The following is a 57671-nucleotide window of genomic DNA, read 5'->3' on the forward strand; positions in this document are numbered from 1 at the left end:
TGCGCTGGGATTCGGGAACGTCCAGCATGCCGTGGTCGCCGGTGACAAGGACGGTGGTACCTCCCGGCAAGGAAGTGGACAAGCGCTTGACCGTGGCGTCCAGCTCCTCAAGCTGATGCTCCCATCGTTCTGACTGGCATCCGTGGCGGTGCCCCGCTTTGTCCAGTTCATTGACATAGAAGTACATCAGCGAAGGCCCGCTGGAAGACATTTCCTCCCCTGCGGCGGCCGTGCGGGCATGCAGGGTGGTACCGCCCCTGAACCGACTGCCCCGCAACGCTGCCTGGGTCATTGGCGAGTTCCCGAACTGGGGAAGGCTCACTGTCACCACATCCATGTCGGCGGCCAGGCGCTCAAAAACGGTGGTGTGCGGCTGCCAGGTCCTGGGGTCGACCTTGGAATCCCAGTTGCCCAGGAGGTTGACCACTTTGTCTTGCGACGGGTCCAGGACGTCGTAGCCGACCATGCCGTGGCTTCCCGCGGGCAAGCCGGTTCCCAAGCTGGCCAGGGAGGCCGCTGTGGTGCTGGGAAATGCCGAGTCGATCCAGGTGGGCACATTTCCCTGCCCGGCTGAAATGACCGACCTCAGGAACGGAGTGTGCGAAGCTTTTTGCTTCAGCAGCGAGCGGCCAAGTCCATCGGCCAGGACCACGCAGACCCGCTTGGTCGGGGGCAGGTTCAGCGTGTTGGCAAAACCCCGGGCTCCAAGGCTCGCGGCGGCACTCGTGAAGACCTCGGCGATGGACTTGCTTCCAAACAGTGGCGGTGTTGGCAGTTCCGGGGCGTCCGCGGCGCCAGCCGGCATCAACGCTGGTGTCCGCGGCTCAGGCGGTTGCTGAAGACGCCCGAGCGGGGACGGGGAGCAGGTATGGCTGTATGCGGAGCCGGCGACTGCGCACCGGTATTGACGGCGCGGAGGGCGCGGGCGAAGACCTTGGCGTCCTGGACCGCCTGGAGGCCATCCGCCTCGGCGCTGATGCGCAGCACGATGTCCTCCTGGGCAATGGTGCCGGTGTAGCCATGGTCTGCCTCGCACTGGGGGTCGCCGCAGCTTGCCGGGCCCATATCCAGCCGCTGGCCTCCGGACCAGGCGATGGACACGGTCAGTTCGCGCACGGGATCCGATGGCTTGTAGTCCTGCGGCTGGGCGTACATGTAGCTCAGCACCACCGAACGGATCTGGGCTACCGGCACCGATTCCGTGGAGATCTGGGCAACGATCTGCTCCCCGGCCTCGTCCAATTGCTGGTCGTCCACGTGCGTGATGACGAGCATGTCTTCGGTGAGGACGAGCACCGTGATGTGACGCCGGACCTCTGCGCGGTCGAAGTGCGTTTCAAGGTGCACCAAGTGCGAGAGGCAGTCGCGACCGTCAAGGGCGTCATTGACGACGTCGGCCACCAGACGCGGGTAGAAACCTGCCTGCTGGAGCGCCTGGTCCAGGCTCTGTCCCTGCGAACTGTGGTTGTGCGCGGTGTGGTGTCCTGTATTGAACGGGCGGGACTGAGGCGTCGGAGACTGGGTGCTCATTCCCCCATTTTCACAGATCGCCGGATGACTTCCTAACTGCGCACCGTGCAGGCAACACACCTGGGAACGGCCGCCGTCGTCAACTCCGCATTGCCCGGCGGGCGCTGTCCGTTCGCTGAGCTGCGTTGCCTATCCATACGTCGCAGCCAAGGATTGTGGCGCCGGAAGGCCCGGCCAGCACGGGATTGAACTCCACCATCGCTATGCCCGGATGGTCGTCCTTGAGCTTGGCCAGCCGTGCGCCGATATCTTCCAAGGCGGCAACGTCCACAGCCGGAAGTCCTTGGTACCCGAACAGCTTTCGAGCGGCGCGCGGTGAACGGATGATGTCATGCAGGTCCGTTGCGAACAGTGGCGGAACGCGGTGCGCCCAGTCGTCGAGAAGGTTCACGGCGTCCCCGGCCAGTCCGAATGAGACAACCGGACCCAGCAGTGGGTCTTCCATGGCCCGGAATGTGCATGCTTGGCCCACGGGTGCCATCGCCTGGACCTCCAGCGAAGGGGATCCATACGGCTGAAGGGCCCGGCGCATCTGTTCGATGTTCTGCCGGAGGGACGGTTCATCCTGGATGTCCAGACGCACTCCACCCAGGTCCAGACGGTGGCGCAGCATGGGATCAGTCGTTTTGAGCACCACCGGCCAGCCCACTGAGTCAGCGGCTAGAACGGCCTCATCGGCGGTGCCGAACCCGATGGAAGGCACCACAACAATTCCGTATCCGCCCAGCAGGGCGGCGGCGGCTCCGGCGTCGAGCTTCCGCAACTTCTCACCGGTGACGCCCGCCAGCATGGCGGTGAGGGCCTCCCGGGTCCCTTCCTCATCACAGCCGTCGGGTTCGACCACGAGGCCCTGGTCCCGGTCACGCCACTGTGCGTACCTGACAAGTGCGGCGAGCGCCGCGACGGCCGCGCCTGCGTTCGAGTAGCACGGAAGCAAGGCTTTGCCGTTCCGGCCCACCATTCCTTCTACATGCACGGACGGATCCAGGATGCCCGTAAAGGCCGCCACCACCGGTTTGCCTGCTTCTGCTGCGCATTCGGCCAGTACGCCGGCCAGTGCTTCGACGGAGAGGCCACGCGCTGGCAGGAGAGCGGCCACCAAGGCGTGGACCGACGGATCGGCGAGGATCTCCCGGAGGCTCGATTGCAGGGCGGGAAGGGCCAGGGACATGCCGGCGTCCAGGTCTACATCCGTGACCGTCCGAGCGATGTCCAGCCCGGCGGGCGCAGCGGCGTCGGCAACAACAGTGGCCAACGCAACCGAGTTTGAGAAGACGGCAAGTCCCGGACCTGCGGGCAAGGCTTGCGTAGAGGCTATCTGCGCAATATCCATGAGCTGCTCCACGGTGTCCACGCGGATCACACCGGCCTGGCGCATCATCGCATCCACTGCCGCCGCGGGAGCCTGGGTGGTCCGGACTTCGTGCCCGGGCGGCAACCGAAGGCCGGTCACATCCGACTTGGCGACGATGACGGGCTTGCTGCGGGAAAGCCGGCGGGCAAGGCGGGAGAACTTCCGGGGGTTTCCAATGGATTCCAGGTAAAGTCCCACCGCGGCGGTATCGGGATCATCTTCCCAGTACTGCATGGCGTCGTTGCCTGAGACGTCCGCGCGGTTGCCGGCCGAAAGGAAGGAGGACAGGCCCAGGCGACGGCGGCTGGCCGCTGCGTAGACGGCAACCCCGACTGCGGCCGACTGGCTGAACAGGCCCAGCCCTCCCACTGGCGGCATCACGGGAGCCATGGACGCGTTGAGCGCAACCTCGGGATTGGTGTTCAGTATCCCCAGCGATTCCGGGCCGATGACCCGCATCCCGTTGGCGCGCGCCCTTCTTACCAGTTCGTGTTGCCGCGCCAGGCCGCGTTCCCCGTCGTCGGCGAAACCTGCCGTGACCACCACGAGGCCTTTGACGCCGGCGGCTGCGCAGTCGTCCACCACGTTGGGGACTTCTTCGTAAGGGACGGCGATGATAGCCAGTTGCACCGGTCCGGGGATATTGGCGAGCTTGTCGAAGGACATCATGCCCGCAAGCTCGAAAGCCTCGGGGTTGACGGCATACACGGGCCCTTTGAACCCGCCTTCGATAATGTGTTCCAGCAATTGGTAGCCGACCGTCCCCCATTTGCGGCTGGCACCGATGACGGCGATCGACGACGGCGCCAGGAGGTCGCGTACGCTGCGCGCCTCTGCGCGGTGCTCGCGTGATTCCATGACGGCCCGCGATTTCTCCGTGGGATCGATGTTGAACTCGACGCTCACTACGCCGTCGTCGAACTGCCGGTGGAGGTCGTAGCCGGCGTCGGCGAACACCATGAGCATTTTGCGGTTTTCCGGGAGGACTTCTGCGGTGAAGCGCCGAATACCGTTCTCCCTGGCAGCCACCGCCAGGTGTTCCAGGAGAATGGAACCGATCCCGCGGCCCTGATGTGCATCGGAGATGTTGAAAGCAACCTCTGCCTCGGCGGGATCGTCCAGGCGGTCGTAACGTCCCACGCCCATGATTTCCCCGCCGATGGTGATCACGAACGCGACGCGGTTGACGTGGTCCACTTCCGTGAAGCGCTTGACTTCCTTCCCGGAGAGCTTCGGCTTGAAGGAAAAGAACCGCATGTAGATGGAGGCCTGTGACTGCCCGGCGTGGAAAGCCTGCAGGGCGTCGGCATCCTGGGGACGGATAGGTCGCAGATGGGCGGTTCCGCCGTCGCGCAGTACGACATCGGCCTCCCAATATTCCGGATAAATGCCGACGCCGGGCTGATCCACCATAGGCTTAGCCTAGCCAAAACATCCGCAGTACAGCTTTAAGGATCCACCGAGCCCATGGCCCGCAGCCAAACTTCCGCACGCAAAGGCGAACCCCTCGGCGATTTCACCGAGACGATCGTCGATATCGATGTCACTTCCGAGATGGAGGGCTCCTTCCTGGAGTACGCCTATTCGGTGATCTATTCGCGTGCCCTCCCCGACGCACGTGACGGCCTCAAGCCTGTCCAACGCCGCATCCTGTACATGATGGCCGATATGGGCCTCCGCCCGGACCGGGGACATGTAAAGAGTGCCCGCGTGGTGGGCGAAGTCATGGGCAAGCTCCACCCGCACGGCGATGCCGCGATCTACGACGCCATGGTCCGCATGGCCCAGGACTTCTCCTTGCGCCTGCCCCTCATTGACGGGCACGGGAACTTCGGATCGCTCGACGACGGTCCGGCAGCTCCCCGTTACACCGAAGCGCGGTTGGCCGCTGCAGCCCTGACCATGACGGACCACCTCGACGAAGATGTGGTGGACTTCGTTCCCAACTACGACAACCAGCTCACCCAGCCTGAAGTCCTGCCTGCGGCGTTCCCCAACCTGCTGGTCAACGGCACCACGGGCATCGCGGTGGGCATGGCAACCAACATGGCCCCGCACAACCTCGTGGAAGTCATCGCGGCGGCCAGGCACCTGATCGCCAACCCGGATGCCACGTTGGATGACATCATGAGGTTCATTCCGGGGCCGGACCTTCCTACGGGAGGCCGCATTGTTGGCCTCGATGGAATCCGGGATGCTTACGCCACTGGCCGCGGCTCCTTCAAAACGCGCGCCAAGGTGGAAGTCGAGCAGCTTTCGGCCCGCCGGACGGGGTTGGTGGTCACTGAACTTCCCTACATGGTGGGCCCCGAAAAGGTCATTGAGCGCATCAAGGACGGGGTCAACTCCAAGAAGCTCACGGGCATCAGCGATGTGGTGGACCTGACGGACCGCAACCATGGCCTGCGCCTGGTGATCGAGTTGAAGAACGGCTTCAACCCCAATGCCGTCCTTCAGCAGCTTTACCGTTACTCGCCCATGGAAGATTCCTTCGGCATCAACAACGTCACCCTCGTGGATGGACAGCCCCAGACGCTCGGCCTCCTGCAGCTCCTGCAGGTCTACGTGGACCACCGCCTGGACGTCGTGCGGCGCCGGACCGTCTTCCGCCTCGGAAAGAAGAAGGACCGCCTCCACCTTGTTGAAGGTCTTTTGATCGCGATCGTGGACATCGATGAGGTCATCCAGATCATCCGCTCTTCGGATGAGGCATCAGCGGCACGTGAACGGTTGATGTCGATCTACGACCTCACCGAAATCCAAGCCAACTACATCCTCGAACTGCGCTTGCGCCAGCTGACCAAGTACTCGCGCATCGAGCTCGAGAAAGAGCAGGACGAACTCCGGCGGGAGATCGAGGCACTGGAAGCCATCCTGGGCTCGGACCAGCTGCTCCGGGAGTTGGTCTCCGGCGAACTGGCCGAAATTGCCGAAAAATACGGGACGCCGCGCAGGACCGTGCTGCTGGAATCCGAGGCCGTTTCGCCGACGGTCGCTGCGGCACTGGCTGCCGCCGCGCCTAGCTCCAAGGGCAAGGCGGCAGCGCTTCCGCTCGAAATCCCGGACGATCCCTGCTGGGCCCTCCTCAGCGTTTCCGGACAGATCGCCCGGACTTCCAACCAGGAGCCCTTGGCGGAATCCGGTCCGCGGACCAAGCACGATGTGTTCCGTTCAGCGGTGAAAACCACAGCGCGTGGCGAGATCGGCGCGGTCACCTCCCAAGGCCGGATGCTGCGGTTGCAGGTCATGGATATGCCGGTGCTCCCGCCCGTGAGCGGCCTGCCGAATCTCGCAGGCGGTGTTCCCGCGAAGGACTTCGTTACCTTGGTCAAGGGCGAGTCGCTCGTGGCCTTCGTACCCCTGGACGCTGTCCTCGCCGTCGGCACGGTCCAGGGCGTGGTGAAGCGCGTTCAGCCGGACTATCCGCTGAACCGTGAGGACTGGGAAATCATCTCGCTGAAGGACAAGGACTCGGTCCTCGCCGTCGAACCGGCGCAGGACGACGTCGACCTCGTCTTCGTCACGAAGCAGGCGCAGTTGCTCCGGTTCAGTGCGTCCAGCGTCCGTCCGCAGGGCAGGACAGCGGGCGGTATGGCCGGCATCAAGCTCGCTGCCGGGGACGAAGTCCTCCACTTCGGTGCCGTCCGCACCGACGATCCGGCCGCCGTCGTCGTGACCGTCGCGGGAACCAACGGTGCACTGCCGGGCACGGCCCCGGGTACGGCCAAAGTGACCGCTTTCGAAGAGTACCCGGCCAAGGGCCGCGCAACCGGAGGAGTGCGTGCGCACCGGTTCCTCAAGGGCGAAGACACGCTCCTCCTGGCGTGGGCAGGCCATGGGCCGGCAAAGGCATCCTCGGCTGCCGGTGTGGCCAGGGCCCTTCCCCACGAGCATGGCAGGCGCGACGGTTCAGGCGTCCCGCTCTCCCAGCCGGTGGAAGCGATCGGGCCGAGCATGTCCTGGCCCGGAGCTTCGGAGCCGGAGGGAGAGTAACCACGCAAAAGAGGGGCCGGCGGTTCGCGAACCGCCGGCCCCTCTTTTGCGTGCCAAGCTAGCCGTTTCCGCCCATCTGGTTGAGGCTCAGGATGTTTCCCTCGGTATCGAGGAACCAGGCCGCGGCGCTGCCGTCCGGCATCGTGGCGATGCCATTCTCCGTCTTGAGGCCGGGCATGTCGTAGTCTTCGAAAACGACTCCCTTCCCGCGCAGCTCCTCCACGGTGGCCGAAACATCGTCGACCATCCAGCCCATTTGCGTATTCCTGGCACTGCCTGCGTTCGGCGTCTCGTAGATGAGGAACCCGGTGCCATCGGCGCACCTGTACTGGAGGTTGTCATCCGCGTCCGGATTGTCGGGCTCAAGTCCGAGTTTCTCGCTGTAGAACCCGCGGGCCCGCTTCAGATCCTGTGCCGGCAGAACGGCAGCCACTTGCTGATCTTTGAGCATGATTCTCTCTTTCCGGCTCTCCTCCCGGAACGAAGCTTACTCCTGCAGCTTCCCTATGTAATCGGCAAGTCGCCGCGGATTTTCAAGGGTGCCCCGAGAGGACCGGCAAGCCGCATAGACTGGCCCCATGGTCATCATCCCTGACGAAAAAGACTGGACCTGGGTCCTCTCCAAGCCGTGCCCCGAATGCGGTTTCGACGCCTCCACCGTGACACCGGCGACGGTCCCCGGAAGCGTCCTCAGCATGCTCCCCCGCTGGCGCGCCGTGCTCCGTCGGGAAGACGCAGCGGTGCGCCCGAACGACCACACGTGGTCACCCCTGGAATATGCCTGCCACGTCCGTGACGTCTTTGGCCTGTTCGGCCAGCGCTTGAACCTGATGCTCACCGAGGACGACGCGAAGTTCGACAACTGGGACCAGGACCAAGCTGCCATCGACGGGGACTATGCCTCAGCGGATCCCGCGCAGGTCTCGAACGAACTGATCTCCGAAGGCGAACAAACGGCGGAATCCTTCGCCCGGGTGGTCCAGGACGAATGGCCTAGGACCGGTACCCGCAGCAACGGATCGGTGTTTACCGTCCTGACGTTCTCGCAGTACTTCCTCCACGACGTCGTCCACCACCTGCACGACGTCGACGGTTAGAGGATCTTCTCCCACGTCATGCTCCGGCTTACCGGGGCATAGCCCATGCCCACATACAGTGCCAGGGCTCCAGTGGGGTTTGCGGAATCGACATCCAGGGACGCCACGTCCATTCCGGCGTCGGCGAACCGCCGCATTGCCTCGGCCAGGAGTGCCTGCCCTATGCCCCTGCCCCGGTAAGCCCTCCTGACTCCCAAAAGCTCCGTGTACCCCTCTTTGAAGCCACGGTCCGCAGCAGCATCGGGGTCGTGGCTGGCCAGCACGTATCCGGCAACTTCTCCCGAAGATGAATCCACCACTACGGCGCTCCAGTCGTGGCGCGCGGTCGGCTCCTCCAAGGTGAACCGCCAGGACTCCTCGTCCCTCGGTTCGCTGCCCCAGTGGTCCTCGAAGGCTTCGTTATGGGCCAGTCGGACGGCTTCGTGCAGCGAGGCGTCCATGGGCCTGAACTCCAGACCGTCGGTCAGCGGCCGAGGCGGGACCGGCAGTGACAACGGCCTGTGCATTTCGTTGAACCATCGGATGGCGCGATAGCCGCGTGCCTGGAGCAGCGAGGACTGATGGTGATGCTGCTCCTCGGTGCGGATGCGCAACCGAGGCTGGTGGTCCCCATGCCCCGCCGCCGCATCACGGGCAAAGCGTTCCCGTGTGCACGTCTCCTGCCAAGCGATGACGGCCGAACCGATCCCCCGGCGCTGCCATTCCGGGTCCACGCATCCCATGCCCCGGGCTTTGTCTCCGTCCGGGTTCTTTTCGATCCGGCCGTAGGCGCGGGCCGTCCCGGTCTCGTCGAAACCGATCAGGGTGCTGGTGCGGGCATCGTTGGTGGTGGACTCCAGGATGTGGGCAAGGTCGCCGTGCTTTTCGTACCAGGCGGGATGTTCGACGGCGGCCGTCCGGGCGATCAGGCCCGCCCAGTTGTCGATGTCCTCCGTGGACGCGGGACGCCAGCGCAGTCCGCAGATGGTTTCGGCGGCCACGAAGTTGCTTGGGATCTCTGCGGACATGCGTACAGGCTACTGAGCCGTATCGCGTGCCACCAGTTCTGCCGCGCTCTTGTCCCTACCCATTGCCTCCATCGGGGAGTTTGCCTTCCCGACCCCCAACTCAAGCCGGTCATCGGAGGGATCGATGTCCTCAGGGTTGTGCGTTACCAGTACCACGGTGACGCCTTTCAGACCCCGCCGCAAAGTACCCATCATCTCCCGCGCAGACGCGGCGTCAAGGTGGGCTGTCGGCTCATCGAGCAGGAGGACTCCCGCGCCGGTCAGCAGCGTACGCGCCATGGCAAGCCGTTGCCGTTCGCCGCCGCTGAGGAATGCACCGCCCGGCCCAACCCGGGTATCGAGCTTGTGGGGCAGCTTTTCAACCAGCTCATCAAGGCCGACGTCGGCGAGCGCCTTGTACATCTCGTCCTCGCCGGGCTTTTCCCCTGCGGGTCTGGCCAACAGGAGGTTTCCCCGGATGGTGGAGTCGAAGAGGTGGGCTTCCTGGGGGCACCAGGCGGCCGTTCCCGTGAGGCGTACGGTTCCCCCGGCCACCGGAAGGAAGCCAAGGAGCACTGACAACAGCGTGGATTTGCCCGCGCCGGAGGGGCCGGTCACCGCCAGCCAACGTCCCGGTGAAGCAGCAACTGACAAGCCGGAGAGAACCGCGGGTCCCCCGGGCCACGCCGCCGTAACGTCGACCAGCTCGAGGCCCTCCCTGCCTGGCCGCCCGGGCCAGTTCTGGAGGCCGTCGTCGATCTTGGCTGCACCCTTCACGGCGCCGGGCACGGTGTGCAGGGCACTTGAACCGGCCACCCTGCCCAGGACGGCGGCGAGCGCAGGCGCCTGCCGAACCGCGGGCACCACTGCGGCGTAGGGTTCCACCATGGCGAGCTGCATCAGGACCAGGACGGCTGCCAACGCCGGTGCGGCCTCACCGCTTTGCATGGGCCCGGCCGCGAGCAGCCCGGTCCAGAGTGCGGCGAGGGAGCAGGCCAGGACAACGAGGGCCTGGCCGAGCCCTTCCGCCCACGCCGAACGTTGCGCGGCGGCAGTTGCCGCACGGTCCTTCTTCGCGAGCCCTTCGAGGACCGGCCCCGCTACGCCGTTGGCGCTGAGTTCGGCCCGTGCGTCCAGGGCCGATGCGACTCCGCGGAGCACCTGCGTGTGCAGCGCCTGTTCTGCCCGGGCTGCGTTCCGGTCGGCGAGCAGCGCAAGGAGGGGTGCGCAGAACAGCCCCAGCACAGCGGCCGCCACGGTTGCAGGCAACGCCGCCGGGAGGACCAGGGCGGTCGCGGTCACTGCGCCCGCTGCCACACCCAGGGCGGCCAGGGGCGGGAGGACCACCCGGGGTAGAAGGTCCCGCAAGGTATCGACGTCGTCGACGATCGCGCCGAGGACGTTGCCGCCCTGCAAGAGCCTACGGAGTGCAAGCGCGCGGCGGCTCAGTGTGGTCCAGAGTGAGCCACGCAGGCGGGTCATTGCGGCGAAGACGGCGTCGTGGGTCAGCAGCCTCTCGGAGTAACGCAGGACAGCGCGGCCAATGCCAAAGAACCTGACGCCGACGATTGCGCCAAGCAGGTAGAGGATCGGTGGTTGTTCGCTCGCCCGGATGATGAGCCAACCGGAAAGGCCGGAGAGTGCCACTGCGAAGAGCGCAGCAAGCACTCCCACCGCGGCGGCCGCGGCGAATTTCCACTTCACCGGTTCCAGGACAGCTCCGAGCTGCCGCAGGAATTGAGTTCGGACAGATGGGCCGGCCAACTCCGTGGGCAAAGCTGCTGCGGTCTCGCTTGGCGCAGCAGGTGACTCAGCAGGCGTCGGGGCATGGGCCCTGGTTGTGCCGGGGGCGCCCAACGAAACGGTGTGGTCAGCCAGCGCCCGGGTGGCGGCATCGTGGGCCACCAGGATGACCGTCGTGCTGCCACTCAGGGATTCGATTGCCCTGCGGACTACTGCAGCGGAGTAGGGATCGAGGTGTGCGGTCGGTTCATCCAGGAGCAGGAGCGTTGCCCCGGAGTCCAGGCGCGCCAGGCCGCGCGCCAGGGCAACGCGGCGGAGCTCGCCTGGACTTAGTTCAGACGGGTGCTTGGCAGCCAGGTGATCAGCGGAGACTTGGCGGAGAATTCCCGCGGCCCTGCCGGCTCCGTTTGTGCCCGCGGAGGCACCGAGGTAGAGCAGGACTTCAGCAAGGACGGAGTCGCTTGCCATGGCTGGGTGCTGGGGTACCCACGCCACGGTGCCGGGCGCCGCACCCTGCACGCTTCCTTGCACCGTGGTCCCGGGGGCGTTGCCCACCAGGCCCGCCAGTACACCGAGGACGGTGCTTTTGCCTGTTCCACTTGCCCCGTCCAAGGCGGTGACGCGGCCCGCCGGAGCTGTGAAGGTCAGCGGGCCCACTGCTGCCCCGGATCTTCCTTCGTAGTCCACCCGCAGTTCCGTTACCACAATCTCGGCGGCACCCTTGGCGCCCTGCTCCACAGAGGGATTGAGCCTTTGCGTGCCCGGTGCCGCAAGGATGGTGGTGCTGGCGCCAAGTGCTTCGCGGCCGTCATCGCTGGCATGATGGGCCGTCCCCAGTTCCCGGAGGGGCAGGTAGCACTCGGGGGCGAGGATGAGGGCCAAGAGCCCCGCCTCCAGGGCCATGTCCCCGCCCACCAGCCGCACCCCGATGAAGACAGCCACTACGGCCACGGAGATGGTGGCTATGAGCTCGAGTGCAAGGGCCGAGAGGAAGGCGACGCGGAGGGTCCCCATGGTCCGGTGGCGGTATTGCTCCGAGATTTCATCCAGGGCGGCCCGCTGCTCACTGGCTCTTCCGAGGCCCACCAGCACGGGCAGCCCCTTGGCGAGCTCAAGGATGTGCCCGGAGAGTCTGCGCAGGGTGGCCTGGGCTTCCCTGACGTTGTCCTCGGTGTGGCGGCCGATCAGAACCATGAAGAGCGGCACCAACGGGACCGTCAGGACGATGACCACTGCACTGACCCAGTCGGCGAACAGGATTCTGGCACCGATGAGCAACGGAATGGTGGCGCAGTTCACCAGTGCGGGAAGATATTGCGTGTAGTAGTTGTCAAGGGCATCGAGTCCTCGGGTGGCCAGGATGGCCAAACCGCCGTCGTTCATGCGCGCGGACGAAGTTCCGCCCTCCCCCAGCGCCTTGCCAAGCAGTTGCGCCCGCAGTTCCTCCTTGACCCCCAATGCCGCCCTGCGGGAGGCGACACCCTGGCCCCACACGGTGAGGGACCTCAGCACCGCGCCTGCCGCACCCCACAGCAGGCCGTGGTTCCAGTCGGCATCCCCGCCGGCCAGCCCGGCAAGCATGCCTGCCACGGCCTGGGCCATCAGGACCAACGACAACGCTTTGAGTGCGGACAGGATTCCGATGCCGTACAACGCCTTGGCTGTTGCCTGGCCGGAGGGAAACGCGGATTTCATGGCGGGGTCAGGCCCCCGGACCGGCAGGAGTTCCGGTGGGACTGGCGGACGTCTTCCCGTCCGGTTTGTCGGCAAGGATCCTGGACGCTATGGCCGGCAGGAACCCGTGCGCCGCGGGGATATGGGCAGCACTCACCCTGCGCCGGAAGACCCAGTAGGTCCAGGCCTGGTAGGCGATGACCAGTGGCAGGCCGACTGCCGCCACGATGCTCATGAGGCCGAGAGTGTAGTCCGAAGACGATGCGTTGCTGATGGTGAGGTTGAACGCAGGATCGATGGTGGAGGGGATGACCACCGGGAAGGCGGCACCAAAGATCGACGCCGTTGCGCTCACCACAAACGCTCCGGTGGCCGCGAACAAACGGCCTTCGGCGCCGCTCCTGCCAAACTGCCAGGCCAACCCTACTGCCACAACGCCGGCCACCACGAGCGCCCACGTCCAAGGTTTTCCACCGGTCATCTGGACGGAAACCATCCAGGCGAGCAGTGGCAGCGCCGCGAAAGGTACCAATTTGGTGAACCATCGACGGGCACGGTGCCGCACGTCGCCGTCGGTCTTCAGGGCCAGGAACGCCAGGGCGTGGACCAAGGCAAAAGCCACCACGCCGAAGCCGCCCAGCAAGGCATATCCGCTGAACCAGGCAAAGGGACCGCCGGTCCGGTCGCCGTTGGCATCAATGGGCAGTCCAGTGGTGGTCAGGGCAAGCGCAGCGCCCACCCCGAAAGCTGCCACGAATGACCCCAGGGCAATGGCCCAGTCCCAGGTATTGCGCCACCTTTCGGTATCCACCTTGCCGCGGTACTCGAATGCCACGGCACGGAAAATCAAGGCGACCAGCACAAGCAGCAGGGGCAGGTAGAGCGTGGAGAACAGGGAAGCGTACCAGAGCGGGAAGGCCGCGAACGTGGCTCCGGCCGCGGTGAGCAGCCAGACCTCGTTGCCGTCCCACACCGGGCCGATCGTGTTGAGGAGGACCCGCCGGTCAGTGTTGTCTCGGGCAAAAAGCTTCATGAGCATGCCCACACCCAGGTCGAAGCCTTCAAGGAAGAGGTAGCCGGTCCACAACACTGCGATGGCGACGAACCAGATTGCTGGCAACAGTTCCATTATTGGATTCCTCTGCTTCTAGTAGGCGAAAGCCAGGACGTCGTCGGACTTACCGTTGCCGGGAGTTCCATCGTCGTTCCCGTCTCCGCCCTTGCCGTCTTCTGCCGAATGGGCGAGTTCGGGCATGGCCGAAGCCACTCCACCGCGGACGTACTTGACCAAAAGCTTGACCTCCACCACAAGCAGCACCGCGTAGATCGTAGTCAGGACCACCAGGGAGCCCAGGATTTCTCCAGCACTAACCCCTGGCGAGACGGCCGCGGCAGTGAACATGAAGACCTGGTCGATCCCGTTCATGTCCGGGTTGGGCGCCACAACGAACGGTTGGCGGCCCATCTCGGTGAAGATCCAGCCCGCGGCGTTGGCACCGAAGGGTGCAAGGATGCCAAAGACAGCAATCCGCATGAGCCACCTGGACGCCGGAACCACTCCCTTGCGTGTTACCCAGAGGGCCAACAGCGCTGCCAATGCGGCGACGCCGCCGAAGCCGATCATCATGCGGAAGCCCCAGTAGGTTACTTCCATGACGGGCACATACTGGATTTCCTGGCCGGCGCGGTCGCCGTAGAGGGGGTTATCCGGCAGGTGCGTTCCGTATTTGTCCTTGTACTCGCCGAGGAGGCTGTTGACGCCCTTGACCTCGGTGGTGAAGTCGCCCTTGGCCAGGAAAGACAGAATCCCGGGAACCTCGATCACAGCAACAATGTCATCGCAGTTTTTGGCGCCGAGGTTTCCCACGCTCAGTACCGAGAAGCCCGTTCCGTCGTGGCAGGCTGCCTCTGCGGCAGCCATCTTCATTGGCTGCTGCTCAAACATGAGCTTGCCCTGCAGGTCGCCGGTGATTGCAGTGCCGGCGAAGGAAATCATGGCTACGACTGCGCCGATGCGGAGGGAGCGCATCCACACTGTGTAGTCCGTCTTGTCCCGTCCGGGAATCGCCGCCTCGCCGGGCACCATCCGGCCGTCCGCCCCCACCACATCGATGCCGTCGTGGCGGCGGCGCCACAAGTGGTACCAGGCGATGCCCAACAGGAAGGCTCCGGCCACGCCAAGCGCCCCGAAGAGTGTGTGTGGTACAGCTACCAGCGCAGTGTTGTTGGTGAAGACGGCCCAGGCGTCCGTCATGACCGGCCGTCCGTCCACCATCTCGACGCCCACTGGGTGCTGCATCCAGGAGTTAGCGACGATGATGAAGTAGGCAGAGAAGACAGAACCAATCACGGCGATCCAGAGGCAGGCCAAGTGAACGCCGCGCTTGAGTTGCTTCCAACCGAAAATCCACAGGCCCAGGAAAGTCGACTCAACAAAGAAGGCGAGCAGGGCCTCCAGAGCCAGCGGGGCACCGAAAACGTCCCCGACGAAGCGGCTGTATTCGCTCCAGGCCATGCCGAATTGGAACTCCTGCACAATGCCCGTGGCTACGCCCATGATGAAGTTGATGAGGAAGAGCTTCCCCCAAAACTTGGTCATCCGCAGATACTCGATTTTTCCAGTGCGGTACCAGAGTGTCTGGATGACGGCCACCACGAGGCCCAGGCCGATCGTGAGCGGCACCATCATGAAGTGGTAGACGGTGGTGATACCGAATTGCCAGCGTGCAATTTCCAAGGCGTCCATGGCTGTCCTTTGTCCGGCGGCCCTTAGTGGGTGGCTAGTTCTACATCTCGTAGAAAACTAATCTTCTACACAGTGTAGAACAAATGCGCGACACCAAGTCCAATTGTTCAAGTGGCGATGGACACGGGCAAGGCCTTCGCCGCGCCCGCGACGCGCCAATAGTTCTACTTCGCGTAGAATGAAGGTTGGAAACGCGGTAGATTTATCGTGGAATGTTGGATCGTCGCTCCTCGTTGAAGGTGGACGGGGCGTGAAAGGTAGGGACGTACAGATGGCGAGTCTTGGGGAACTGGAACGGGCGGTCATGGATTTGCTCTGGGCGGGCCAAGAGGCGGCAACTGCCAACACGCTGCGCGATCTCCTGGCGCAGGATTCCGCAGCGGGAGACGGCTCGGCCGGTCATCAGGGCAAGGACCTTGCCGTAACCACGGTCCTGACCGTGCTGTCGCGCCTCGAAAAGAAGGGCCTCGTGGAGCGCGAACGCGGGACCCGCCCCCACCGCTACCAGGCAGTATCGAGCCGGGCGGACCACACCGCTGAACTCATGCATGAAGTCCTGGGATCCGCACCTGACCGCGAAGCTGTCCTAGCCCGCTTCATCGGCTCTGTATCGGAAAGCGAAGCAGCCACCCTGCGCAAATTGCTCGGCTACAATTAGCCACTATGTTCTGGACCTCATATCTCCTGGCGGTCCTGGCATTGATCCTGGCATGGCCCGTGCCCGTCCTGCTGTCGAGGGCACAGTGGCCTGCCCGCTCCCCCTTTACTGCCATGGTGCTGTGGCAAGCCATCGCCCTCGCCGGTGGGCTCTCCATGATCGGGGCCATGCTCGTCTATGGGCTTGAACCAATCGGAGAAAACCTCATCGGCGGCCTTAAGAGCCTGGCCGGCATGGTGTTCAACAACGAACCCACCACCGCCCTGGGCTTCTGGCACCTCTTCGCCTTGTCTGCGGCAGCACTCCTGACGGCCCATCTTGTTTTTACCCTGCTGCTCACCTATTACAAGATCGAGCGTCAACGCCACAGGCATCGCGAACTCCTCGCACTCCTGGCATCGCCTTCGGCCGACGGCCCTGGGACGGTGGTCATTAATCACGACTCCCCCGTGGCGTATTGCCTCCCCGGTGGTGCCCGCTCCGTGACCGTACTGTCGGATGGGCTCATGGCAGCCCTTGAACCGGCGGAGCTCCGGGCAGTCCTCATCCACGAGAATGCCCATCTTTCGCAGCGCCACGACCTCCTCCTGTGGGCATTCGCCGCCTGGCGCCAAGCACTTCCCTGGTTTCCGACCACCAGGCTAGCCCAGACGGCGGTGAATTCGTTGATCGAAATGCTCGCGGACGACGTTGCACTCCGGACCGAAAGCAAGAGCACCCTGATCAAAGCGATCGCCATTGTTTCCAGCGGCACTCCTTCGCCAAGCCTGGCCGGTGGCGCGTCGCTCAATGCAGGCGGCGGAGTCGTCGAAGGGAGCGCCGTCAGCGCCACCGGCGGGGCCGATTCACCGCGCACGACGGCGTCCCGCGTCAGCCGGCTCTTGTCACCACAGCCGCCTCTCGCCAGGGGACTGCGCGCCTTGGTTCTGGCATCCTCGGTCCTGCTCCTGGCAGTACCTACTGCCCTGCTGATCGTGCCCGGCCTGCTCGGCTGATTCCCTGCTACATCAGCGTGGCCTCGTAGACGAGCTCGGCGAAGGCCTCCAGTTGCGCCCCGCAACGCGCCAGATGATCCGAGGCCTCGGAAGACTGGGGCAAGCGGAGAACGTCCCGCGCCTTCAGTTCCCGGAACCACCGCCTCAAGCGATCCAGGCTCTGCTCTTCCTCTTCAAGTTCGGCCAGCGTGAACTTTCCTTGCGAAATCTCTTTGGCGATCTCAGCCTCGAACTTGTGGCAATCCGCCCCGAATTCGGCCCATTCCTCAAGGCGGGCCGAAGCAAAGGCATCCCTGAAATGTGCTTCTCCTTCGCCGCGGGGCGAGGCATCCACCACCGTCCACGTTCCGGAGCCTTTGTCTACGAGCTCCTGGACCCTGCGCAGCCCCTCGTCGAAGGCGGTGTGCGCGGGCAACACCCACGTTCCTGGCGACAATGGCACAGCTCCGGTCCTGCGGAGTTCCCGCCACACAGCCACCCGGTGACGCGACGGCTGCGCCGGAACCTGGACGAGTATCAACAACCAACCGAATTCAGTCACAACATGGAATGTATCAGCTGTTACATTGATACGCGTGAACGAAGTTGCATCCGCCATCCGCGGCAGCCAGCGCTGGCCCCTGTACGCTGCCGGATTCACTACTGCTTTCGGCGCCCACGCAGTAGCCGCGGCACTCGGCGCTGAAAGCGCCGATATAGGCCTCAGCCTTCTCGGGCTCGGTATTCTGCTGGCTCTCTACGATGTTGCCGAAGTGTTCCTCAAACCCGTTTTCGGCTCCTTAAGCGACCGGATCGGCCCAAAACCCGTGATCATCGGCGGCCTGCTGGCTTTCGCTGCGGCTTCCTTGATTGGCCTGTGGGCTGAACAACCCTTCATGCTGGCGGCCGCCCGCCTCGGACAGGGCATGGCCGCATCCGCCTTCTCTCCGGCTTCTTCGGCAAGCGTCGCCCGATTGGCCGGCGCCAGGACGGGGCACTACTTCGGCCGCTATGGCTCCTGGAAAGGACTCGGTTATGCCATCGGCCCGCTGTTGGGGGCCCTGGCCATTATTGCGGGTGGATTCAGTCTCCTTTTCGGAGTGCTTGCCGTGGTCAGCCTGTGCGTGGCAGTCTGGGCTGCCGTGGCGGTGCCACCACTTGCCCCTTTGCCCAGGCCCCGGTACACCATCCTCGACGTCTGGAAGCAGAGCACCGAGCGTTCATTCCTTGGACCCACCCTCGTTCTGGCCGCCGCCACCGGCTCATTGGGAGCAGCAGTCGGCTTCCTTCCGGCCCTTGCGGCCCGCGAGGGATTCGGCACCACGGGAAGTGTCGCCGTCGTGACCGTGCTTGCCGTCACGTCCTCCCTCATCCAACCGCGGGTGGGTAAGCTTCGCGATCACGGTTCGGTGAGCGACAGGGCAGGAATGATCCTCGGCCTGGCTGCCATCTGCTGCGGAACCCTCCTGGCCGGTCTTGCTCCCGGCCCGGTTGCCATCTACGCCGCGGCGGTATTCATCGGTATGGGCATTGGCGTGGCAACTCCGCTTGCCTTTGCGCACCTGGCTGACGCAACGCCCAAGGAACGGCTCGGCCGGACGATGGGTTCGGCGGAGCTCGGGCGGGAACTGGGCGATGCAGGTGGCCCGCTGCTGGTGGGCGCGGTCGCCGTCACCGCCGGTTTGCCGTGGGGCTTGGGCGCACTGGCAGCAGTGGTCGCGGCAGCCTCATTCGCAGCACCGGGCGCCGAGGCGAACCCGAGCAACGACTGACCCCGGGCCGAAGGAACCGCTAAGCGTCGATGCGTTCCCGGTCCAGGGTGGCGGCGCCGGCGATGATGAATTCCTTGCGGGGGGCAACATCTGAACCCATCAAGAGGTCGAAAACCTCTTCTGCGCGCTGCGCGCTGTCGATGCCGACCTTGCGCAGCGTACGGTGCCGGGGATCCATCGTGGTTTCCGCGAGTTGCTGGGCGTCCATCTCACCAAGGCCCTTGTAGCGTTGGATCGGTTCCTTGTACCGCTTGCCTTCCTTGGCAAGCTTTGACAGGAGAACGTGGAGCTCGGCCTCGGAGTAGGTGTAGATCATCTCGTTCGCCTTTTGGCCCGGATTGATCACCTCAACGCGATGCAACGGCGGAACGGCCGCGAAGACACGGCCGGCTTCCACCATGGGACGCATGTAGCGGAAGAACAAGGTCAGCAATAGTGTCCGGATGTGCGCACCGTCGACGTCGGCGTCGGTCATCAGGATTACTTTGCCGTACCGGGCAGCGTCAATATCGAAGCTGCGACCCGAGCCTGCACCCACCACCTGGATCAGGGCCGCACACTCGGCGTTGGAAAGCATGTCGCCAACCGAGGCCTTCTGGACGTTCAGGATCTTGCCGCGGATGGGCAGCAACGCCTGGAAGTCCGAAGACCGGGCAAGCTTGGCCGTGCCCAGCGCCGAATCGCCCTCCACGATGAACAGTTCCGAGCGTTCAACGTCATCCGTCCGGCAGTCGGCCAACTTGGTAGGCATCGACGAAGTTTCCAGGGCATTCTTGCGGCGCTGCGTTTCCTTGTGGACGCGTGCCGAGATCCGCGACTTCATCTCGCTGACGATCTTTTCCAGAAGCAGGGCCGACTGGGCTTTGTCGTTGCGGTTGGCCGAACCCAGCTTTGCCGTGATTTCCTTTTCGACCACCTTGGCAACAATGGCGCGCACCGCCGAGGTACCCAGGATCTCCTTGGTCTGCCCTTCGAACTGCGGCTCGGCCAGCCGTACCGTCAGTACCGCTGTGAGCCCGGCCAGGACATCGTCCTTTTCGATCTTGTCGTTGCCCGCCTTCAGCTTGCGGGCATTTGCCTCCACGGCCTTGCGGAAAGTCTTCAGCAAAGCTGCCTCGAACCCCGACTGGTGTGTACCGCCCTTGGGCGTGGCGATGATGTTGACGAAGCTGCGCATCGTGGTCTCATACCCAATCCCCCAGCGCAGGGCAATGTCCACCTCGCAATCCCGTTCAACTTCGGCAATCTTGCTGTGGCCGTTCTCGTCCAGCACCGGGACCGTTTCCTTGAACTTACCGGCACCGTGGAGCCGCCACACGTCCGTTACGCCAGAGTCGGCAGCCAGGAACTCAACGAACTCCGAAATTCCGCCGTCGTGGTGGAAGACTTCCTCATGGGGCCCGCTCTCCCCGGGTGTTCCCGCCACCCTGCGCTCGTCGCGGACCGTGATTTTCAGGCCCGGGACCAGGAAGGACGTCTGCCGCGCACGAGCCACGAGATCGTCGTACGAGAACTTCGCATCGGGGGTAAAAATCTGCCGGTCGGCCCAGTAGCGCACACGGGTGCCCGTGACGCCGCGTTTCGCCTTGCCGACGACGTCAAGGACCGAGCCTTCGATAAACGGTTCGAACGGTGAATCGGGACCGGACTTGGACCCGGAATCCACAAAGCGTCCTGGCTCTCCGCGCCGGAATGACATCTGGTAGGTCTTGCTGCCCCGGTCCACCTGGACGTCCAAACGGCTGGACAATGCGTTCACAACCGAGGCGCCCACACCGTGGAGCCCGCCGGAGGCCGTGTACGAGCCGCCGCCAAACTTGCCGCCGGCGTGGAGTTTGGTGAAGACAACCTCGACGCCGGTGAGCCCTGTCTTCGGTTCGACGTCGACCGGAATGCCGCGTCCGTCGTCGTGGATCTCAACAGAGTTGTCCGCGTGGAGGATCACCTTGATGTCATGGCCGAAACCCGCCAGTGCCTCATCAACTGCGTTGTCGATGATTTCCCAGAGGCAGTGCATGAGGCCACGCGAATCCGTAGAGCCGATATACATGCCCGGGCGCTTGCGGACGGCTTCGAGGCCCTCAAGGACGGAAAGATGCCGGGCGTTGTATTCAGAACTCGGTGCCACTCGCGGTGCGCTCCTTCGGGGTATATCTCAGGGTGTTTCCAGCGGCGCTTCCGCTCGCTAAGTCCAGGCAAACACTGCCCATACAAGGATAGCGGCGTGCTGCCCAAAGAACCGGCTGCCACTCCCGGGCAGCCGAGGCCGGCTTCGTTACGTTACGCACATGTGATACGCGGACAGCGAAAGTGATCCATCCTTGCCATGGTTCTGCTCCGAATACTGGTTATATGGATGTACAGAACTACTAAGGAGGCCGACATGACAACAGCAGTTGCAGACCGCACGCTAAACGCAGCTGACCGATGCGATCGTTGCGGGGCTCAAGCATATGTCCGCGTTGTACTCGAGTCCTCCGGAGGTGAGCTGCTTTTCTGCGGCCACCACGCCCGCGCAGTCGAGGCCACGCTCCGGCCCCTGACCTCCGACTGGCACGATGAGACCGAGCGCCTCAATGAGAAGGCACCGATCCCGGTCGATTAGGCAGGGTATTCCGGTTTCCAGGCACGCCGAACGCCAGCCAAGCGTAACCGGAACAAGGATTCACAGCGAATCGGTCCGGAAGAACCGGACCAACCAAGAACAGGGCTTCTCCCGCAAGGAGGGGCCCTGTTCCAGTTAAGCCGTTTGCGCCTTTTCGGTTAGGACAAGAAACAGCCCGGCCGGAAACCGGCCGGGCTGTCAGGGTCGTGGGAAACGAACCTCTAGTCCAAGTAGTCCCGGAGGACCTGCGAACGCGAGGGGTGCCGCAGCTTGGACATGGTCTTGGATTCGATCTGGCGGATGCGTTCACGCGTAACACCATAGACCTTGCCGATTTCGTCTAAAGTCTTGGGCTGTCCATCAGTCAGGCCGAAACGCATGGCCACGACGCCGGCTTCGCGCTCAGAAAGGGTATCGAGCACGGAGTGGAGCTGCTCCTGAAGGAGCGTGAAGCTCACTGCGTCAGCGGGCACCACGGCTTCGGAGTCCTCAATCAGGTCACCGAATTCCGAGTCGCCGTCTTCGCCAAGCGGAGTATGCAGCGAAATGGGTTCGCGCCCGTACTTCTGGACTTCCACTACCTTCTCAGGAGTCATGTCCAGTTCGAGGGCGAGTTCCTCCGGCGTTGGTTCGCGGCCAAGGTCCTGGAGCATCTGCCGCTGGACACGGGCCAGCTTGTTGATGACTTCAACCATGTGTACCGGAATACGGATGGTACGGGCCTGATCGGCCATGGCGCGGGTAATGGCCTGACGGATCCACCAGGTTGCGTAGGTGGAGAACTTGAAGCCCTTGGTGTAGTCGAACTTCTCCACGGCACGGATCAGACCAAGGTTGCCTTCCTGGATGAGGTCCAGGAAGAGCATGCCACGGCCGGTGTAACGCTTGGCGAGGGACACCACAAGGCGAAGGTTGGCTTCGAGCAGGTGGTTCTTGGCCCTCTTGCCATCATGGATGACGAACTCGAGCTCGCGCTTGAGCTTGGGATCCATTGAACCGTCGTCGGCAGCGATCTTCTCCTCGGCAAACAGGCCGGCTTCGATCCGCAATGCGAGGTCGACTTCCTGCTCGGCGTTCAGCAGGGCGACCTTACCGATCTGCTTCAGGTAATCCTTTACGGGGTCGGCGGTAGCACCGGCCGACATGACCTGCTGGACGGGCGCGTCGTCATCATCGGCGTCGGAGTAGACAAAGCCGGAACCTGTGGGCGCAGGTTTGTCCTTGCCCGGAGCAGCGCCTTCTTCGGCGTCGTCATCGCCGACTTCCACTTCCTCAGCGGCCGCGGGATCGAACTCTTCGTCCTCAACATTCGCTTCGTCAGCGTCATCATCGGTATCTGAAGACTTGCTCGCAGCCTCAGCCGCGGCCTTGGCGCCGGGCTTGGGTCCGCGCTTTTTGGGTGCCGGCTTGTCAGAGCCGCCCCCGGAGGCCTTGTTGGCAGCACTTGTCGCCGCACGCTTGGCCGATGCCGCCTTCGTTTCCTCAGGGGACAGTTCGGCCTGGGCGGCGGGTTCCTTCTCGACGGAAGACGGGGTCACAGAAAACCTTTCTAGCGGCGGTCTGTGGAATCACCATGTGGGCAACACCACTATGACCCTGTCAAGTCCGCGATTATTTTCAAACGCAATCGCCGTCCGCAGGGTCTCTAGGTACAACTGCCGACGCCGCCGCCTTGTTCCCTGAATTCGGGTACATTACGGGCATTCAAACGCGGACCCAACCGGGTCTCGGCATCCATTGTCTCATGATTTTGCGAATCGCATGCCTGTTTGCGGAGGGAAAGCTATTCGCGGGTACCAATGTATGTTCCCCAGGCCGACTCCGGCCGCCGCGCCCAGCTGCTGATGTTGCCCTGTCCGAGGATGTCCTCCAACAGCTCAGCCAGGCGGTAGCCCGGGTATGCCGTGAGGGCTCGGGTGAGGCAGAAGTGCGCCAGTGAACCGTTACCTTTGCACCACGCGATCCACCCTTGAAGCGTGAAAGCCGCTGCGGCTGCCTTGTTGTCCTCAGCGTCAGAGCACAGCACGGCCAGGGTCTGCCGAAGGGCTTCCAGCATCTGCCAATCAGGAACAGGGGGCTGCAGGCCCAACAGCACCTCGCCGTGAGAATGCGCTGGCCCCTTCACCGGAATTGATGGCACGCAGTCCGCCACCCGCGCTGGAATCCGGTTCCGCTTCGGCGGCGGCCAACCCAAGCTCGAGGACATCGAACGGCAGCGTTTGGGACACTTCATCCGAGAAAAGCTTGAACGACCCGGCCCCGGCTTTGGCCGAAGCAGGGCCAGCGGCAGCCATGACCATCACCGCGTCACGCCAGGCTGGAACCGTCAGGGTTGCCCTGAGGAAACCCGCAAGGTCCCTTCCGGCCGGGCCGTCCAGGAGGGACGGCATCGAACCGCCCGATGTCCTGGGCTCCAGTGAACCTGCAGGGTCCCGTAACCCAGCCAGATCACGCGATACAGCCCTGCTGAGGACCTGACGCCACACAGCCAGGACGGCATCGAAACACAGCTCGCTTTGCCAAGCGTCCTCCAGTTGCTCGGTGAAACGACGTTCTGCTTCCAGGACGGAGGGATCGGCTTCTCTCCCGAGGGCGATGACAGGGGGATTGTCTTTGCTTGCGGGAGAGGAGCCCACCGTACTTCCGCGATAGATCAGCTCGGCATTGATACGGCTGTTCCGGATCTGCTCCACGGGCAGGCCCGGCACAGGACAACAGTCGGGATCGCTGCAAAAGGCGCTTCGCCAATACGTAGAGCCAATAAACCACGCATCCCGAACCGGGAGTCCGACGGCCTCCAATGACTGGTGCAACGACACGAGGAAGGGCATTGCCCGGCAGATCACCGAGCCGTCATCCCATCCTTCATCGACATAGAAGGCAAGAACCACCCCGTCGGCTTGGTGATCGGAGAGCAGGTGGTTGCGTACATAGTCGGAAAAGGAGGCCCGGACCCCCGGAGAGGCCGAGGATGGAAGATCCACCCGCAGCGTTGCTCCCAGGTGCCTGCCCTGCATGGTGATGGCTACCAGGCTGTCCTCCGGCCAGTAGCCCAGCAGGTGCGGAATGTAGCCCAGAATGTCTTCGGGTTGATGGATACTCAGCGTTTCCTTGGTGGTCATGCATCAAGCGTGGGCCAGCGCTGATGCCGACAAACAGCCACCGCCAGGACTATGTGCAAAACGAACGCCTGTGGAGTAAGAGTGCGAATTCCGCGGCTAAGACGCGCACCGGGGCGCTGTGCGCCTACTCGCGCGGAGCCTGCTCGGCGCGCGCCGCCCGGCGTCGTTCAATGCGTTCCCGCCGCTGCTTGGCCAGGGTCGCCACGAGCGGGGGCACGTGCGTTCCCTGTGCGGCCATTTGCAGCCGAACTTTCCTGCGGGTGAAAAGGATCAGCATGGTGCCGATTCCGAGCAGCAGGAACTGGACGCTGAGCGCGATCCTGAAGGGAGCCAGCCCATACAAGTTGCCGCCGGAGAACCCGCTGGCGTTCAACACGTCCAGGACAAGGCCGATCAGGTAGATGGCTACGAGAGCGGCAATAAATCCGCCCACGTTGACGATGCCCGTCGCCGTGCCGATCCGGTGCGAGGGATTGAACGTCCGCGCAAAGTCGAATCCAATCATTGAGCCCGGTCCGCCTACGGCCAGCACCACCACCAGCACCACCAGGAGCCACAACGGAGCCCTGTCCGGGAGAACCAGCACCGCGGCCCAGGCGAGTGCGGTGGCCGTGGTGATGAGCAGCACCATGGCTGAACGACGCATAGGGTGCCTGGAGACGAAGCGTCCCACGCCCGGCCCCGTGACGATGGCTGTTGCGACGAAGAGCGCCATCAAAGCCGAAACCGTCCCGGCGTCCAGACCCTGGGCTGATAGAAGGAAGGGATATCCCCACGTCATGGCGAACAAGTTGCCGCTGAACTGGACGGTGAAGTGACTCCACAGGCCCAGCCGGGTGCCGGGCTGCTTCCAGGCCCGGGACAACGAGACGCCGGTGGCCCGGAGGCCCTGTGAAACGTCCCTTGGAGGGTGCCCCGGAGGCGCGTCCCGCAGGAGTGCAACCACCAGCACGACGGCCAGGACGGACATGGACGCCAAGGTGAGGAAGGCCGGCGTCCAACCCGCAGAATGCAGCAACAAGGCGAAGGGAACAACGCTGAACAGCTGTCCCAGCTGACCGCACATGCCGGTCAGCTGGGTAACCAGCGGAACCCTGGCAGGCGCAAACCACAACGGCACCAGGCGTATGACGGAGATAAAGGTCATGGCGTCGCCGGCCCCCACCAGGACCCGCCCCAGCACTCCCCCGGGAATGCTGTCCGCGTATGCCAACTGCAGCTGACCCAGCCCCATGAGAACCGCACCGCCGGCAATCATTGCGCGGGAACCCAGTCTATCCACCAGGACCCCAACGGGAATTTGGAGGCCCGCGTACACCAGCAACTGCAGGACGGTGAAGAACGATACTGCCGCGGCGCTGGCATGGAAGCGCTCGGTGGCTTCGAGCCCGGCAACGCCAAATGAGGTCCTCTGGGCCACCGCCACCAAGTACGCGAATACGCCGATTGTCCAGATGAGCCAGGCGCGGGGAGAATTCACCCCTTAATTATGCCCGTCCCGCAATCAAAGCTGATTTATTGTGGCGCGTCCTTACGGGCAAGATACGCCTCAACGGCAGCGCCGAGATCCTCCGCGTTGGGCAACTCGTCGTTTTCGTCAGCCAGGAGGGAACGCCGGACGATCCCCTCGGACTTCTCGTCATAGCGGGCCTCGAGATTGGACACCACAGCCTGCACTTCTTCGGACGATTCAATCTGTTCGGCGATTTGCCTGCCGACTTCGCGGCCTGCCTCGCGCAGGCGGTCGGTGGGAAGCATCAACGAAGTCGCAGCACCGAGGTACTCCAGGCCTGCTACGGCGGCCTGAGGATATTCGGCTTCGGAGAGGTAGTGCGGCACATGGATGACGTAGCCGGCAACGTTTCGTTCTGCCTCCGTGAGCCGCAGCTCCAGGATGTGCCCGATTGCAGCAGGCACCTCAACCGTGGGCTTCCAACTGGAGATGCCTTCGATGAGTTCCGGCCTGTTTCCGTGCACCGTCACGCCCACGGGCCGGGTGTGTGGCACCGGCATGGGAATCGAATGGATCCAGGTCACCAGGTTGACGTCCAGCTTCTCGACGATTCCGACGACGGCCCTGGAGAATCGCTCCCACTGCAGGTCGGGTTCAAAGCCGGCGAGCAGCAGAAATGGCTGGCCGAGGCCGTCGGTGAGCTTGTACAGTCCCAGCTTGGGCGGCTGGTAGTCCTGCAGGTGGTCTTCGACAAAGCTGATATGCGGACGCCGCGAACGGTAATCGATGAGTTGGTCGGCGTCGAACATGGCCACTACCTGGGCGTCGAGTTGTTCGAGCAACTCGGCATTGATCTGGCGGACGACGTGGCCGGCGTCGGCAAAACCGGTGAAGCCCATGACCATGTTCAGTCCACGAAGATCGGGGTCGTGGAAAGTTTCGATGTTGCTCGCGTAGAGCGCCTCGGGGTCCAGGAGGGAGCCGGATATCCGTTCAAACACGGCATGTTCCTTTCGCAGTGGCAAAGTTCGTGGTCCGGCTGAAAGGCATCCATATGGCGCCCTGACGTGCCGGAGACCGCATCGCGACGGCCTGTTATTCATACAACGCTGCACCTCGCACGGGCATTCCTGCCGCATGATGTGCTGCAAATCTCATTTAATTGCAGTCCGCGGCCTGCCAGAGACTACGATCGAAGCGGGTCGACGTCCTCTTGCGACGCTGGGCCTGAAGACCAAGGCCGCCGTCGCAAGAGGACGTCGGACGCGTACCGGTGCGGGGCGCCTAACATGCAGCCCAGCCAAGCAAAGCAGAGAGAAGTGAGGACACATCCTCGTGGTCAAGACTACTGACATCATCCTCGGCGTAATTGCCAAAGACCCGAAAAAGTCCCCGAGCGACGCCCTGGTGGTTGGCGTTGCCCAAGGCGCAGACGGCCCTGTGCTGCTTTCGAACCCCTTGAGCGCCAAGGCCGCTGAGTCCATCACAGGGTCCTTGAAAGCCCTTGGCATCACCGGAGCAGCCGACCAGGTACACCGTCTCCCGGGCCTGCCGGAAACCGGCTCGGAGATCCTGGTCCTTAGCGGGGTTGGAAAGCAGTCCGACGGCGGCAGCCTCACCGAAGAGGCGCTGCGCCGCGCGGCGGGCTCAGCTGTCCGCCAGCTCGCAGGACTCTCCTCCGTTACGCTCGCTTTCCCCACCGCGACCATTGCCGATCTCGCAGCCGTCGCCGAGGGGGCTGCACTGGGCGCCTACTCATACACCGAGCACCGCTCCAGCCAGGATGGCTTGAAGGCACCCGTCAGCAAGGTCCTGCTTTCCACCGATCTCGATGCCAAGGCCGCTCAGCCGGCCCTGGACCGCGCCATTGTCCTTGCGCGTGCAGTCAATGCCACCCGGACGCTGGTCAACCAGCCGCCGAGCCACCTCTTCCCCGAGTCCTTCGCCGAATCCGCCAAGGAGCTCGCCAAGGGACTGCCGGTCAAGGTGTCGGTGTGGGACGAAAAGCGCCTGGAAAAAGAGGGTTTTGGCGGCATCCTCGGGGTCGGCAAGGGCTCCACACGCCAGCCCCGCTTGGTCAAGGTGGAGTACGCGCCTGCCAAGGCAAACCGCAAGCTGGCCCTCGTCGGTAAGGGCATCACGTTCGACACCGGCGGCATTTCCATCAAGCCGGCCCTCGGAATGGGCGACATGAAGAGCGACATGGCCGGTGCCGCCGTCGTGCTTAATACCGTCCTGGCCATCGCCTCCCTTGGCCTGCCCATTAAGGCAACCGCGTGGCTGTGCATCGCGGAAAACATGCCTTCGGGTGCCGCGCAGCGTCCGGCCGACGTCCTCACCATCTACGGTGGCAAGACAGTCGAGGTCCTGAACACCGACGCCGAAGGACGTTTGGTCATGGCAGACGGAATCGTGGCTGCCAGCCAGGAAAAGCCTGATGCCATTATCGACGTAGCCACCCTTACCGGCGCCCAGTTGATCGCCCTCGGCCTGCGAACCGCAGGCGTCATGGGTTCCGACTCCGTCACTGCGGCCTTGAAGTCGGCCGCGGACCGCGCCGGCGAGTTGGTGTGGCCCATGCCCCTTCCGGAGGAACTGCGCCCCAGCCTGGACTCGCAGGTCGCTGACATCGCCAACATCGGCGAACGCAACGGCGGCATGATGACTGCCGCCGTCTTCCTTCAGGAATTCGTCGGCAAGAACGGCGACGGCGAGCAGATTCCGTGGGCACACATCGACATTGCCGGTCCTTCCTTTAACAACGGCAGCCCCTACGGCTACACACCCAAGCAGGGAACCGGGTGCACTGTCCGGACCCTGGTCGCTTACGCCGAGGATCTGCTGGCGGTTTCCGCCTAGGGACCCCTGCCACTCCGCCAGGCACGGTGCGGGCCTTCCAAAGGAACCCGGCAGGGCCCGCATTTGCCCGGAATTATGCGGGGTGTAGCGCTGTGTCACAAGTGAACGTGAGTCTGGACACAAGCGCTGCACAAACGCCCGCAGAGGGTGGAGCATGGGTAGGTGGTTCGCTAAGGTGAACACGATAGTCACAAATGCAAGAGAACTTACGTGCTGGCATAATCACGGCAGAACAAGTTCCAAAGACCAGATGGCACCAGTCCCGTGTCATCATTCACGCGAGGGAGCGTTTTAGTGGCCGATCAGGCAACTGCGCAAGAATTCGACATCCTGGTACTCGGTGGCGGCAGCGGCGGCTACGCCACGGCTTTGCGGGCCGTACAGCTTGGGTTCACCGTTGGCCTTGTTGAAAAGGCAAAGCTCGGTGGAACCTGCCTCCACAATGGCTGTATCCCCACCAAGGCACTCCTGCACTCGGCAGAACTGGCCGACCATGCACGCGATTCCGCCAAGTACGGCGTCAACGTAACGCTGGACAGCATCGACATGCCGGCCGTGAACGCTTACAAAGACGGCATCATTGCCGGTAAGTACAAGGGCCTGCAGGGACTTATCAAGTCCAAGGGCATCACGGTCATTGAGGGCGAAGGCAAGCTCCAGGGCAACAACACCGTCGTTGTGAACGGTACTGCCTACACCGGCAAGAACATCGTTCTGGCTACGGGCTCGTACTCCCGCTCCCTTCCGGGCCTGGAAATCGGCGGCAAGGTCATCACCTCGGACCAGGCCCTCACCATGGACTACATTCCCAAGAGCGCAATCGTCCTCGGCGGCGGCGTTATTGGTGTCGAGTTCGCCTCCGTATGGAAGTCCTTCGGCGTTGACGTCACCATCATCGAAGGCCTCCCCTCCCTCGTTCCGAACGAGGACGCCGCGATCGTCAAGAACCTTGAGCGGGCCTTCAAGAAGCGTGGCATCAAGTTCAGCACCGGCATCTTCTTCCAGGGTGTCGAGCAGGACGAGAACGGCGTCAAGGTCACACTGGTTGACGGACAGACGTTCGAGGCAGACCTGCTCCTGGTAGCTGTCGGCCGCGGACCTGTTACCGCGAACCTGGGCTACGAAGAAGCCGGCCTGACCATCGACCGCGGATTCGTCATCACCAACGAGCGCCTCCACACCGGCGTCGGCAACATTTACGCCGTCGGCGACATCGTTCCCGGCGTTCAGCTTGCGCACCGCGGCTACCAGCAGGGCATCTTCGTTGCAGAGGAAATCGCCGGCCTCAACCCGGCCATTGTTGAAGACATCAACATCCCCAAGGTCACCTACTGCGAGCCCGAGATCGCAACCGTCGGTTACACCGAGAAGGCTGCCAAGGAAAAGTTCGGCGATGACCAGGTCCAGACCCAGGAATACAACCTGGCCGGTAACGGCAAGAGCTCCATCCTGGGCACCGGCGGCATCGTAAAGCTGGTCCGGCAGAAGGACGGCCCCGTGGTCGGCATCCACATGATCGGCTCGCGCATTGGCGAGCAGATCGGCGAAGCACAGCTCATCGTGAACTGGGAAGCGTACCCGGAAGATGTGGCACAGCTTGTCCACGCCCACCCCACCCAGAACGAAGCATTGGGCGAAGCCCACCTCGCCCTCGCGGGCAAGCCGCTCCACGGCTAAGTCTTTACCCAAGACAAAACGGTCCGGTGCGCACAGCGGAATCTGCAGTGCGCACCGGACCGGACCAGCAGAATTCATCCGCACAAAAAGATCAATAAGGAGAACGGGGACGACATGTCTGAATCCGTTAACTTGCCCGCCCTCGGTGAGAGTGTCACCGAAGGAACCGTCACCCGCTGGCTCAAGCAGGTTGGTGACCGGGTAGAGATCGACGAGCCGTTGCTCGAGGTTTCCACCGACAAAGTAGACACCGAAATCCCTTCTCCGATCGCTGGCGTCATCGAAGAAATCCTCGTCGCTGAAGACGAGACGGCAGAAGTTGGCGCCCCCTTGGTTCGCATCGGCGACGGCTCCGGTTCGGCAGCTCCCGCCGAAGAAGCACCTGCTGCAGAAGCCCCGGCCGAGCCGACAGCTCCTGCCCAGGAAGCCCCCGCAGCACCGGCCGAGGAGGCTCCCGCGGCCCAGGCTCCTGCCGCTTCCGGCGGCGAAGGCCACGAGGTTACCCTCCCCGCCCTCGGCGAAAGCGTCACTGAAGGCACCGTGACCCGCTGGCTGAAGGCCGTGGGCGACACCGTTGAGGTTGACGAGCCGCTTCTCGAGGTTTCCACCGACAAGGTCGACACCGAGATCCCGTCGCCCGTTGCCGGGACCCTGCAGGAAATCCGCGTCAACGAAGACGACACCGCTGAAGTCGGCTCCGTCTTGGCCATCATTGGCTCCGGCGCGGCACCTGCTCCGGCTGCGGCCCCGGCTCCCGAAGCTCCAGCCGCCGCTGCACCCGCCGCTGCACCGGCACCGGTCGCAGCTCCGGCACCCGCCGCTGCACCCGCACCCGCCGCAGCTCCGGCACCCGCCGCCGCTCCGGCACCCGCCGCAGCACCCGCACCCGCCGCCGCTCCGGCAGCTGCAGAGTCCGGCGCTGCTTCCGAGTCCGGCTACGTCACTCCCCTCGTCCGCAAGCTTGCAAACCAGCACGGCGTCGACATCGCTTCGGTATCGGGCACCGGTGTTGGCGGCCGTATCCGCAAGCAGGACGTCCTTGCAGCCGCCGAAGCCAAGCAGGCCGCTGCAGCACCGGCAGCCGCACCCGCGGCTGCCCCTGCCCCAAAGGCGGCCGCACCCGTTGTTGCCTCGTCCTTGCGCGGCACCACGGAGAAGGCTCCCCGGATCCGCCAGGTGATCGCCCGCCGCATGCGCGAATCGCTCGAGGTCTCCACGCAGCTCACCCAGGTGCACGAAGTGGACATGACCAAGATCGCCAAGCTGCGCCTCAAGGCCAAGAACAACTTCCAGGCCCAGAACGGCGTCAAGCTGACCTTCCTGCCCTTCATCGCCAAGGCCGTCGCCGAGGCTCTCAAGCAGCACCCGAAGCTGAACGCTGCTTACGACGAGTCCAAGCAGGAAATCACGTACCACAACGCCGAACACCTGGCTATTGCCGTTGACACCGACAAGGGCCTCCTGGTTCCGGTGATCTCCGACGCCGGTAACTTGAACCTCGCGGGCCTGGCCAGCAAGATCGCGGACGTCGCAGGCCGTACGCGTGACGGCAAGATTGGCCCGGATGAACTCTCCGGCGGTACCTTCAGCATCACCAACATCGGTTCCGTTGGAGCACTGTTCGACACGCCGATCATCAACCAGCCGCAGGTCGGCATCCTGGGCACCGGCGCAATCGTCAAGCGCGCGGTTGTCGTGGCTGACGAGAATGGCGATGACTCAATCGCCATCCGCTCCATGATGTACCTGTCCCTGACCTACGATCACCGTTTGGTGGACGGCGCAGATGCGGGCCGCTTCCTGCAGACCCTCAAGGCACGCCTTGAAGAAGGCGCCTTCGAAGCGGACCTGGGCCTCTAGGACCTTTCAGCACTCTCGCTGACCACAAAGGCGGGGCAGGGATTTCGGGAAACCGGAAACCTGCCCCGCCTTTTGTCGTCACAGCCGCTTTCATCCTCATGCTCTTTCTTCCTGGGAGCGTGGTTTTGCTACGGGACGTAGAAGGGACTGGATAAGCTGGGGTCATGAGTATTCTCTTCAGCATCCTGGTGTTCTTGCACATCGTCGGCGCAGCCATGATTGTGGGCTACTGGATCGCCACCATCAAGGAGCCAACGGTGCATCCGCGCCAGCGTGACGGCGCGTTCCTTCAGCTCCTCACCGGCATCGCCATGATGGGCCTGATCACGGTTCCCGAGCTCAACATGCATGCCAACTATTTCAAGCTCGGCATCAAGTTCGCCATTGCCGTTGCCGTGGCCGTCCTGGCTGTGATCGGATCACGCAAGGTGAAGAAGGGCGAACCCGTTTCCACCGGGCTTGCCCACGGAGTCGGCGGGCTGGCTCTGGTCAATATCGCCATCGCCACGCTCTGGAACTGACAACACGCCGACCATACATCCAGGCAGCCGTCCCGCATCCGAAGCGGGGCGGCTGTCTGTTTTGCGGCGAGTCGCGCGCTGAAGCGGCGGTATCGTCCCGCCGGGGGCCGCTTGGGGGTCACAATCCACCGACAGCGGAATCTCCGTGCACCATCCCCCGATGATCCCTAGGATTGAAGCGGTGGCACCCGGCCAGCACCGGGTGCCGTTTACTACGACCCCAAGGAGTGGATATGGCAGCAGTACGCACCGCGCACACGGTTTGGAACGGCAACCTGATTGAAGGTTCCGGCAACACGACGCTGGACAGCTCAGGTCTTGGGACCTTCGATGTCACCTGGAAGGCGCGCACCGAGCAGTCCGGCGGCAAGACCAGCCCGGAAGAACTCATCGCCGCAGCCCACTCCGCTTGCTTCTCGATGGCGTTCAGTCACGCCCTGTCCGAGGCCGGCTACACACCCGAAGAGGTACAGACCAAGGCCGATGTCACCTTCGTGCCCGGCACGGGCATCACCGGCAGCCACCTGACGCTGACGGCCCGCATCCCGGGAATCTCCGAAGAGGATTTCCACCGCATCTCCGAGGAAGCCAAGACCGGCTGCCCCGTGTCCGGTGCCCTTGCGAGCATCAAGATCACCCTGGACGCAACGCTCGCTTCCTAGTACTGCAGGCATCAGCAAGGCGGTAAGCGAAAGGCCCCGCCCTTTGGTTGGAACTCTTCAACCAAAGGGCGGGGCCTTTGCACTGCTAGGAGCCCTGTGGACGTGAAGGCAGGGGCCCTGGGCGGACACTCCGGTAACCCGTGCGCTGCGGCGGGCGGTCAGTGGGGAGCTCCTGGACCATCTCCTTCAAAGCGCCTATGCCATATTCGAGCTGCGGATCGGTCTTGGCCGCGTAGGCGTGGGGCGGGAAGATCACCTCGATGTCAGGCTCGACTCCGCGGTTTTCCACATCCCAACCGATTCCCCCGCCGAACCAGGTAGCGTACCGGGGCTGGGTGACACCCGTACCGTCGGCCAAGGAGAAGCGGTTGTCGATGCCGACAACTCCGCCCCATGTCCTCGTTCCAATGACCGGGCCGATGCCGCGAAGCTTTGATACCTGGGTAATGATGTCGCCATCGGAGCCGGAAAACTCGTCGGCAAGGACGATAACCGGCCCCCGCGGTGCATGGTGCGGGTAGGTCCGCGGTTTCTCGCCCCGCGGCATGCTCCAGCCGGTAACCTTCCGGCCGATCAGCTCCGCCACAAGTTGCGACGTGTGTCCCCCTCGGTTCCGGCGAACGTCCACAATCAGTCCGTCCAGGGCCGTCTCGGTATCGAGGTCGCGGTGAAGCTGTGCCCAGCCGTTGGCCATCATGTCCGGAATGTGCAGGTAGCCAAACTTTCCTCCCGAGGCCTCACGGACGGTTCGCCGGTTTGCGCGCACCCAATCCTGATACCGCAGCCGTTCTTCGTCCCGGACCGGAACTACCGCGACGCGTCGCTGCTGTCCTTCGGCCTCGCCATGCGCTTCACCGTTCAAGAGTGTCAGTTCCACCGTGCGTCCGGCCGCGCCCACCAACTGCATGGCCGGCGTCAGGGCCGCGGAAAGCTCGACGCCGTCAATCGCCAAGAGGACGTCGCCCACCTTCGCGTGGACTCCTGGCTGCGTCAGGGGGGAGGTCGCCAACGGATCGGAGGATTCACCGGCGAGGATATTGGTGATTACCCAGCCCTTATCCCCTAATCGGAACTCCGCGCCCAGCCGTCCCTGGCCATTTCGTCCGGGCTCGTTCACGGCGGCCGGACGCACATAGGCGTGCGAGGTTCCAAGTTCCCCGTGAATTTCCCACAAGAGGTCCACCAGGTCATCGTGGGAGCCCAGCCTTTCCACGATGGGACGGTAGCGCTTGTATACCGATTCCCAATCCTGGCCCGCCATGTCCTGGGCCCAGAAGAAGTCCCTCTGAAGTCTCCAGGCCTCGTCGAAGGCCTGACCCCACGCTGCCACCGGATCCAGGACAACGCGGATCCGATTCAGCTCCACCTTGACCAGCTCGCCTGAGTCCTCCTCTACCTTCTTGTCCGCGGGAACGGAGGTGACCTGCTGGTCCAGGACATACACCACCCGTTTGCGGTCTCCGGAAAGGCGGTAACGGTCGGCGGCCTTGACCAGCGTGGTCGGCTGGCGTTTGGCGATGTCGTAGCGGACCAGGGACGGCGCAATCTTCTTGTCTTGGAGGGTGCCTTTGCCTTCGCCGGTGACGCCCGACAGTTCTGTGTCCAGCCAAAGAAGGGCTCCGTTTGCCGTGGTCAGGTCCGAATAGTTGCCCTGCGGCACGGGAACCGCAACAACCCGCTGAGCCAACCCTTCGGCATCCACGCGCACGTCGGGAGTCTCGGCGTCGTCGGCGTCACCAACGGCGGGCGAATCCTCCAGGGTGTCCACGGATGGTCCGAACGGCGAGGGTGTTTCAGCACCCAGTGCCACGAGGTATGGCTTGATAGGGCTGGGGAAAGACAAATCGAAGGAGTGTCCGTCATAGACCGGATCGAAGCTCCTGTTGGACAGGAACGCCAGGAACTTGCCGTCTGGCGTAAAGGCCGGGGACTCGTCGCAGAATCGGCCGTCCGTGACATCGATAATGCCGTCCTGGCCATCCGACGGACGTACCAGCCGAAGCTTGCTGCGCGAGCCAAAGGAGGTAACCGGTTCGTTCCAGGCCAGCCATTGCGAATCACCGGACCACGCGAGCTGGTCGACGCTGCCTTCACCGATGCTGACGAGCCTGGTCAAGGCACCCGAAACGGTGTCTGCAACGAAAACATCACCGAATGCTGTCCCGATCGCGAGCCACCGCCCATCCGGGCTCGCTTCCAAAGCGCTGATCCGGGTAGGTGCGGGGAAATCCACGCGGATCTCCTGAGTGTCCTCCCCTGCCTCCGGACGCCTCTCTTCCACGCTGGAGACGGTGTCCGCTGAGGCTTCGGCATTGGCCGTTTCGTCCGCGCTCTGCGGATGGCCAGCACCAGGGCCGACGGTACCTGCTGCCTGCTGGCCGACCGGTTCCTTCCCTAGGACGTTCGACGCCGAAACAGGCTTGGGCAGGAAGTCCACTTCCTCGGCCGGCACGGCAGGGGTGTCCACCGGCTTCGGGACGTCAACCGTGGGTTTGGCTGAAAGCCTGGCCGCGATGCGCTTGATATAGAGGGCCTCCACACCCCCATGATCGGCAACGTAGGCGATCCGTCCGTCCGTCAGGGGCCGCGGCAGCCGGGCCCGGACACCGGGCGAAGCTTCCACCACACGCGAGGGCCCATCCTTGTGGCGAAGCCAGTGGATTGTTCCGTGGGCTTCCACGGCGCTGGCCGTTCCGAGACAGTTGGGGAAAACGTCGCCAAGATGGGCAGAGACCTTCAGCGGACCGGGACGACGTCCCGGTGAAGCAGAACCCAGGCTGATCTCCAGCTTGGCGGCGACGGCGTCGGACTCCAAGGAGGGCAGGAGCCAAAGCTCACCGGCAGACTCAAAAATGACGCGCTTTCCGTCGGAAGCCGCATGCCGGACGTAGAAATCCTGGTGGTCGGTATGCCGGCGCAGATCCGATCCGTCCGGAAGCACGGAATACAGGTTGCCGTAGCCCTCATGATCGGAGAGGAATGCGATCCGGCCTTGGACCCACAAAGGGTCCGTCAGGTTTCCATCGAGTTCGGGGACCAGCCGTTCATACTCGCCGTTGCCGTCCGCGTCGATCCACAATTTTCCGGCCGTGCCGCCGCGGTAACGTTTCCACCAAGCCGGTTCGCGGGAAAGAACACTGGCAAGGACTACCGGCTTCTCGTCGCCGATTTCAGGCCCGAAGGCCACACCCTCCACCGGGCCGAAGGGAAGCTCGACGGCGGCACCGCCGTCGAGGGGCACGCTGTACGCATGCGTGTGGCGGCTTTCAGCCTGCTGGAAGGCGCTGGTGACCAGTACGTTGCCGGCTGGAGTGAATCCCCTGACACGGGTCGTGGTGTGTCCGAAGTAGCTCAGCTGCCGGTAACCGCCACCGTCCACATCAGCAGTGACCACTTCCGGCGCGGTACCTACAACGGCAGTCCAAACCAGCCGTTGGCCATCCGGAGTGAAGCGGGGGTTCCTGGCGGGCAACTGCTGGGACGAAACGCGCCAGGCACGGCCGCCGCCCACAGGCGCGATCCAGATGTCGTCTTCGGCCACGAAGGTGAGCAGGTCACCGTGTATGTGCGGGAAACGGAGGTAGCTGGAGGAGGTCATTGTTCGATCATAGTCAGTATGCAGACGCGGTCCCGGTCCTTCGCGGGGCGTTTCCGGCACGCCCCTGCGGCATGGTGAGATGGGTCATGCGAATCGTGATGTCCGGTGCGTCCGGGATGATTGGAAGCGCGGTATCGAAACTCCTGGAGTCGCGAGGGGACGAGGTCATCCGGCTCGTCCGCCGGCCTGCCCGGACAACCGGCGAACGCTTCTGGGACCCGGCGGCGGGGTTGCTGGACAAGGCGGTGCTCGACGGCGCCGATGCAGTCATCAATCTTTCAGGCGCAGGAATCGGAGACCGGCCCTGGACCAAAAGCCGGATCAGGGAACTCTACGACTCACGACTTCAGCCGACCCGCACCCTGGCCGCCGCCATGGAAGAGATGGATAACCCGCCAGGCACCTTCATCAGCCAATCAGCCTCGGGATTCTACGGAGCTTCACGCAATGAGGTCCTAAGGGAAAGTGCTCCTGCAGGCTCAGGCGTTCTTGGCCCGCTCTGTGTGGAATGGGAAGCTGCAGCCAGGACCGCCCCTGAGGCTGTCAGGGTGGTCACCCCGCGGACCGGAGTCATCCTCAGCACCTCAGGTGGCGCGCTCGGGCCGCTGCTCCCCCTCCTCAAGCTGGGACTGGGCGGTCCCTTTGGGGACGGGAGGCAGTATTGGCCATGGATCACCCTCGCTGACGAGGCAGCCGCGCTTGCATTCCTTGTCACTGCCGACGTCGAAGGGGCAGTAAACGTCTGCGCGCCCGGCATTGCCGATGTCAACACGATCGTCGCCAAGCTGGCTGAAGCCTTCCACCGTCCGGCCGTCTTCAGGGTTCCCCGCCCCGCACTGAAGCTGTTGCTGGGCGGTCTGGCCGATGAACTTGTCATGGCCAACCAGGCTATGGATCCAGGGCGGCTCGCCGGTGCCGGGTTCCATTGGCAACATCCCTCCCTGAGCCAGGCCATGTCCTGGCTGAAAGCGGAAACGATTTCCTAACTACCGTTCAGGATCTCGGAAATGCGCCACTTGCCGTCGACTCTGGTGAGCACAACTGCGATGTGCTGTTGCTCGCCGTACGGTTTCCATCGGATGACCTGGCCCTGCGCGTTGCGCTCCTCATAGCTCGACGTCACGGCGGTCACGGCCATCACTGCGTGGTTTCCGTCCTTGGAAGTCTGCTCTACGGCCTTCAGTTCCGTACTGAACCCGGCCAGGTGGACGCCCTGGGAGGTCAGCTGCTCTGCAAGTGACTGGTCTGCAATTGCCGCGGGAGAGCCGGGAACATTGACCAACTCCAGCAGTTCGGGGCGACCTTCGTTCAGGGCCAAATCGCGGACTGATGCAAGTGCTGCCATGGCAGCACCAGCGTCCGGAGACCCGAGCTGTTCCGCAAGGACCGCCGGAATGTCCGGCTGGGCGACCGGCGTGGTCCCCGCGACGGCTACTGCAGCTGCAGGAGCCGGCTGGGGGACAAAGTTTCCCGACCAGACAAGCCACGTGGCGCAACCCACAGCCAAGCAGACCGCGCCGGTCAGCGCACGTTTCAAAAAGAGCCTCTTGCCCTGTCCTGGCTCGAGCCTTGGAGAGGCGGCTAAGGGAAGACTGGGGCGGCGTGCGAATCTTGGCAGGACTCCGCGCCTCCGACCCCGTGTGCCTGCCGCCCGCCGGGTCAACAGTTCGGGGATGACCGAGGCATGGACAGAACCGGCCAGGTCCACGGGTTCCGGCGAAGCGGTCCTGTAAATGGCCGCAGAAAACTCCTTGGCCGTGGGACGCGCCTTTGCATCAGGGTTCAGCCCGGCCTCGAGCACCCCTACCAAGGTTTTGGGGACATCGGGAACCAGCACGGCCAAAGGAGGACGGTTCCGCGCAGGCTCCGGAGCATGGCCGGTCAGGCAATACCAGCCCAGCGCGGCCAGGGAGTAGATATCCCTTGCAGGTTGAAGCGCATCGCTTGGCCGATAGCCTGGGCCCGAGGAGGGCTCGGCGAATCCCGGTGTTCCAGCACCCAAGGATTGTTGGCGCTCCCCCAGCAGCCCAGCGAGTCCCAGGTCAGCCAACAACGGTTTGCCTTGGGCGGTGAAAAGGACATTTCCCGGCGAGACATCACCGTGACCTATTCCCTGGCTGTGCAGATGCGCCAAGGCTTGCGCCATCGGCGTCAATACTGTGACGCATTCACCTACTCCGATCTTTCCGCGGGCCGATATGACGTCGGCCAGGGAACCGCCGGGTGCATAGTCCATGACCACTGCGATTCCGGCGGCACCACCTTCCGTGCTGCCGGGCACCTTGACCAGTTCGTGGATTGATACCAAATGTTCGTGGCTCGCTGCCGACACGATGCGCGCCTCCCGGCGGAGCCGCTCCATTTCTTGCGGCTTGCCTGCGCCGTCGTCCGTGTACTTCACCGCGAAGCGGGCCCCGTCCGCATTCCTGGCTGCCAGCCATACTGTTGCCGACGCGCCGCGGCCCAGCAGCCGCGAGCAGGTATAACCGGGAACGACTGGCGGCAGCGGTGTCCCGGTGTCCAAAGTCTCCATGTCAAAGGTCTACCTGACGACGGACTTTCGTGCAGAAGTTATCCACAGGCTCCGCCCACCCTCCTGAGGTACTCCTCGCCCGGGTCAGATGCGACTGAGAGGTTCACCACAAAATCATGGGCTGAGTCGCACTGGGTCTAAGCTTGAACGCATGACTCTTGAGTTTTCACAACTGGGTCTTGCCCCGGATTTCGTCGATTACGTGCAGGGCTGGGACCTTCAACGGGAAATCCACAACAAAGTTGTTGCCGGTGAGAAAAACAGTACCGTCCTGCTTCTCGAGCACGCGTCTGTCTACACGGCGGGCAAACTCACGGAAGATCACGAACGCCCCTTCGACGGCACGCCCGTGGTTCCGGTGGACCGGGGTGGCAAACTTACCTGGCACGGTCCAGGTCAGCTCATTGCCTATCCCATTCTCAAGCTGAAGAACCGCGCCGGAATCCGGGACTACGTGGAACGGCTTGAGGCCACCATGATCGCCATCATGGAGGACTACGGCATCCCTGCAGTCCGAGTCAAAGGCCGTGCAGGCGTGTGGGTTCTTGCTGATGAGAAGGGCCCCGACCGCAAAATTGCCGCCATCGGCATTCGGGTACTGGACGGTGTCACCATGCATGGAGTGGCCATCAACTGCAGCAACGACCTCACACCCTACGCGCAGATCATTGCCTGCGGGATTACGGACGCCAGCGTAACCACCATGTCGCTGGAAACCGGCCGCACCATTAACCCCGCAGACATCGTTGACCGCTTCGTGGAAGAGTTCCGCAAACACGAAGAAGCCCTAGTTTCCACTCCAGAAGGAGCCCTCCAGTGACTCTCGCCCCTGAAGGCCGCAAGCTGCTGCGTATTGAGCAGCGTAATTCGGCGGTGCCGGTTGAACGTAAGCCTGAGTGGATCAAGGCAAAGGTCCAGATGGGGCCGGAGCTCGTCGGGTTGAAGAACCTGGTGAAGAAGGAAGGCCTGCACACCGTGTGCGAGGAGGCCGGGTGCCCGAACATTTTCGAGTGCTGGGAAGACAAGGAAGCGACGTTCCTGATCGGCGGGTCCGAGTGCACCCGGCGTTGTGATTTCTGCCAGATCGATACCGGCAAGCCCTCCCCGCTGGACCGGTTCGAACCGACCAAGGTGGCCCGGTCCGTGCAGGCCATGCAGCTGCGCTACGCCACGGTCACCGGCGTGGCCCGCGACGACCTCGAAGACGAAGGCGTGTGGCTGTACGCCGAAACGGTCCGCAAAATCCATGAACTGAACCCCGGCACCGGGGTGGAGCTGCTGATCCCTGACTTCTCCGGCAAACCCGAACACATCACCGCGATCTGCGAATCCAAACCCGAAGTGTTCGCCCACAACGTCGAGACCGTGCCGAGGATCTTCAAGCGGATCCGGCCCGCGTTCCGGTACGAACGGTCCCTGGATGTCATCACCCAAGGCCGGGACCTGGGCATGGTGACCAAGTCCAACCTGATCCTGGGCATGGGCGAGACCCGCGAGGAAATCTCCGAAGCCCTCCGCGACCTGCACGCTGCCGGGTGTGACCTGATCACGATCACCCAGTACCTGCGCCCCTCCGAACGGCACCTGCCCGTGGACCGCTGGGTCAAGCCCCAGGAATTCGTGGACCTCCAGCACGAAGCCGAAGAGATCGGCTTCCTCGGCGTCATGTCCGGGCCGCTGGTGCGTTCCTCCTACCGGGCCGGCCGGCTGTGGGCCACCGCGATGCGCAAAAAGGGCTGGGACATCCCCGAAGCCCTGGCCCACATCGAATCCTCCGGAACCACCCGCCAGGAAGCCTCCACCATCCTCGCCGCCCACAACTAGAACACAGCCACAGCCCGGTCTCCGGGTTCCACAGGCGCCCCTCAGCAACACAGGGGCGCCTGTCGCTTTTAACGCAGTCTCTTATGGCTCCTGTCCCGGCTCCCGTGGCCCAGGCCCAATGCTGACGGCAACTGTTTCTCCGTCTCTTGGGTCGATGACCCGTAGGCTGTCCCATTCGATTGCCGGCAGCCCATCCGGGGTGTCCTCGGGATCCAAGGTGCCGTCTACGGCTACAGCCAAGTGAGGCACATCGGCGGCCACAACCATTCGAAGCGCCATCAGATGGGCAAGACTCAAGCCGTCAAGGGGTTGCACCAGTGCGACAAACCCTGACCGCCATGTCGAATCCGAATGAACAAGCGCTTCCACAGAGGCGAAAACGTCGGATACGACGTGCACTTCCATGGTGTTTCCGCCGGCATTGGCCCGCCAGGCGCGGTAGCGGAACCGGGCACGGGCGTTGCCGTCCAGGATTGCATAGTCCTGGACCACATCGGATGTGAGGCTCAAGGCTGCCGTTGGCAGCTCTTGCTTCAATGCTCTCCGTCCGGGGTTGAGACGCTTGGGCAGTGCTGCCGTCCAGCGCGTTCCCTCTGGCGCGATTGCGGTAACCGACGTCATGTGCTCCACCGGGTCGCTGGACTTGAAGAGAATCTGTTCCGCTGACGTGTACTTGACGAAGTCGTAGGAATGGTTGGTCATGAGTTGCAGGAATCGGGTGCGGCCGCAGTGCCCTTCCACAAACCAATTCGCGTTACTCACCGAGGACGCCTTCGGGTCGACACGGACCTGCAACTGGACGCCCTCATCACCATGGAACGCACGTAGTTCTTCGCATTCGAAGCGTTCTACCGATGCTCCAGCCAAGAACTGCCTGATGATCCCGAGCATGGCTGGAAGTGCCGTTCGCGCAACCTCGGCGTGTTTGCCGTTGATCCGGTACTTGGTGAGATTCGGCACGTCTTGCACCAGCTCAATCAGCGAATGGTTACTGAGTTCGTCCGAGTCGGTGTAGAAGTAATCGATGGTCCTGCCCTCGGCAAAATACTGCCGCAGACGCTCTTCCGGCTGTTGCATGCTCCTAAGGGATCGGTTCCGGAAGAGGTTGTCCTTAAAGAAGGGCTTGCTGAAGTAATACGGCAGGTTCATTTGCGGAGCTGCCAACAACAGCCTCGCCGCCGGAAACGTCCGCGCATACTGGATGGCGATCGAACCGCCCTTCGAAGCGCCAAAGAACAGCATCGCGGCGGGGTCAATGCCGAATCGCTTGCGCAGGCCTTCGATGGTGGCGGTCACCCTGTCTTCGAGGGGCCTACCCGCATTGTCGACCAGCATGTAGGAACCGGCCGCGAGGTAGCGATCCTGGAAGCAGACCATAAGGGTCTCTTGCAAGTCCGCATCAGTAAGGGCTTTCAGATAGCTCACCGCATAGGACACCCGGGTTGTCGATGGACCGAAGCCCGGAAAAGTTATCAGGAGCTTCTTTGGATTGACGGTATTCCCCCGCAGCGAATAGTAGGTATCCCCGTGCTGCTCGACTCCATACTGTTCGTCGTAGGCCAATTGCTGTGGGGTGGTGTAGGCGCCATGTCCGATCTTCAAGTCGAAGGGCACATCCAAGTCCAGGTGATACCGCGCAGGATCGTCCGAACGAACCATGATGTTGCGATACTCAAGCGGAAAGCCGCGCGCGGGTGGTTCAATGACGTTTCCGTAAACCATCTCGCCGTCTTCAAAAAGCCGGAAAGGTGAACCCACTAGTTCCTGCCAATTGCTGATGGTCAGCTTGGCAAAGAAGACCCCGGAAGGAAGCTTCTCTGAAGCCACCCTGCGGATTCTGCCCTCGAGTCCCCTGACCTTGAGCAAGCGTTTTGCAGGCGACCCTGGCGGCGAAGCCATGAGTGCCCTTGCAATCTCCGTCCCCGTCGACGAGTAGACCACAACCTTGCCGGCGTGCTTGACCCTGCTCTTGATGTTCTGCAGACGAGAGGTCACAGGGCCAACATCCTTTCGACGATTTTCTGGTTGATGCGTTCGGGATCCACCCCATGGAAGAACCGTCGGCGCCGTGCCTCGTACATGGGGTCCTGCAGGGCGAACCGCTCCTTGACGATGTGGTCGATAACCCCGGTGTGGTCACTGAACACCGGTCCAAGGCCCTCCTCTTCGTAATCCAACCGCCCCTCGTACGGTTGATCCCGGAAAAACTCAGCGCGGTCCCAGTGGTAGTAGGCGATAGGCACCCGGATAAAGGCTGCGTCGAGGACAGCGGAACTGTAATCCGTGAACACCATCTCCGCCCCACGGATCGCTTCGCGGTAACTCAAGGTGGACTGGACCACGCGTTCCGAGAAGGTGAAGAGGCCGGAACGTTTCTCCACGTTTGGATGGAGTTTCACCTCCAGCCTGCGGTCCGTCTCTTCCAGGAACCGGAGCAGCGCGGGATCCTTGAGGAGACCTTCAATTGCCCCAAAGTACCGGGACTGCAGGAATTGCTCAGTGGATGCCTGATGAAGGTTGAACCGCCATGTAGGCATGAAGAGCAAATGGCTGGGCTGGTGCTCCTCCCGCGCAAGGGTCTCCATTCGCGGCAATCCGGAGTTCAAGGTTTCCACGGGGGCAAGCTTGCCCATGTAGTCAGCCTCGAACTGCCCTGTTGCAATGAAAACATCGAAGTACTTGGAGAGTAGCCAGTCCGTCATGTCATTGAGCTGGATTCCGTGCTGGAGATACACAAATCGGGAGTTGGCGAACGATTTGCCTCTGTACCTGACGTTGTAGATCTGCGAGGACACAACGAGGTCGGAAACGAGGAAGTTCTCATAGAATTCCGGGCTGAAGATTGGTACGAGCTTGAATCCTTTCGCCTCAAGCCTTTCCCAATCCGGTGACTTGGGGTTCAGGGCAAACCAGGCCTCCGTGTACTCCGGATGCGCTGATCGGAAGTAGTCATACAGGTGTTCGGCATTATCGTCTGCCTGCATGGGGCGGTCGAAGAACAGGATCCCCGATTTTGGCCCGATCGGCCGCTCATAGAAGTTGTAGCTCCCGGGTCGGGCGTGGCCGGGCCTCAACGACCGCGGCAGGTAGGACTTGCCAATGCGAACAATGTCCTCACCGAACAGCAATTCGTAAAGCAGAAGATCCTGGTTGCCATAAGCCTGGCCCGTTTCGAAGAGGAGGTAAATGTCCTCCCGGCTGAGCTGCTTGTAAAGGTGCTTGTCTGCGCCCGGGTCCTCCAGCCACCGGACCCAGGCGGCCTCGAAAGGTTGCAGCGGCTCCACCATGCCCAAAAGCTCGACCAGTTGGTAGTTGACCACAAGTTCGCGAAGGTGGGCCAGACCAACGGCCGTTGCCTTTTGAACGCGCATTCCGCGCAGGAACAAAACCAGGAAACGCAGGACGTACAACCGGAGGGGCTTCGAAACTGCGGGGATCAGGGGGACCAATCGGAGCGCCTCCTCGGACAACTGGAGCCCGATTGCGGCCTTTGTGTCGGAGGCGACCGAAAATCCGGTAGGGAGGGGGCGGACGTTCCCGATCGACCAATACAGCCTGTAACTGAGGTACAGGGCCGAGCGGTCGACGTCACCGATCGCTTGGAGGGCATCGGCCAGTCGACGGGTATTGAAGGCGGGACCGTAGACGTCGGTGTCCCGGGCGTAGTGGTACGGGTCCTTGAGTTCGTTTCGAGCAACGTTCTTCGGGAGCGTCCCCGTGTAGATCACCGGTTCGGCCAAGTAGACAGTGCGATTCCGAAGGTAGGTGATCATGCTGGAGACATAGTTTGCCGAGAGCTGGTGGCTCGTTTTCATGAAGACGATGTACGTGCTGCCGATTTCCTGGCATAGCCTGGCGATAACCTGCGTGGTCAAGGGTTCCTGGGATTGCTGGATAGCGAATTCGGAATCGAACCTGAGCCTGGCCGCCACCAGTCGTCGGTACATATCGGTTTCCCGGTCCACGGTTCCCGGCTCTTCGAGAACGATGGTTAGCAGCGGCGGCACATCTGACATCTTTTCCCCCAATGTGTTGCGAACGGGTTTCTATGGGCAGATCCGGTCCTTCCTCGGTTCCCGGCAAGTGTTTCCCACGTATAAAGTGACGCCCGCAATGAAACGTGACGGAAAAGAAATGGCCCTGCTCGGTCCCAAGCAGCTTGGGACGTCCGGTCCGGGGGCCTGCATCACGTAGAATTAATGCACTATGGCGAACTCCCCTGATTCCAGCAACTCGACCCCCACGGCCGACGCTCCCAAGCGTGGGCTGTTCCAGCGCAAGCCCAAGGAAGCCAAGGCCAAGAAGCCCAGCCAACTGAAGCAGATCGCTGAGGTCTTCAAGATGACACGGCGGAATGATCCCCAAGTCGTGTGGATCATGGTGCTCGCGTTCCTCGGAGTCGTTGCCGTTGCTTTCCTCATCGGCTACCTCCTTGAGAACTGGGTCACCGGCCTGATCATCGGTATCCCGCTGGGCCTGCTCGCCGCAGTCTTCATCCTTTCCCGTCGGGCCGAAAGGGCAGCCTTCGCGCAGATCGAAAACCAACCAGGAGCCTCCGGAGCCGCACTCGGCACCCTTCGCCGGGGCTGGGTAACGCAGGATCAACCTGTTGCCGTCAACCCACGCACCCAGGACGCCGTTTTCATGGCCATTGGCCGCCCCGGCGTAGTGCTGGTCAGCGAAGGACCCAGCCACCGCGTCAAGCCGTTGGTGGAATCCGAGCGGAAACGGCTGGGACGGATCCTTCCCAACGTCACCATCCATGTTCTTGAATCGGGCCGGGGTGAGGGCCAGGTCCCCCTGAACAAGCTCGCCAAGACCATGGGCAAAATGAAGAACGAATTGACCAAGGTAGAGGTCAATGCGGTCTCCAAGCGCATCAATTCCCTGGGCAACCGACTGCCCATCCCCAAGGGAATCGATCCCTATAAAGCCCGCCCCGACCGCAAGGCGGCGCGCGGCCGCTGATACGGGATTCAAAGAGAACCGCCCCGGTCCTTCAAGGGACCGGGGCGGTTCTTTGCTTTGCAGGGCGCTTTGCCTGACGGCCTCCGAAAACTGATGCCTGCGCTACATACGGATGAGAATGGTGTTCATGGCCTTGTCGTGGAGCCCACGCTGGTCCGGGTCGAAAATAACGGCCGGAATAACAAGGCAAACAAGCAGCGTCCGGACGACGGCGGCAAGAGGTCCGGGCTGCCCGCCTGCAAGCCGGACCACGTGGATCCCTGTGATTCTGTGCCCAATGCTGTAGCCGAGGGTCCCGATCAGCAAAATCTGCTCCACCGCAAAAACTGCGAGGGTCGCCCACTGGTTTCCGCCAAACGCAAAGTTACTGATCACCAAGGCGATCGTCCAGTCGATCACAATTGCCAATATTCGTCGCCCTGCCCGTGCCATGGAGCCGGGGCCGGACTCGGGCAGGCCCAGACGCTCGCCGGGATACTTGGAAATGCCGGACGTATCCGGACCGCTCAACCAGGAGCCAATGTCTTTTCGATCAACCACCCACCAAGCTTAACTCTTGGCGGCAGCCCGGACTGCCGGCGTCGGACAGCTCCCTTGCCGACTCAAGCGCCTCCCCGTGTTCGCCAACCGGACGCTCGTGGACCGGACACGGGCGAGCCGACTACCGTTTACACAACAGACGATTCTGTAACCTGCCGGAAACAATACTGACACTCCCGGGAAATCCCGTCTCCCTAAGGTGATAGAAGTTGCCAGCCAGCGTGGCAAAGGGATTTTTCTGTGTCTCCAGCGCCTGGTTTGGGCTGGACCACTTGGCCTTCAGGGCCTGTTACTTATATGCATAAGGAGCATAGATGTTCAAGACTGCGGACGAAGTCCTCAAGTTCATCAAAGAAGAAGACGTTAAGTTCGTCGATATCCGCTTCACCGACCTCCCCGGCGTCCAGCAGCACTTCAACGTGCCGGCCAAGAGCGTGGACCTCGACTTCTTCGTGAACGGTCAGCTCTTCGACGGTTCCTCCATCCGCGGATTCCAGGGCATCGCCGAATCCGACATGCAGCTCATCCCGGACGTCACCTCGGCCTTCGTCGACACGTTCCGCATTGAGAAGACCCTCGCCCTGAACTTCTCCATCGTGAACCCCCGCACCGGAGACCCCTACCATCGCGACCCCCGCGGCGTGGCAGAAAAGGCCGAAGCCTACCTGGCATCCACCGGCATTGCCGACACGGCGTTCTTCGCTCCCGAGGCTGAGTTCTTCGTCTTCGACAACATCCAGTACGAATCCTCCCCGCAGGGCAGCTTCTACAAGATCGACTCCGAAGAGGCGCACTGGAACACCGGCCGCAAGGAAGAGGGCGGCAACCTCGGCTACAAGACCCCCGTCAAGGGCGGCTACTTCCCCGTCTCCCCCACGGACAAGCAGGCCGACCTCCGCGACGCCATGTGCGTTGAGCTGGACAAGGCAGGCCTCGAGGTCGAACGCTCCCACCACGAGGTTGGTTCCGCAGGCCAGGCAGAAATCAACTACAAGTTCACCACGCTGACTGCAGCTGCTGACGATCTCCAGAAGTTCAAGTACGTCATCAAGAACACGGCAGACGCTTGGGGCAAGTCCGTGACCTTCATGCCGAAGCCGGTCTTCGGCGACAACGGCTCGGGCATGCACTGCCACCAGTCGCTGTGGAGCAACGGCGAACCGCTGTTCTACGACGAGAAGGGCTACGCCGGTCTTTCCGACACCGCACGCTGGTACATCGGCGGGCTGCTGAAGCACTCTTCCGCCGTTCTGGCCTTCACCAACCCGACGGTCAACTCCTACCGCCGTCTGGTCAAGGGCTTCGAAGCTCCCGTCAACATGGTCTACTCGCAGGGCAACCGCTCCGCAGGTATCCGTATCCCGATCACGGGTTCCAACCCGAAGGCCAAGCGCATCGAGTTCCGCGCTCCGGACCCCTCGTCCAACCCTTACCTGGCGTTCGCCGCCCAGCTGATGGCCGGCATCGACGGCATCCGCAACCGCATCGAACCCCCGGCCCCGATCGACAAGGACCTCTACGAACTCCCTGCCGAGGAAGCCAAGGACATCCCCAAGGCACCGGGCACCCTCGAAGAAGCCCTTGAGGCCCTCCGTGAGGACAACGAATTCCTGCAGGCCGGCGGCGTCTTCACCCAGGACCTGATCGACACCTGGATCGAGTACAAGTACGAGAACGAGATCCGCCCGCTGTCGCTGCGCCCGAACCCTTACGAGTTCGAGCTCTACTACGGCGTCTAGTCACCCAGCGGGAACTTTAGGGTTTCCGACAAGCAGAAGGGCCGCCCCCAGGCATTACCTGGAGGCGGCCCTTCTGCTTGTCTGGCTGGGGGCGTAACCCGCTACTCGGAGTCCTTGCCCTGTTCACGGTCCCGAATGTTGCGCCCGAATTCGTCAAGCTTGTCCTTGACGGCTTTGGCGGCGTCGGCAAGACCCTTTTCGGCGCTGCTCAGGGGATCAAGCTGAAGGTAGACGTTCCTGTCGATCGGCAGATCGTACTCATCCTTCAGGTGCGTTCCTCCGGCCACTCCGTGCAGCGACAGATAAACCAAGGCCTCTGTCCGGGCGATACCTGCAATAGTGCCGAAAACAACGGTGAAGTCATTGGGCTGAAAGCTCACCGATTGTCCAACGTGGCGTCGATCCAGCTCTCCGGCCGGCACTGCCCGTTCCGCAGGGCTTCCGTTGTAATCCATGTCTTTCCCCTTTCATCGAGAACAAACTACCCAATGAGTCTATAAGGGGACTTATGAATCCGTCGCGGGGCGGTGTCGCTGCATGAGCGCGCTTGCTTCAGTGCTGGGTCCGCGGCGCCTTCCCAGGTTCCTCGGGCGCTGCGCATTCGTCGCAGAAGACCCTGCTGGTTTCCTCACCGCAGCACTGGCAGCGGTGAATCAAAGCTGCTGTCTCAATCACATAGGCTGTCATAGGAATTATGGTGCCCGCGGGCGCCGGACCGGGACACGAGTAGTGAGTACTCGATTTTTGCCTACGTAGGCCTTTGGACTACTTGGTTCCAGCAAGCGGCACGCAAGGGTCGAGCAGACGCAGGCCGTCCTCGGGCTCAGCATTCTGCGTGGCCGGCATCTGGTCCGGGAAGGTGGCAAAGCATCGCCTGCAGGCGTAAATGCCGGCCAGCGAGTGCCGGGACGCCCAATGGGGACCCGCCTGCTCACACCGAAAGCAGGCGGTATCGGAAAACGAGGCCCCATCCGGGTCAAGCCAGACCGTCACAGGATGAATCCTAGGCCAAGCAACCGCGCCCGAACAGAGCAGCGGATCCGTTACTGCTTGCCGTACTTTTTATGCACGGCCTGTTTGGACACGCCCAGGCACAGCGCGATCGCTTCCCAGGACAGCCCCGCATGGCGCGCCGCGCGGACAAGGGAAGCCTCCGCGCGGCCCACCTCCTTGTGCAGTTCGGCCACGGCGTAGAGCGCTTCAGCGGGACCCATGCCATCCATTGAACCAACCAGTGTTTTCATCCGGTCCACCTCCATGCGTCAACCTTAGTTGACGGCACGCCATTCGTCAACAAAGGTTGACGGCGCTGTCGAACGCCCTGTACATGGTTCTCTGCGGACCGGAGCTTCCACCCAGGTACCGCCCGGAATCCACAAAACCGGCGTTGGCGTAGACCTTCTGCGCCGCCGGATTGCGTTCGTTGACGGAAAGCACGACGCCGGACTCCGCACCACCCAGCCTCAGGGCCAGCTTGCGCGCTTCGTCCACGGCTGCGGCAGCAGCCAGCGAGCCCATCCCCCGCCCTTGGTATGCAACGTCGATCAAAAATCCCCGCAGCAACCAGGCCGATGCATCATCCGCCCATCCAGCCAGGGACGCCGCGCCGTATTGCAGCGTCAGAACCCCGACCTGCGCACCCTCCGACTCGATAACGTAGGGAAACCGAGAATCGTCCTCAAGACCGACCAGCATCATGCGCAACGGGTCTCCGACGAAGTCCCGCTGCCCTGCACTGACGCCCATCCGGGCCACCTCACCCAGCTGTATTGCGCGGCCATCATCATCGAGCTGCTTCAGGCTGATGAGCCAGACGTACCCGGAGCCGTTATGACCGTCTGCCTTCATGTTCCGTAGAACTGCCTTTCGAAGACCGCGCGGGCACGGCGGCTCAACCGAAGGTAGTCCTCCTCAAAGGCTCCCGCCGTTCCGGGCGGATACCCGCACCAGCGAGCCACGGCTTCAAGATCCCGCCTCGAGGACGGCAGGAGGTCGGAGGCGCGACCCGTGACTATGACGTTGGCCGACCTGATACGGCTGGCCAGCTTCCACGCCTGAGCCAGCAGTCCGGCGTCGCCCTTGCCAATCAGCCCCAGGCTTTCCGCCGCCGCCAGGGCAGTTAACGTGGACGTACTGCGCAGTTCGGGATGCTTTCCGGCATGCTGCAACTGCAGCAGCTGAACCAGCCACTCGACGTCGCTCAGGCCGCCGCGGCCGAGCTTCACGTGTCGTGCCGGGTCGGCACCCCGGGGAAGCCGCTCCGACTCTACCCGCGCCTTGATGCGACGGATCTCACGGACGTCCTGCTCGGACAGTACCTCCGGGTATCTGATGGGATCGATCAACTTCACAAAGTCGGCGGCCAATTCGTCCGAACCTGCCATGGGCCTGGCACGAAGCAAAGCCTGGGCTTCCCAGATCAGCGACCAGCGGCGGTAGTACTCTGCATAGGATTCAAGGGACCGGACCATGGCGCCGTTCTTACCCTCCGGCCGAAGGTCCGCATCCACTTGGAGCACACGTTCGGCCTTGATGGCGGGCTTCAAGGGCTGGGTCAGGAGGCTGGAGAGCTTGGCAACAATCGCCAGCGCCTGTTCCTGGGCCTCAGCGTCGGTGAAACCGGGCCGGGCGCGGTGAACATACATGACATCGGCATCGGAGCCATAGCCGATCTCGCGGCCTCCCTGCCGCCCCATGGCAACCACCAGGACGTCCGTCTTCAACGGTCCGGAATCCGAAACAGAGGCCTCGGCCACGTGCAGGGCGCCGAGAACCGCTGCCCGGTCGGTCTCAGCCAAAGCGGATCCCACCTGGTCCTGGTCCAGCAAACCGGAGCTATCGGCGATCGCGGTACGCAGGATTTCCCGACGCCTGATGAGCCTGATGAGCCGCATGGCACTTTCCGCATCCGGATGCCTGGAAAGCTTGGAGCGGATCTCCTGCCACTGCGCCTCAAACGGGATGGGGGCAAGATCCTTGTCGCTGCCAAGCCAGGCAACGGACTCCGGGGACACTTCGAGGAGGTCAGAGATGAGCCGCGAGTTCGACAACACCTGGCACAAGCGTTCCGCGGCCGCCTGGGAATCCCTCAGCATGCCCAGGTACCAGTGGGTGGTGCCCAACGCCTCGCTGACCCTGCGGAAGGCGAGCAAACCGGCGTCGGGGTCCACGCCCTCGGCCAGCCAGCCGAGGAGGATGGGCAGCAACTGGCGTTGCAGTGCAGCCCGCCGGCTGACGCCGGCCGTCAACGCCTCAATGTGGCGCATTGCCCCCTGCGGATCGAGGTAACCGAGTGCGGCGAGGCGTCCTTGCGCAGCCTCAGGAGTGAGCTTGGCGTCCTCGCTGCTCAGTTTGGCGGCGGTGTTGAGCAGGGGGCGGTAGAAGATGCGATCATGCAGTTCGCGTACGGAGCGTTTGGTCTTTTGCCATGCCGCGAGAAGCTGCTCAGGGCTGGGGCGCTCATTCGAAAAAGGGCCCAAGACCGCCTTCGCAAGGAAGCGTTGCGCCTCCTCCGCGGCGGGCATGAGGTGGGTGCGCCGCAACTGGAACAACTGGATCCTGTGTTCCAGCACCCGCAGGTACCTGTAGGCGTCGTCGAAGGCTGCGGCGTCAACCCGGCCGATGTAGCCACCCGCTGACAGCGCGGCAATGGCAGAGGTCGTGTCCCGGCAGCGAAGGGAGTCATCGGACTTGCCGTGGACCAGCTGAAGCAATTGGACCGTGAATTCGACATCGCGGAGTCCACCGCGCCCCAGTTTGATCTGACGCTGCTCCTCCGCAGCGGGAATGTGCTCGGTCACCCGGCGCCTCATCGCCTGGACGGACTCGACGAATCCTTCCCGGCCCGCGGAGGCCCACACAAGAGGTTGCACGGCCTCTTCATAGAGCCTGCCGAGCTCCCGGTCGCCTGCGATGGTTCGGGCCTTGAGCAAAGCCTGGAACTCCCAGCTTTCCGCCCACCGCGCATAGTAGCTAAGGTGTGAGGGCAGCGTCCGTACCAAAGGACCGGACTTCCCTTCGGGCCTGAGGTTGGCATCGACTTCCCACAGTCCCGGCTCGGGCGCCGGCGAAGAAATGGCCCGTGAAATTCCCGAAGCCAGGGCCGTGCCGATGGTTGCGGCGCGGGCATCGTCAAGGGCACCCGGATCAATGACGTAGATGACGTCCACGTCGGAGATGTAGTTCAGCTCGCGGGCGCCGCACTTGCCCATGCCGACCACAGCAAGCCCGACGTCTGCAATCTCCGCCGCGTCGAACTGGCCGGAGGCTTCCACCCTCGAAACAGCAAGGGCCGCTTCTATGGCGGCACCGGCAAGGTCGGCCAACTCGGCACCGGCTGCCGGCATGAAATCCTGGGGGGAAGCTGCGCACAGATCCTTGATCGCCAGCTGGGTCAACCCCCTGCGGTAGGCGGCGCGCAGGGCTGTATAGGCGGGTAGCCCCGTTAGGCCGGCCACAGGTCGCTGCGCACCTGGATCGGCCTTCACTGAGCGCAGCAGAACCGAACGCAGCTCTTCCGCCGAGGCCGGGAGTGGCTCGGGACTGACCTTCGCCTCGAAAACATCGAGGTTTTCGGGCCGCCGCATGAGAAATTCCCCCAACGCCTCCGATGCACCAAGAAGCCTGTAGAGGGGCTCGCTCTTGTCCGGGTGGGCGGCAGCGAGCGTGGCCAGGCCCGGGTTTTTCTCGATCAGGCGTACCAGCGACTGAAGAGCAGTATCGGGGCTGGCGGCAAGTGCCAGCCCCGCAAAAAGGGCTTCCTGGTCGATGCCTTGAAGTTCCTTGGCAGCAAGGAACCGCTCGCCCTTCTCAAGATCACTGAATCCGGCCGAGATGAGCCGACGTGCGAGGCTCATTCAGCCTCCTACAAGATGCCGAGGTTGCGCTGCAACTCGTAAGGCGTGACCTGCAGGCGGTAGTCCTGCCACTCTGCGCGCTTGTTGCGAAGGAAGTGCTCGAAGACCTGCTCGCCCAGAATCCGGGCAACAAGCTCCGACTCCTCCATGGCACGGATGGCGTCATGGAGGCTGGCGGGCAACGGGGCGTGTCCCATGGCCTTGCGTTCGGCGGTGGTCAGCGACCAGACATCGTCCTCGGCGGCTGCGGGGAGGTCGTAGCCCTCTTCGATGCCCTTGAGTCCGGCACCAAGCAGGACGGCGTAGGCCAGATAGGGGTTGGTGGCCGAGTCGATGCCACGGTACTCGATACGGGCGGACTGGCCCTTGCCCGGCTTGTACAGCGGGACACGGACCAGCGCCGAACGGTTGTTGTGTCCCCAGCTCAGGTAGCTCGGAGCTTCGCCCCCGCCCCAGAGGCGCTTGTAGGAATTCACGAACTGATTGGTGACAGCCGTGAACTCGGGGGCGTGCCGAAGGATGCCGGCGATGAACTGGCGTGCCGTCTTGGACAGCTGGAACTCGGCACCGGCCTCGAAGAAGGCGTTGGTATCGCCCTCGAAAAGCGAGAAGTGCGTGTGCATGCCGGATCCGGGGTGGTCCGTAAACGGCTTGGGCATGAACGTTGCGTACGTGCCTTGCTGCAGGGCGACTTCCTTGATCACCGTCCGGAAGGTCATGATGTTATCCGCGGTCTGCAACGCGTCGGCGTAGCGCAGGTCGATCTCGTTCTGCCCCGGACCGCCCTCGTGGTGGCTGAATTCCACGGAGATTCCCACGGACTCAAGCATGGTCACGGCCGTGCGGCGGAAGTCCTGAGCCACGCCACCCGGGACGTGGTCAAAATAGCCGCCCTCGTCCACCGGTACGGGAGCGCCGTCCGGGCCCAGGTCCTTGGACTTCAGGAGGTAGAACTCGATCTCCGGATGGGTGTAGCACGTGAAGCCCATGTCCGCCGCCTTGGCAAGAGTGCGCTTGAGGACGTTGCGGGGGTCGGCAGCAGACGGCTCGCCGTCCGGGGTGAGGATATCGCAGAACATCCTGGACGTCTGTTCGGTCTCACCTCGCCATGGCAGGATCTGGAAGGTCGACGGGTCCGGCTGCGCCAGCATGTCCGATTCGAACACACGCGCCAGGCCCTCAATTGCCGACCCATCGAAGCCGAGCCCTTCTTCAAAGGCGCCCTCGACTTCGGCGGGAGCAAGTGCCACGGACTTGAGCGAACCCACGACGTCGGTGAACCACAAGCGTACGAAGCGCACATCACGCTCTTCGATCGTCCGCAGAACGAACTCTTGCTGGCGGTCCATGGGGCCTCTTTTCCGGTCGGTATCCATGCCTCGTATTCCGTTCGGAGACGCGGCAACTCAGCCTTCACTCTACTAAGTCTTCCGCGCGAATGCCGCCGCAGCGGACGCGCGTAACACAGCGTTTACAAATGGTGACGCTTGGCACAGTGCTGGCCGCCGCCCCCGGCACGGCTTAGGCTCTATCCATGGCCCCAAGCAACCTCCCTGAGTCCAGCACGCCCTCCGAAGTACCCGCGCCTTACGGTACGGGACCGGCAGCAGCCGTCCACCCGTCGTCGGCAACGCCTGCGAAGGCTCCCGGCAGGGTGCGGATCCACCACCTGCAGCAGGCCAAGGACAATGGTGGACGGTTTGCCATGCTGACTGCTTACGAGCAATACACGGCCGAGATTTTCGATCAGGCCGGCATCGAAGTATTGCTGGTGGGCGATTCCGCTTCCAACAATGTATTCGGCAACGAAACCAGCCTGCCCGTGACGGTGGACGAGCTGCTTCCCCTGTGCCGCGCTGTCAGCCGATCAGCCAAGCGAGCCCTGGTGATTGCAGACCTTCCCTTTGGCAGCTATGAGGTATCACCCGGGCAGGCCGTGGCTACCGGCGTGCGCTTCCTCAAGGAGGGCCTGGCCCATGCGGTAAAGATTGAGGGTTCGGCCTACTACGCCGAAACGGTCCGGGCCATGGTGCAGGCCGGAATTCCGGTGATGGCCCACATCGGCTTCACACCGCAAAGCGAGCATTCCCTGGGCGGCTACCGCGTTCAGGGCCGCGGCGACGACGCGCAACGGCTGATCGATGACGCGATCGCACTTCAGGACGCCGGCGCCTTCAGCGTGCTCATGGAAATGGTCCCGGCGGACACCGCAGCGGCCGTGGACGCCGCAGTCCGCGTCCCCACTGTCGGTATCGGCGCAGGCAACAGCACAACCGGCCAGGTCCTGGTGTGGCAGGACATGGCCGGATTGCGCGGCGGCAAGATGGCAAAGTTCGTCAAGCAGTACGCGGATCTGCGGAGCACGCTCAGCGACGCTGCTGCGGCCTACGGCGCCGAAGTGCGGTCCGGCCAATTCCCCGGACCCGAGCACTCCTTCTAATCGTCGTCCTGCGCATCCCAGGCGTCGTTGCGCTGCTTGACCTTTTCCAAGGCGTGTTCGGCTTCTTCCCGAGTCTTGTAAGGGCCAATGAGCTGCGTCCAGTCGGACATCGCGTCCTCTTCGATCTGGTGCGTCTTGACGTTGTACCAGTACTCCGCCACGTTTCCTCCTTAGTCCAAGGGCGTCCGGCACGTAACGAACGCGGGCTTGGGGCCACTTCCGGCCCATTGTTACCTGCGTCTCTTGCGTGCCTTATATGATCAATCTATGCCTTCTCCAGCTTTGACCGCACCCATCGGCACGCTCACCCCCGGGACAATCAGCCCGGAGCTCCCTGTGCCGGCGTCGATCGTTCGTCCTGAGTACGTGGGGAAGAAAGCACCGGCAAAGTTCACCGGGTCCGAGGTCAAGTCTGCGGAAACGATCGAGAAGATCAGGATCGCCGGCCGCATAGCAGCCCAGGCGATCGTGGAAGTCGGCAAGCATATCCAGCCCGGAGTCACCACCGACCAGCTGGATCGGATCGGCCACGAATTCCTTCTGGACCACAACGCCTATCCATCCACGCTCGGATACCGGGGGTTCCCCAAGTCGCTCTGCTCCTCGCTGAATGAGGTGATCTGCCACGGCATTCCGGACTCCACCGTGGTGCAGGACGGGGACATCATCAACATCGATATCACGGCGTTCATCAATGGTGTCCACGGGGACACCAACTTCACTTTCCTGGTTGGCGACGTGGATGAGGAATCCCGTCTGCTGGTTGAGCGTACGCAGGAGTCGCTCAACCGGGCCATCAAGGCCGTGGCCCCCGGCCGCGAGATCAATGTCATAGGCCGGGCCATCCAGTCGTACGCCAAACGGTTCGGCTATGGCGTGGTCCGGGACTTTACCGGACACGGAGTGGGTGAGGCCTTCCATACGGGCCTCATCATTCCCCACTATGATGCCGCTCCGGCGTACAACACAGTGATCGAGGCAGGCATGGTGTTCACGATCGAGCCCATGCTGACCCTCGGCACCATCGAATGGGATATGTGGGCGGATGACTGGACCGTTGTGACCAGGGACCGCAAACGCACTGCCCAGTTCGAACACACCTTGCTGGTCACGGAGACCGGCGCGGAAATCCTTACCCTTCCCTGATCCATCCGGAAGGTCCACGCAGCCAACTGTGGCTGTGGCATCTCCATCCCTCCTGCCACGATCGGAATTGAATTGTCCAAAAAGGATGAGAAGACACACAAGCACGCGCCGTTGATCGGAATCGACATTGGCGGTACCGGAATCAAGGGCGGCATCGTCGACCTCAAGAAGGGCAAGCTGATCGGTGATCGCTTCCGCGTGCCTACGCCGCAGCCCGCTACTCCGGAGGCCGTGGCCGAGGTCGTTGCCGAAATCGTCGAGGAGCTCATGGGCCGGCCCGATGCGCCTGCTCCCGGGTCTCCCGTGGGTGTGACGTTCCCAGGAATTATCCAGCACGGGGTGGTCCACTCGGCCGCCAACGTGGACAAGTCCTGGTTGAACACCGATATCGACAAGAAATTCACGGAGCGGCTTGGCCGTCCTGTTGAGGTGATCAACGACGCCGACGCCGCAGGCCTGGCGGAAGCCCGCTACGGCGCAGGTGAAGGCGTGGACGGCACCGTCCTGGTCATCACCCTGGGCACTGGCATTGGTTCGGCATTCATTTTCAACGGGCAGTTGGTCCCCAACGCCGAACTGGGGCACCTCGAAGTGGACGGCTTCGACGCCGAAACCAAGGCTTCAGCGGTGGCCCGGGAACGCGACGGCCTGAGCTGGGATGAATACGGCGTACTGCTGAACCGGTACCTCCAACACGTGGAGTTCCTCTTCTCCCCCGAGCTTTTCATCGTGGGCGGCGGA

General features: G+C 63.1%; 45 protein-coding genes (2 of these 45 only partly in view). 19 read left to right on the top strand and 26 right to left on the bottom strand.

Annotated elements, in window-relative coordinates:
• The 3 genes from ACIPY2_RS06990 to ACIPY2_RS07000 form a co-directional block, all read right to left on the bottom strand.
• Positions 1-805, bottom strand: partial view of an alkaline phosphatase family protein gene (locus ACIPY2_RS06990; RefSeq protein ID WP_400265624.1) — the 5' portion only. Its footprint begins 395 nt before the window's first position; 805 of the gene's 1200 nt are visible here — the first part of the coding sequence; its start codon is at positions 803-805; its stop codon lies off the left edge, out of view.
• Positions 805-1530 (bottom strand): DUF5998 family protein, encoded by a 726-nt coding sequence (locus tag ACIPY2_RS06995; RefSeq protein ID WP_400265625.1) that lies wholly within the window; start codon positions 1528-1530, stop codon positions 805-807. The genes ACIPY2_RS06990 and ACIPY2_RS06995 overlap by 1 nt, the downstream gene beginning before the upstream one ends.
• Positions 1531-1609: 79 nt before the next feature.
• Entirely contained in the window at positions 1610-4297 is a 2688-nt protein-coding gene (locus ACIPY2_RS07000) for a GNAT family N-acetyltransferase (RefSeq protein WP_400265626.1), read from the bottom strand.
• Between the two features lie 54 nt (positions 4298-4351).
• On the opposite strand from ACIPY2_RS07000, the gene ACIPY2_RS07005 reads away from it, so the two are divergent.
• Positions 4352-6877, top strand: a complete 2526-nt coding sequence (locus ACIPY2_RS07005; RefSeq protein WP_400265627.1) for a DNA topoisomerase (ATP-hydrolyzing) subunit A — start codon at positions 4352-4354, stop codon at positions 6875-6877.
• 58 nt (positions 6878-6935) lie between these two features.
• Here the strand turns inward: ACIPY2_RS07005 and ACIPY2_RS07010 are convergent, their stop codons facing one another.
• Positions 6936-7328, bottom strand: a complete 393-nt coding sequence (locus tag ACIPY2_RS07010) for a VOC family protein (RefSeq protein WP_400265628.1) — start codon at positions 7326-7328, stop codon at positions 6936-6938.
• A 127-nt stretch (positions 7329-7455) separates the two neighbouring features.
• On the opposite strand from ACIPY2_RS07010, the gene ACIPY2_RS07015 reads away from it, so the two are divergent.
• Positions 7456-7974 (top strand): DinB family protein, encoded by a 519-nt coding sequence (locus ACIPY2_RS07015; RefSeq protein WP_400265629.1) that lies wholly within the window; start codon positions 7456-7458, stop codon positions 7972-7974.
• Here ACIPY2_RS07015 and ACIPY2_RS07020 read toward each other — a convergent pair.
• Genes ACIPY2_RS07020 through ACIPY2_RS07035 form a run of 4 tightly spaced genes read right to left on the bottom strand, consistent with a single transcriptional unit; the run spans position 7971 to position 15123 of the window.
• The gene (locus ACIPY2_RS07020) at positions 7971-8981 is read right to left on the bottom strand and encodes a GNAT family N-acetyltransferase (RefSeq protein ID WP_400265630.1); all 1011 of its coding nucleotides are present in this window, start codon (positions 8979-8981) and stop codon (positions 7971-7973) included. The genes ACIPY2_RS07015 and ACIPY2_RS07020 overlap by 4 nt on opposite strands.
• 9 nt (positions 8982-8990) lie before the next feature.
• Positions 8991-12398 (bottom strand): thiol reductant ABC exporter subunit CydD, encoded by a 3408-nt coding sequence (gene cydD / locus ACIPY2_RS07025; RefSeq protein ID WP_400265631.1) that lies wholly within the window; start codon positions 12396-12398, stop codon positions 8991-8993.
• 7 nt (positions 12399-12405) lie between these two features.
• On the bottom strand, positions 12406-13506 hold the full coding sequence (cydB, locus tag ACIPY2_RS07030) for a cytochrome d ubiquinol oxidase subunit II (RefSeq protein ID WP_400265632.1): 1101 nt from the start codon (positions 13504-13506) through the stop codon (positions 12406-12408).
• A gap of 18 nt (positions 13507-13524) precedes the next feature.
• Entirely contained in the window at positions 13525-15123 is a 1599-nt protein-coding gene (locus ACIPY2_RS07035) for a cytochrome ubiquinol oxidase subunit I (protein ID WP_400265633.1), read from the bottom strand.
• Between the two features lie 271 nt (positions 15124-15394).
• On the opposite strand from ACIPY2_RS07035, the gene ACIPY2_RS07040 reads away from it, so the two are divergent.
• The gene (locus tag ACIPY2_RS07040; protein ID WP_400265760.1) at positions 15395-15781 is read left to right on the top strand and encodes a BlaI/MecI/CopY family transcriptional regulator; all 387 of its coding nucleotides are present in this window, start codon (positions 15395-15397) and stop codon (positions 15779-15781) included.
• 5 nt (positions 15782-15786) lie between these two features.
• Positions 15787-16776: a M56 family metallopeptidase gene (locus ACIPY2_RS07045; RefSeq protein WP_400265634.1), complete on the top strand. Its 990-nt coding sequence runs from the start codon at positions 15787-15789 to the stop codon at positions 16774-16776.
• A 7-nt stretch (positions 16777-16783) separates the two neighbouring features.
• Here the strand turns inward: ACIPY2_RS07045 and ACIPY2_RS07050 are convergent, their stop codons facing one another.
• Positions 16784-17317: a Chromate resistance protein ChrB gene (locus ACIPY2_RS07050; RefSeq protein WP_400265635.1), complete on the bottom strand. Its 534-nt coding sequence runs from the start codon at positions 17315-17317 to the stop codon at positions 16784-16786.
• 34 nt (positions 17318-17351) lie between these two features.
• Between ACIPY2_RS07050 and ACIPY2_RS07055 the strand changes: the two genes are divergently transcribed.
• Positions 17352-18527, top strand: a complete 1176-nt coding sequence (locus ACIPY2_RS07055; protein ID WP_400265636.1) for an MFS transporter — start codon at positions 17352-17354, stop codon at positions 18525-18527.
• A 19-nt stretch (positions 18528-18546) separates the two neighbouring features.
• Here ACIPY2_RS07055 and ACIPY2_RS07060 read toward each other — a convergent pair whose 3' ends face one another.
• Complete coding sequence (locus ACIPY2_RS07060; protein WP_400265637.1) at positions 18547-20655, bottom strand: type IIA DNA topoisomerase subunit B; 2109 nt, start codon at positions 20653-20655, stop codon at positions 18547-18549.
• Between the two features lie 255 nt (positions 20656-20910).
• Here ACIPY2_RS07060 and ACIPY2_RS07065 point away from each other — a divergent pair, with 255 nt between their 5' ends.
• On the top strand, positions 20911-21132 hold the full coding sequence (locus tag ACIPY2_RS07065) for a hypothetical protein (protein WP_400265638.1): 222 nt from the start codon (positions 20911-20913) through the stop codon (positions 21130-21132).
• Between the two features lie 221 nt (positions 21133-21353).
• Here ACIPY2_RS07065 and ACIPY2_RS07070 read toward each other — a convergent pair whose 3' ends face one another.
• The 5 genes from ACIPY2_RS07070 to ACIPY2_RS07090 all read right to left on the bottom strand — a co-directional run bounded on the left by ACIPY2_RS07070 (position 21354) and on the right by ACIPY2_RS07090 (position 26708).
• Positions 21354-22670, bottom strand: coding sequence for an RNA polymerase sigma factor (locus ACIPY2_RS07070; protein WP_400265639.1), 1317 nt, complete (start codon positions 22668-22670; stop codon positions 21354-21356).
• Positions 22671-22915: 245 nt separating this feature from the next.
• Positions 22916-23188 (bottom strand): DUF4192 family protein, encoded by a 273-nt coding sequence (locus tag ACIPY2_RS07075; protein ID WP_400265640.1) that lies wholly within the window; start codon positions 23186-23188, stop codon positions 22916-22918.
• Positions 23189-23195: 7 nt separating this feature from the next.
• On the bottom strand, positions 23196-24254 hold the full coding sequence (locus ACIPY2_RS07080; protein WP_400265641.1) for a DUF4192 domain-containing protein: 1059 nt from the start codon (positions 24252-24254) through the stop codon (positions 23196-23198).
• Positions 24255-24378: 124 nt separating this feature from the next.
• Positions 24379-25734 (bottom strand): nitrate/nitrite transporter, encoded by a 1356-nt coding sequence (locus ACIPY2_RS07085; protein WP_400265642.1) that lies wholly within the window; start codon positions 25732-25734, stop codon positions 24379-24381.
• A gap of 35 nt (positions 25735-25769) precedes the next feature.
• Positions 25770-26708, bottom strand: coding sequence for a proteasome assembly chaperone family protein (locus ACIPY2_RS07090; RefSeq protein WP_400265643.1), 939 nt, complete (start codon positions 26706-26708; stop codon positions 25770-25772).
• A gap of 334 nt (positions 26709-27042) precedes the next feature.
• Here ACIPY2_RS07090 and ACIPY2_RS07095 point away from each other — a divergent pair, with 334 nt between their 5' ends.
• The 5 genes from ACIPY2_RS07095 to ACIPY2_RS07115 all read left to right on the top strand — a co-directional run bounded on the left by ACIPY2_RS07095 (position 27043) and on the right by ACIPY2_RS07115 (position 33286).
• Positions 27043-28566 carry a leucyl aminopeptidase gene (locus tag ACIPY2_RS07095; RefSeq protein ID WP_400265644.1) on the top strand — a complete coding sequence of 508 codons (1524 nt, stop codon included), beginning with the start codon at positions 27043-27045 and terminating at the stop codon, positions 28564-28566.
• A gap of 294 nt (positions 28567-28860) precedes the next feature.
• On the top strand, positions 28861-30243 hold the full coding sequence (lpdA, locus tag ACIPY2_RS07100; RefSeq protein ID WP_400265645.1) for a dihydrolipoyl dehydrogenase: 1383 nt from the start codon (positions 28861-28863) through the stop codon (positions 30241-30243).
• A 114-nt stretch (positions 30244-30357) separates the two neighbouring features.
• Positions 30358-32103, top strand: coding sequence for a 2-oxoglutarate dehydrogenase, E2 component, dihydrolipoamide succinyltransferase (sucB, locus tag ACIPY2_RS07105; RefSeq protein WP_400265646.1), 1746 nt, complete (start codon positions 30358-30360; stop codon positions 32101-32103).
• A 164-nt stretch (positions 32104-32267) separates the two neighbouring features.
• A complete protein-coding gene (locus ACIPY2_RS07110) occupies positions 32268-32624 on the top strand; it encodes a hypothetical protein (RefSeq protein ID WP_387438513.1) in 357 nt (118 codons plus the stop codon).
• Between the two features lie 233 nt (positions 32625-32857).
• Entirely contained in the window at positions 32858-33286 is a 429-nt protein-coding gene (locus tag ACIPY2_RS07115) for an OsmC family protein (protein WP_400265647.1), read from the top strand.
• Between the two features lie 85 nt (positions 33287-33371).
• On the opposite strand, the gene ACIPY2_RS07120 is transcribed toward ACIPY2_RS07115, so the two are convergent.
• The gene (locus ACIPY2_RS07120) at positions 33372-36884 is read right to left on the bottom strand and encodes a S41 family peptidase (protein ID WP_400265648.1); all 3513 of its coding nucleotides are present in this window, start codon (positions 36882-36884) and stop codon (positions 33372-33374) included.
• A gap of 86 nt (positions 36885-36970) precedes the next feature.
• Here ACIPY2_RS07120 and ACIPY2_RS07125 point away from each other — a divergent pair, with 86 nt between their 5' ends.
• Positions 36971-37870, top strand: coding sequence for a TIGR01777 family oxidoreductase (locus ACIPY2_RS07125; protein WP_400265649.1), 900 nt, complete (start codon positions 36971-36973; stop codon positions 37868-37870).
• On the opposite strand, the gene ACIPY2_RS07130 is transcribed toward ACIPY2_RS07125, so the two are convergent.
• On the bottom strand, positions 37867-39417 hold the full coding sequence (locus ACIPY2_RS07130) for a serine/threonine-protein kinase (RefSeq protein ID WP_400265650.1): 1551 nt from the start codon (positions 39415-39417) through the stop codon (positions 37867-37869). The genes ACIPY2_RS07125 and ACIPY2_RS07130 overlap by 4 nt on opposite strands.
• A gap of 88 nt (positions 39418-39505) precedes the next feature.
• Here ACIPY2_RS07130 and lipB point away from each other — a divergent pair, with 88 nt between their 5' ends.
• Together lipB and lipA are read left to right on the top strand one after the other, a co-directional pair.
• A complete protein-coding gene (gene lipB, locus ACIPY2_RS07135) occupies positions 39506-40237 on the top strand; it encodes a lipoyl(octanoyl) transferase LipB (RefSeq protein ID WP_400265651.1) in 732 nt (243 codons plus the stop codon).
• Positions 40234-41241: a lipoyl synthase gene (gene lipA / locus ACIPY2_RS07140; protein WP_400265652.1), complete on the top strand. Its 1008-nt coding sequence runs from the start codon at positions 40234-40236 to the stop codon at positions 41239-41241. The genes lipB and lipA overlap by 4 nt, the downstream gene beginning before the upstream one ends.
• 81 nt (positions 41242-41322) lie before the next feature.
• Here lipA and ACIPY2_RS07145 read toward each other — a convergent pair whose 3' ends face one another.
• On the bottom strand, positions 41323-43236 hold the full coding sequence (locus ACIPY2_RS07145) for a hypothetical protein (protein ID WP_400265653.1): 1914 nt from the start codon (positions 43234-43236) through the stop codon (positions 41323-41325).
• Complete coding sequence (locus ACIPY2_RS07150) at positions 43233-45248, bottom strand: CDP-glycerol glycerophosphotransferase family protein (RefSeq protein WP_400265654.1); 2016 nt, start codon at positions 45246-45248, stop codon at positions 43233-43235. The genes ACIPY2_RS07145 and ACIPY2_RS07150 overlap by 4 nt, the downstream gene beginning before the upstream one ends.
• Before the next feature lie 199 nt (positions 45249-45447).
• On the opposite strand from ACIPY2_RS07150, the gene ACIPY2_RS07155 reads away from it, so the two are divergent.
• Positions 45448-46209: a DUF4191 domain-containing protein gene (locus ACIPY2_RS07155; protein ID WP_400265655.1), complete on the top strand. Its 762-nt coding sequence runs from the start codon at positions 45448-45450 to the stop codon at positions 46207-46209.
• A 102-nt stretch (positions 46210-46311) separates the two neighbouring features.
• Here ACIPY2_RS07155 and ACIPY2_RS07160 read toward each other — a convergent pair whose 3' ends face one another.
• Positions 46312-46749 (bottom strand): RDD family protein, encoded by a 438-nt coding sequence (locus ACIPY2_RS07160; protein WP_400265656.1) that lies wholly within the window; start codon positions 46747-46749, stop codon positions 46312-46314.
• Positions 46750-47063: 314 nt separating this feature from the next.
• Here ACIPY2_RS07160 and glnA (ACIPY2_RS07165) point away from each other — a divergent pair, with 314 nt between their 5' ends.
• Positions 47064-48488, top strand: coding sequence for a type I glutamate--ammonia ligase (gene glnA, locus ACIPY2_RS07165; protein ID WP_397322857.1), 1425 nt, complete (start codon positions 47064-47066; stop codon positions 48486-48488).
• 101 nt (positions 48489-48589) lie between these two features.
• On the opposite strand, the gene ACIPY2_RS07170 is transcribed toward glnA (ACIPY2_RS07165), so the two are convergent.
• The 5 genes from ACIPY2_RS07170 to glnA (ACIPY2_RS07190) all read right to left on the bottom strand — a co-directional run bounded on the left by ACIPY2_RS07170 (position 48590) and on the right by glnA (ACIPY2_RS07190) (position 54693).
• Positions 48590-48943: a hypothetical protein gene (locus ACIPY2_RS07170; RefSeq protein ID WP_400265657.1), complete on the bottom strand. Its 354-nt coding sequence runs from the start codon at positions 48941-48943 to the stop codon at positions 48590-48592.
• A 588-nt stretch (positions 48944-49531) separates the two neighbouring features.
• Positions 49532-49747 (bottom strand): AsnC family protein, encoded by a 216-nt coding sequence (locus ACIPY2_RS07175; protein WP_400265658.1) that lies wholly within the window; start codon positions 49745-49747, stop codon positions 49532-49534.
• Between the two features lie 31 nt (positions 49748-49778).
• Positions 49779-50336, bottom strand: a complete 558-nt coding sequence (locus ACIPY2_RS07180) for a GNAT family N-acetyltransferase (protein WP_400265659.1) — start codon at positions 50334-50336, stop codon at positions 49779-49781.
• Positions 50333-53344, bottom strand: a complete 3012-nt coding sequence (locus ACIPY2_RS07185) for a bifunctional [glutamine synthetase] adenylyltransferase/[glutamine synthetase]-adenylyl-L-tyrosine phosphorylase (RefSeq protein ID WP_400265660.1) — start codon at positions 53342-53344, stop codon at positions 50333-50335. Before ACIPY2_RS07185 ends, ACIPY2_RS07180 begins: the two co-directional genes overlap by 4 nt.
• A gap of 8 nt (positions 53345-53352) precedes the next feature.
• Positions 53353-54693 carry a type I glutamate--ammonia ligase gene (glnA, locus tag ACIPY2_RS07190; RefSeq protein WP_400265661.1) on the bottom strand — a complete coding sequence of 447 codons (1341 nt, stop codon included), beginning with the start codon at positions 54691-54693 and terminating at the stop codon, positions 53353-53355.
• Positions 54694-54878: 185 nt separating this feature from the next.
• Between glnA (ACIPY2_RS07190) and panB the strand changes: the two genes are divergently transcribed.
• The gene (gene panB / locus ACIPY2_RS07195; RefSeq protein ID WP_400265662.1) at positions 54879-55784 is read left to right on the top strand and encodes a 3-methyl-2-oxobutanoate hydroxymethyltransferase; all 906 of its coding nucleotides are present in this window, start codon (positions 54879-54881) and stop codon (positions 55782-55784) included.
• On the opposite strand, the gene ACIPY2_RS07200 is transcribed toward panB, so the two are convergent.
• A complete protein-coding gene (locus ACIPY2_RS07200) occupies positions 55781-55945 on the bottom strand; it encodes an SPOR domain-containing protein (RefSeq protein WP_400265663.1) in 165 nt (54 codons plus the stop codon). The two genes, panB and ACIPY2_RS07200, sit on opposite strands and share 4 nt — an antisense overlap.
• Before the next feature lie 106 nt (positions 55946-56051).
• Between ACIPY2_RS07200 and map the strand changes: the two genes are divergently transcribed.
• Both map and ppgK read left to right on the top strand, forming a co-directional pair.
• On the top strand, positions 56052-56930 hold the full coding sequence (gene map, locus ACIPY2_RS07205; protein ID WP_400265664.1) for a type I methionyl aminopeptidase: 879 nt from the start codon (positions 56052-56054) through the stop codon (positions 56928-56930).
• 72 nt (positions 56931-57002) lie between these two features.
• On the top strand, positions 57003-57671 hold the 5' portion of the coding sequence (ppgK, locus tag ACIPY2_RS07210) for a polyphosphate--glucose phosphotransferase (RefSeq protein WP_400265665.1). It continues 135 nt past the right edge of the window; 669 of the gene's 804 nt are visible here — the first part of the coding sequence; its start codon is at positions 57003-57005; its stop codon lies beyond the right edge, outside the window.

Origin of the sequence: Paenarthrobacter sp. NPDC089675, from assembly GCF_044749185.1 — a bacterium.
In the GTDB taxonomy this organism is placed as follows: Bacteria; Actinomycetota; Actinomycetes; order Actinomycetales; family Micrococcaceae; genus Arthrobacter.

Coding starts and splice junctions, on each gene's coding strand:
- ACIPY2_RS06995 (WP_400265625.1), bottom strand. CDS start 1,530: ATGAGCACCCAGTCTCCGACGCCTCAGTCCCGCCCGTTCAATACAGGA.
- ACIPY2_RS07000 (WP_400265626.1), bottom strand. CDS start 4,297: ATGGTGGATCAGCCCGGCGTCGGCATTTATCCGGAATATTGGGAGGCC.
- ACIPY2_RS07005 (WP_400265627.1), top strand. CDS start 4,352: ATGGCCCGCAGCCAAACTTCCGCACGCAAAGGCGAACCCCTCGGCGAT.
- ACIPY2_RS07010 (WP_400265628.1), bottom strand. CDS start 7,328: ATGCTCAAAGATCAGCAAGTGGCTGCCGTTCTGCCGGCACAGGATCTG.
- ACIPY2_RS07015 (WP_400265629.1), top strand. CDS start 7,456: ATGGTCATCATCCCTGACGAAAAAGACTGGACCTGGGTCCTCTCCAAG.
- ACIPY2_RS07020 (WP_400265630.1), bottom strand. CDS start 8,981: ATGTCCGCAGAGATCCCAAGCAACTTCGTGGCCGCCGAAACCATCTGC.
- cydD (WP_400265631.1), bottom strand. CDS start 12,398: ATGAAATCCGCGTTTCCCTCCGGCCAGGCAACAGCCAAGGCGTTGTAC.
- cydB (WP_400265632.1), bottom strand. CDS start 13,506: ATGGAACTGTTGCCAGCAATCTGGTTCGTCGCCATCGCAGTGTTGTGG.
- ACIPY2_RS07035 (WP_400265633.1), bottom strand. CDS start 15,123: ATGGACGCCTTGGAAATTGCACGCTGGCAATTCGGTATCACCACCGTC.
- ACIPY2_RS07040 (WP_400265760.1), top strand. CDS start 15,395: ATGGCGAGTCTTGGGGAACTGGAACGGGCGGTCATGGATTTGCTCTGG.
- ACIPY2_RS07045 (WP_400265634.1), top strand. CDS start 15,787: ATGTTCTGGACCTCATATCTCCTGGCGGTCCTGGCATTGATCCTGGCA.
- ACIPY2_RS07065 (WP_400265638.1), top strand. CDS start 20,911: ATGACAACAGCAGTTGCAGACCGCACGCTAAACGCAGCTGACCGATGC.
- ACIPY2_RS07075 (WP_400265640.1), bottom strand. CDS start 23,188: ATGCTGGAAGCCCTTCGGCAGACCCTGGCCGTGCTGTGCTCTGACGCT.
- ACIPY2_RS07080 (WP_400265641.1), bottom strand. CDS start 24,254: ATGACCACCAAGGAAACGCTGAGTATCCATCAACCCGAAGACATTCTG.
- sucB (WP_400265646.1), top strand. CDS start 30,358: ATGTCTGAATCCGTTAACTTGCCCGCCCTCGGTGAGAGTGTCACCGAA.
- ACIPY2_RS07110 (WP_387438513.1), top strand. CDS start 32,268: ATGAGTATTCTCTTCAGCATCCTGGTGTTCTTGCACATCGTCGGCGCA.
- ACIPY2_RS07115 (WP_400265647.1), top strand. CDS start 32,858: ATGGCAGCAGTACGCACCGCGCACACGGTTTGGAACGGCAACCTGATT.
- ACIPY2_RS07120 (WP_400265648.1), bottom strand. CDS start 36,884: ATGACCTCCTCCAGCTACCTCCGTTTCCCGCACATACACGGTGACCTG.
- ACIPY2_RS07125 (WP_400265649.1), top strand. CDS start 36,971: ATGCGAATCGTGATGTCCGGTGCGTCCGGGATGATTGGAAGCGCGGTA.
- ACIPY2_RS07130 (WP_400265650.1), bottom strand. CDS start 39,417: ATGGAGACTTTGGACACCGGGACACCGCTGCCGCCAGTCGTTCCCGGT.
- lipB (WP_400265651.1), top strand. CDS start 39,506: ATGCGACTGAGAGGTTCACCACAAAATCATGGGCTGAGTCGCACTGGG.
- ACIPY2_RS07155 (WP_400265655.1), top strand. CDS start 45,448: ATGGCGAACTCCCCTGATTCCAGCAACTCGACCCCCACGGCCGACGCT.
- glnA (WP_397322857.1), top strand. CDS start 47,064: ATGTTCAAGACTGCGGACGAAGTCCTCAAGTTCATCAAAGAAGAAGAC.
- ACIPY2_RS07170 (WP_400265657.1), bottom strand. CDS start 48,943: ATGGATTACAACGGAAGCCCTGCGGAACGGGCAGTGCCGGCCGGAGAG.
- ACIPY2_RS07175 (WP_400265658.1), bottom strand. CDS start 49,747: ATGGAGGTGGACCGGATGAAAACACTGGTTGGTTCAATGGATGGCATG.
- ACIPY2_RS07180 (WP_400265659.1), bottom strand. CDS start 50,336: ATGAAGGCAGACGGTCATAACGGCTCCGGGTACGTCTGGCTCATCAGC.
- ACIPY2_RS07185 (WP_400265660.1), bottom strand. CDS start 53,344: ATGAGCCTCGCACGTCGGCTCATCTCGGCCGGATTCAGTGATCTTGAG.
- glnA (WP_400265661.1), bottom strand. CDS start 54,693: ATGGACCGCCAGCAAGAGTTCGTTCTGCGGACGATCGAAGAGCGTGAT.
- panB (WP_400265662.1), top strand. CDS start 54,879: ATGGCCCCAAGCAACCTCCCTGAGTCCAGCACGCCCTCCGAAGTACCC.
- map (WP_400265664.1), top strand. CDS start 56,052: ATGCCTTCTCCAGCTTTGACCGCACCCATCGGCACGCTCACCCCCGGG.